Source organism: Patescibacteria group bacterium (genome assembly GCA_018830295.1).
Lineage (GTDB): Bacteria > Patescibacteriota > Minisyncoccia > Portnoybacterales > UBA2143 > JAHJSM01.
In genome coordinates this window covers 230,687-287,230 of sequence record JAHJSM010000001.1, presented here as the reverse complement: position 1 = coordinate 287,230, position 56,544 = coordinate 230,687, and the positions used below count along the sequence as shown (strand labels likewise).

56 protein-coding genes, 11 tRNA genes and 1 pseudogene (2 of these 68 only partly in view) are annotated in these 56,544 nt (G+C 40.3%); 47 read left to right on the top strand and 21 right to left on the bottom strand.

All coding sequences use genetic code 11. The annotated features are described in order from the left end of the window. The 9 genes from KKF19_01530 to KKF19_01490 all read left to right on the top strand — a co-directional run. A protein-coding gene (locus tag KKF19_01530; GenBank protein ID MBU2579625.1) for an arginine--tRNA ligase crosses the window boundary here: on the top strand, positions 1 to 1,493 show its 3' portion. The gene continues 46 nt to the left of window position 1, outside the view; the window shows 1,493 of its 1,539 coding nt (coding positions 47-1,539); the start codon falls outside the window, past its left edge; the stop codon is at positions 1,491 to 1,493. 10 nt (positions 1,494 to 1,503) lie between these two features. Next, complete coding sequence (gene ileS / locus KKF19_01525; protein ID MBU2579624.1) at positions 1,504 to 4,404, top strand: isoleucine--tRNA ligase; 2,901 nt, start codon at positions 1,504 to 1,506, stop codon at positions 4,402 to 4,404. Positions 4,405 to 4,756: 352 nt separating this feature from the next. Beyond that, positions 4,757 to 5,296, top strand: a complete 540-nt coding sequence (recO, locus tag KKF19_01520; GenBank protein ID MBU2579623.1) for a DNA repair protein RecO — start codon at positions 4,757 to 4,759, stop codon at positions 5,294 to 5,296. Between the two features lie 5 nt (positions 5,297 to 5,301). After that, positions 5,302 to 7,176 (top strand): DUF11 domain-containing protein, encoded by a 1,875-nt coding sequence (locus KKF19_01515; protein MBU2579622.1) that lies wholly within the window; start codon positions 5,302 to 5,304, stop codon positions 7,174 to 7,176. Between the two features lie 4 nt (positions 7,177 to 7,180). Next, the gene (locus KKF19_01510) at positions 7,181 to 8,479 is read left to right on the top strand and encodes a glycine--tRNA ligase (protein MBU2579621.1); all 1,299 of its coding nucleotides are present in this window, start codon (positions 7,181 to 7,183) and stop codon (positions 8,477 to 8,479) included. 1 nt (position 8,480) lies between these two features. Then, on the top strand, positions 8,481 to 9,755 hold the full coding sequence (locus KKF19_01505; protein ID MBU2579620.1) for an insulinase family protein: 1,275 nt from the start codon (positions 8,481 to 8,483) through the stop codon (positions 9,753 to 9,755). After that, a complete protein-coding gene (locus KKF19_01500) occupies positions 9,756 to 10,772 on the top strand; it encodes an AI-2E family transporter (GenBank protein MBU2579619.1) in 1,017 nt (338 codons plus the stop codon). Between the two features lie 4 nt (positions 10,773 to 10,776). Then, positions 10,777 to 11,448 (top strand): 16S rRNA (cytidine(1402)-2'-O)-methyltransferase, encoded by a 672-nt coding sequence (gene rsmI, locus KKF19_01495; protein ID MBU2579618.1) that lies wholly within the window; start codon positions 10,777 to 10,779, stop codon positions 11,446 to 11,448. Positions 11,449 to 11,591: 143 nt separating this feature from the next. Continuing rightward, positions 11,592 to 11,670, top strand: a tRNA-Ser gene (locus KKF19_01490). Between the two features lie 77 nt (positions 11,671 to 11,747). Here the strand turns inward: KKF19_01490 and KKF19_01485 are convergent. Both KKF19_01485 and KKF19_01480 read right to left on the bottom strand, forming a co-directional pair. Then, entirely contained in the window at positions 11,748 to 12,248 is a 501-nt protein-coding gene (locus tag KKF19_01485) for a GNAT family N-acetyltransferase (GenBank protein ID MBU2579617.1), read from the bottom strand. 289 nt (positions 12,249 to 12,537) lie between these two features. Then, positions 12,538 to 12,897 carry a hypothetical protein gene (locus KKF19_01480; protein MBU2579616.1) on the bottom strand — a complete coding sequence of 120 codons (360 nt, stop codon included), beginning with the start codon at positions 12,895 to 12,897 and terminating at the stop codon, positions 12,538 to 12,540. Between the two features lie 148 nt (positions 12,898 to 13,045). On the opposite strand from KKF19_01480, the gene KKF19_01475 reads away from it, so the two are divergent. Both KKF19_01475 and metG read left to right on the top strand, forming a co-directional pair. Further along, on the top strand, positions 13,046 to 13,909 hold the full coding sequence (locus KKF19_01475) for a tyrosine-type recombinase/integrase (protein MBU2579615.1): 864 nt from the start codon (positions 13,046 to 13,048) through the stop codon (positions 13,907 to 13,909). Next, complete coding sequence (metG, locus tag KKF19_01470; GenBank protein MBU2579614.1) at positions 13,899 to 15,344, top strand: methionine--tRNA ligase; 1,446 nt, start codon at positions 13,899 to 13,901, stop codon at positions 15,342 to 15,344. Before KKF19_01475 ends, metG begins: the two co-directional genes overlap by 11 nt. A gap of 8 nt (positions 15,345 to 15,352) precedes the next feature. On the opposite strand, the gene KKF19_01465 is transcribed toward metG, so the two are convergent. Beyond that, the gene (locus KKF19_01465) at positions 15,353 to 15,706 is read right to left on the bottom strand and encodes an S-adenosylmethionine decarboxylase (protein MBU2579613.1); all 354 of its coding nucleotides are present in this window, start codon (positions 15,704 to 15,706) and stop codon (positions 15,353 to 15,355) included. A gap of 76 nt (positions 15,707 to 15,782) precedes the next feature. On the opposite strand from KKF19_01465, the gene KKF19_01460 reads away from it, so the two are divergent. Both KKF19_01460 and leuS read left to right on the top strand, forming a co-directional pair. Then, positions 15,783 to 16,583 carry a TatD family hydrolase gene (locus KKF19_01460; protein ID MBU2579612.1) on the top strand — a complete coding sequence of 267 codons (801 nt, stop codon included), beginning with the start codon at positions 15,783 to 15,785 and terminating at the stop codon, positions 16,581 to 16,583. 81 nt (positions 16,584 to 16,664) lie between these two features. Further along, positions 16,665 to 19,088 carry a leucine--tRNA ligase gene (leuS, locus tag KKF19_01455; protein ID MBU2579611.1) on the top strand — a complete coding sequence of 808 codons (2,424 nt, stop codon included), beginning with the start codon at positions 16,665 to 16,667 and terminating at the stop codon, positions 19,086 to 19,088. 41 nt (positions 19,089 to 19,129) lie between these two features. Here the strand turns inward: leuS and KKF19_01450 are convergent, their stop codons facing one another. Further along, a complete protein-coding gene (locus KKF19_01450; protein ID MBU2579610.1) occupies positions 19,130 to 19,486 on the bottom strand; it encodes a response regulator in 357 nt (118 codons plus the stop codon). Between the two features lie 96 nt (positions 19,487 to 19,582). On the opposite strand from KKF19_01450, the gene KKF19_01445 reads away from it, so the two are divergent. After that, a complete protein-coding gene (locus KKF19_01445; GenBank protein MBU2579609.1) occupies positions 19,583 to 20,218 on the top strand; it encodes a threonylcarbamoyl-AMP synthase in 636 nt (211 codons plus the stop codon). Between the two features lie 5 nt (positions 20,219 to 20,223). Here the strand turns inward: KKF19_01445 and KKF19_01440 are convergent. Continuing rightward, positions 20,224 to 20,311, bottom strand: a tRNA-Leu gene (locus KKF19_01440). A gap of 67 nt (positions 20,312 to 20,378) precedes the next feature. Here KKF19_01440 and KKF19_01435 point away from each other — a divergent pair. After that, complete coding sequence (locus tag KKF19_01435) at positions 20,379 to 21,143, top strand: ParA family protein (protein ID MBU2579608.1); 765 nt, start codon at positions 20,379 to 20,381, stop codon at positions 21,141 to 21,143. A gap of 4 nt (positions 21,144 to 21,147) precedes the next feature. Beyond that, entirely contained in the window at positions 21,148 to 22,059 is a 912-nt protein-coding gene (locus tag KKF19_01430; GenBank protein MBU2579607.1) for a ParB/RepB/Spo0J family partition protein, read from the top strand. 9 nt (positions 22,060 to 22,068) lie between these two features. Here the strand turns inward: KKF19_01430 and KKF19_01425 are convergent, their stop codons facing one another. The 3 genes from KKF19_01425 to dprA are packed head-to-tail and all read right to left on the bottom strand — an operon-like array spanning position 22,069 to position 26,483. Next, a complete protein-coding gene (locus KKF19_01425) occupies positions 22,069 to 23,553 on the bottom strand; it encodes a RelA/SpoT family protein (protein MBU2579606.1) in 1,485 nt (494 codons plus the stop codon). A 9-nt stretch (positions 23,554 to 23,562) separates the two neighbouring features. Then, positions 23,563 to 25,596 carry a type I DNA topoisomerase gene (gene topA, locus KKF19_01420; GenBank protein MBU2579605.1) on the bottom strand — a complete coding sequence of 678 codons (2,034 nt, stop codon included), beginning with the start codon at positions 25,594 to 25,596 and terminating at the stop codon, positions 23,563 to 23,565. Next, entirely contained in the window at positions 25,593 to 26,483 is an 891-nt protein-coding gene (dprA, locus tag KKF19_01415; protein MBU2579604.1) for a DNA-processing protein DprA, read from the bottom strand. The genes topA and dprA overlap by 4 nt, the downstream gene beginning before the upstream one ends. Positions 26,484 to 26,697: 214 nt before the next feature. On the opposite strand from dprA, the gene KKF19_01410 reads away from it, so the two are divergent. Continuing rightward, on the top strand, positions 26,698 to 26,937 hold the full coding sequence (locus KKF19_01410) for a hypothetical protein (protein ID MBU2579603.1): 240 nt from the start codon (positions 26,698 to 26,700) through the stop codon (positions 26,935 to 26,937). A 15-nt stretch (positions 26,938 to 26,952) separates the two neighbouring features. On the opposite strand, the gene pth is transcribed toward KKF19_01410, so the two are convergent. Beyond that, on the bottom strand, positions 26,953 to 27,483 hold the full coding sequence (gene pth, locus KKF19_01405) for an aminoacyl-tRNA hydrolase (GenBank protein MBU2579602.1): 531 nt from the start codon (positions 27,481 to 27,483) through the stop codon (positions 26,953 to 26,955). 55 nt (positions 27,484 to 27,538) lie between these two features. Then, on the bottom strand, positions 27,539 to 28,633 hold the full coding sequence (locus tag KKF19_01400; GenBank protein ID MBU2579601.1) for an LCP family protein: 1,095 nt from the start codon (positions 28,631 to 28,633) through the stop codon (positions 27,539 to 27,541). 67 nt (positions 28,634 to 28,700) lie between these two features. On the opposite strand from KKF19_01400, the gene lepB reads away from it, so the two are divergent. From lepB to KKF19_01300, 20 genes and pseudogenes are all read left to right on the top strand, one after another. Further along, positions 28,701 to 29,237: a signal peptidase I gene (gene lepB, locus KKF19_01395; protein ID MBU2579600.1), complete on the top strand. Its 537-nt coding sequence runs from the start codon at positions 28,701 to 28,703 to the stop codon at positions 29,235 to 29,237. A 13-nt stretch (positions 29,238 to 29,250) separates the two neighbouring features. After that, complete coding sequence (gene hisS, locus KKF19_01390; GenBank protein MBU2579599.1) at positions 29,251 to 30,552, top strand: histidine--tRNA ligase; 1,302 nt, start codon at positions 29,251 to 29,253, stop codon at positions 30,550 to 30,552. Between the two features lie 4 nt (positions 30,553 to 30,556). Next, positions 30,557 to 30,883, top strand: a complete 327-nt coding sequence (locus KKF19_01385; protein MBU2579598.1) for an HIT domain-containing protein — start codon at positions 30,557 to 30,559, stop codon at positions 30,881 to 30,883. Then, a complete protein-coding gene (locus tag KKF19_01380) occupies positions 30,876 to 32,012 on the top strand; it encodes an amino acid permease (GenBank protein MBU2579597.1) in 1,137 nt (378 codons plus the stop codon). The genes KKF19_01385 and KKF19_01380 overlap by 8 nt, the downstream gene beginning before the upstream one ends. 91 nt (positions 32,013 to 32,103) lie before the next feature. Then, a complete protein-coding gene (locus KKF19_01375; protein ID MBU2579596.1) occupies positions 32,104 to 32,481 on the top strand; it encodes a hypothetical protein in 378 nt (125 codons plus the stop codon). 61 nt (positions 32,482 to 32,542) lie between these two features. Further along, positions 32,543 to 32,938, top strand: a complete 396-nt coding sequence (locus tag KKF19_01370) for a M48 family metallopeptidase (protein ID MBU2579595.1) — start codon at positions 32,543 to 32,545, stop codon at positions 32,936 to 32,938. 9 nt (positions 32,939 to 32,947) lie between these two features. Beyond that, positions 32,948 to 34,333: an MBL fold metallo-hydrolase gene (locus tag KKF19_01365; GenBank protein ID MBU2579594.1), complete on the top strand. Its 1,386-nt coding sequence runs from the start codon at positions 32,948 to 32,950 to the stop codon at positions 34,331 to 34,333. A gap of 46 nt (positions 34,334 to 34,379) precedes the next feature. Further along, the gene (locus KKF19_01360; GenBank protein ID MBU2579593.1) at positions 34,380 to 35,114 is read left to right on the top strand and encodes a TIGR00730 family Rossman fold protein; all 735 of its coding nucleotides are present in this window, start codon (positions 34,380 to 34,382) and stop codon (positions 35,112 to 35,114) included. A 35-nt stretch (positions 35,115 to 35,149) separates the two neighbouring features. After that, positions 35,150 to 35,383 (top strand): hypothetical protein, encoded by a 234-nt coding sequence (locus KKF19_01355; GenBank protein MBU2579592.1) that lies wholly within the window; start codon positions 35,150 to 35,152, stop codon positions 35,381 to 35,383. A gap of 1 nt (position 35,384) precedes the next feature. After that, complete coding sequence (locus KKF19_01350; GenBank protein ID MBU2579591.1) at positions 35,385 to 35,840, top strand: GatB/YqeY domain-containing protein; 456 nt, start codon at positions 35,385 to 35,387, stop codon at positions 35,838 to 35,840. After that, the gene (ybeY, locus tag KKF19_01345; protein ID MBU2579590.1) at positions 35,833 to 36,348 is read left to right on the top strand and encodes an rRNA maturation RNase YbeY; all 516 of its coding nucleotides are present in this window, start codon (positions 35,833 to 35,835) and stop codon (positions 36,346 to 36,348) included. Before KKF19_01350 ends, ybeY begins: the two co-directional genes overlap by 8 nt. Before the next feature lie 3 nt (positions 36,349 to 36,351). Further along, on the top strand, positions 36,352 to 37,596 hold the full coding sequence (ftsA, locus tag KKF19_01340; GenBank protein ID MBU2579589.1) for a cell division protein FtsA: 1,245 nt from the start codon (positions 36,352 to 36,354) through the stop codon (positions 37,594 to 37,596). A gap of 76 nt (positions 37,597 to 37,672) precedes the next feature. After that, positions 37,673 to 38,803 (top strand): cell division protein FtsZ, encoded by a 1,131-nt coding sequence (ftsZ, locus tag KKF19_01335; GenBank protein MBU2579588.1) that lies wholly within the window; start codon positions 37,673 to 37,675, stop codon positions 38,801 to 38,803. Between the two features lie 91 nt (positions 38,804 to 38,894). Beyond that, positions 38,895 to 39,830, top strand: coding sequence for an NAD-dependent epimerase/dehydratase family protein (locus tag KKF19_01330; GenBank protein ID MBU2579587.1), 936 nt, complete (start codon positions 38,895 to 38,897; stop codon positions 39,828 to 39,830). A 141-nt stretch (positions 39,831 to 39,971) separates the two neighbouring features. Then, a pseudogene (locus KKF19_01325) lies at positions 39,972 to 40,790 on the top strand (ribonucleoside triphosphate reductase). Positions 40,791 to 40,946: 156 nt separating this feature from the next. Beyond that, positions 40,947 to 43,040, top strand: a complete 2,094-nt coding sequence (locus KKF19_01320; protein ID MBU2579586.1) for a ribonucleoside triphosphate reductase — start codon at positions 40,947 to 40,949, stop codon at positions 43,038 to 43,040. 5 nt (positions 43,041 to 43,045) lie between these two features. Beyond that, a complete protein-coding gene (locus KKF19_01315; GenBank protein ID MBU2579585.1) occupies positions 43,046 to 43,747 on the top strand; it encodes an anaerobic ribonucleoside-triphosphate reductase activating protein in 702 nt (233 codons plus the stop codon). A gap of 12 nt (positions 43,748 to 43,759) precedes the next feature. Next, positions 43,760 to 45,139: a ComEC family competence protein gene (locus KKF19_01310; protein ID MBU2579584.1), complete on the top strand. Its 1,380-nt coding sequence runs from the start codon at positions 43,760 to 43,762 to the stop codon at positions 45,137 to 45,139. Continuing rightward, on the top strand, positions 45,123 to 45,989 hold the full coding sequence (locus tag KKF19_01305) for an MBL fold metallo-hydrolase (GenBank protein MBU2579583.1): 867 nt from the start codon (positions 45,123 to 45,125) through the stop codon (positions 45,987 to 45,989). The genes KKF19_01310 and KKF19_01305 overlap by 17 nt, the downstream gene beginning before the upstream one ends. A 54-nt stretch (positions 45,990 to 46,043) precedes the next feature. Continuing rightward, positions 46,044 to 46,655, top strand: coding sequence for a nucleoside-diphosphate kinase (locus KKF19_01300; protein MBU2579582.1), 612 nt, complete (start codon positions 46,044 to 46,046; stop codon positions 46,653 to 46,655). A gap of 233 nt (positions 46,656 to 46,888) precedes the next feature. Here the strand turns inward: KKF19_01300 and KKF19_01295 are convergent. After that, positions 46,889 to 46,965, bottom strand: a tRNA-Pro gene (locus KKF19_01295). 21 nt (positions 46,966 to 46,986) lie between these two features. After that, positions 46,987 to 47,181, bottom strand: coding sequence for a 50S ribosomal protein L28 (locus tag KKF19_01290; GenBank protein MBU2579581.1), 195 nt, complete (start codon positions 47,179 to 47,181; stop codon positions 46,987 to 46,989). 72 nt (positions 47,182 to 47,253) lie between these two features. On the opposite strand from KKF19_01290, the gene KKF19_01285 reads away from it, so the two are divergent. Further along, positions 47,254 to 47,871, top strand: coding sequence for a site-2 protease family protein (locus KKF19_01285; protein ID MBU2579580.1), 618 nt, complete (start codon positions 47,254 to 47,256; stop codon positions 47,869 to 47,871). Positions 47,872 to 47,960: 89 nt separating this feature from the next. Here the strand turns inward: KKF19_01285 and KKF19_01280 are convergent, their stop codons facing one another. Beyond that, positions 47,961 to 49,028 carry a trypsin-like peptidase domain-containing protein gene (locus KKF19_01280; protein ID MBU2579579.1) on the bottom strand — a complete coding sequence of 356 codons (1,068 nt, stop codon included), beginning with the start codon at positions 49,026 to 49,028 and terminating at the stop codon, positions 47,961 to 47,963. Between the two features lie 83 nt (positions 49,029 to 49,111). Here KKF19_01280 and KKF19_01275 point away from each other — a divergent pair. From KKF19_01275 to KKF19_01245, 7 genes are all read left to right on the top strand, one after another. Further along, positions 49,112 to 49,184 (top strand) — tRNA-Arg (locus KKF19_01275). A 167-nt stretch (positions 49,185 to 49,351) separates the two neighbouring features. Continuing rightward, positions 49,352 to 49,423: transfer RNA gene (locus tag KKF19_01270), tRNA-Ala, on the top strand. Positions 49,424 to 49,494: 71 nt separating this feature from the next. After that, the gene (locus KKF19_01265; protein MBU2579578.1) at positions 49,495 to 49,908 is read left to right on the top strand and encodes a hypothetical protein; all 414 of its coding nucleotides are present in this window, start codon (positions 49,495 to 49,497) and stop codon (positions 49,906 to 49,908) included. 6 nt (positions 49,909 to 49,914) lie between these two features. After that, positions 49,915 to 49,989: transfer RNA gene (locus KKF19_01260), tRNA-Phe, on the top strand. A 60-nt stretch (positions 49,990 to 50,049) separates the two neighbouring features. Next, a tRNA-Gly gene (locus KKF19_01255) sits at positions 50,050 to 50,121 on the top strand. Between the two features lie 18 nt (positions 50,122 to 50,139). Continuing rightward, a complete protein-coding gene (gene idi, locus KKF19_01250) occupies positions 50,140 to 50,667 on the top strand; it encodes an isopentenyl-diphosphate Delta-isomerase (protein ID MBU2579577.1) in 528 nt (175 codons plus the stop codon). A gap of 69 nt (positions 50,668 to 50,736) precedes the next feature. Continuing rightward, on the top strand, positions 50,737 to 51,216 hold the full coding sequence (locus tag KKF19_01245) for a 3D domain-containing protein (GenBank protein MBU2579576.1): 480 nt from the start codon (positions 50,737 to 50,739) through the stop codon (positions 51,214 to 51,216). 38 nt (positions 51,217 to 51,254) lie between these two features. Here KKF19_01245 and KKF19_01240 read toward each other — a convergent pair. The 8 genes from KKF19_01240 to KKF19_01205 all read right to left on the bottom strand — a co-directional run bounded on the left by KKF19_01240 (position 51,255) and on the right by KKF19_01205 (position 55,029). After that, positions 51,255 to 51,340: transfer RNA gene (locus KKF19_01240), tRNA-Leu, on the bottom strand. Positions 51,341 to 51,357: 17 nt separating this feature from the next. Further along, positions 51,358 to 51,428, bottom strand: a tRNA-Cys gene (locus tag KKF19_01235). After that, positions 51,429 to 51,764, bottom strand: a complete 336-nt coding sequence (locus tag KKF19_01230; protein MBU2579575.1) for a ribosome-binding factor A — start codon at positions 51,762 to 51,764, stop codon at positions 51,429 to 51,431. It lies immediately after the preceding tRNA gene. 15 nt (positions 51,765 to 51,779) lie between these two features. Continuing rightward, positions 51,780 to 53,291 carry a translation initiation factor IF-2 gene (gene infB / locus KKF19_01225; GenBank protein ID MBU2579574.1) on the bottom strand — a complete coding sequence of 504 codons (1,512 nt, stop codon included), beginning with the start codon at positions 53,289 to 53,291 and terminating at the stop codon, positions 51,780 to 51,782. Between the two features lie 12 nt (positions 53,292 to 53,303). After that, complete coding sequence (locus KKF19_01220) at positions 53,304 to 53,789, bottom strand: DUF4446 family protein (protein ID MBU2579573.1); 486 nt, start codon at positions 53,787 to 53,789, stop codon at positions 53,304 to 53,306. 114 nt (positions 53,790 to 53,903) lie between these two features. Further along, entirely contained in the window at positions 53,904 to 54,545 is a 642-nt protein-coding gene (locus KKF19_01215) for a VTT domain-containing protein (GenBank protein ID MBU2579572.1), read from the bottom strand. Positions 54,546 to 54,866: 321 nt separating this feature from the next. Next, a tRNA-Ser gene (locus KKF19_01210) sits at positions 54,867 to 54,953 on the bottom strand. A 3-nt stretch (positions 54,954 to 54,956) separates the two neighbouring features. Continuing rightward, a tRNA-Val gene (locus tag KKF19_01205) sits at positions 54,957 to 55,029 on the bottom strand. A 62-nt stretch (positions 55,030 to 55,091) separates the two neighbouring features. Between KKF19_01205 and KKF19_01200 the strand changes: the two genes are divergently transcribed. Together KKF19_01200 and KKF19_01195 are read left to right on the top strand one after the other, a co-directional pair. After that, the gene (locus tag KKF19_01200) at positions 55,092 to 56,273 is read left to right on the top strand and encodes an MFS transporter (protein MBU2579571.1); all 1,182 of its coding nucleotides are present in this window, start codon (positions 55,092 to 55,094) and stop codon (positions 56,271 to 56,273) included. 65 nt (positions 56,274 to 56,338) lie between these two features. Further along, positions 56,339 to 56,544, top strand: partial view of a hypothetical protein gene (locus KKF19_01195; protein MBU2579570.1) — the start only. Its footprint extends 826 nt past the window's final position; the window shows 206 of its 1,032 coding nt (coding positions 1-206); it begins with the start codon at positions 56,339 to 56,341; its stop codon lies beyond the right edge, outside the window.

Sequence of the window (56,544 nt, the reverse complement as noted above, 5' to 3'; positions counted from 1 at the left end):
GGGTTGTTGGGGGTGAGGCGTTTTTGGAGCGGCCGGGTAATTCTGATTTTGGGGACTATTCCACAAATGTCGCTTTGCGGATGAAGGTTGACGCGCGAAAAATTGTCGCGAAATTGGAAGTTCATCCCGCTTTTGAAAAAGTGGAGGTAGCGGGTCCTGGTTTTATTAATTTTACTTTGTCAAAAAAAATATTATTAGATGAACTGGCGGAGATTATTAAAAAAGGCGCTCGTTACGGAGAAATCGGCGTTGGTAAGGGCGAAAAAGTTCAGGTTGAGTTTGTTTCCGCCAATCCGACAGGACCTTTGACAGTGGCGAACGGAAGGGGCGGGCCCTTTGGGGATGTTTTGGCGGGCGTTTTGAGCAAGTCCGGATTTAATGTTGAAAGGGCGTATTATGTCAATGACCATGGAATGCAGATTGAGGCCTTGGGACATTCTGTTTTGAAAGATAGCGAAGCGGTTTATAAGGGGGGATATATTGACGAACTAAATAAAAAAAATAAAGGAAAAGACGCGCGTGAGGCAGGGAAAGCGGCGGCGAAATATATTATTGAAAATTTAATCCGCAAGACGACAGATAAATTGGGGATTAAATATGACGAATGGGCTTTGGAGTCAGAGATTTATCAATCTGGTTTGGTGGATGAGGTTTTGGATTTTTTGGAAAAGAAAGGATTTTTTTACGAAAAGGACGGCGCGCGATGGTTCAAGTCGTCTGAACTCGGCGACACAAGAGATAGGGTTTTGGTCAAGAAAGACGGAAACAAAACATACTTGGCGGGCGATATCGCTTTTCATTGGCGCAAATTCAACGAGAAGAAATTTACTCGGGTAATTAATGTTTGGGGAGCCGACCACCATGGTGATGTTGCGGGATTAGCGGCGGGGGTGGAAGCGATCGGACATAAAGGAAAATTGGAAACGGTTCTTTTGCAGTTCGTTACAATTTTAGAAAAAGGCGAGAAAAAGAGAATGTCAAAACGGGCGGGGGTCTATGTGGAAATGGACGAGTTGATTGAAAAGGTTGGCGCGGATGCGACGCGATTTTTCTTTTTGCAAAAATCTCCCGATACCCATTTGAATTTTGATATGGATTTGGCGCGGGAACAATCAAACAAAAACCCCGTCTTTTATGTCCAATATGCCCACGCGAGAATCTGCGGAATTTTAGCGAAATCGGGGACTGTCCCTGATTTTCGGGGACTGTCCCTGATGAAGTTAACTCATCTGGAAGAGTTAAATCTTATTCGCCATTTAATTAAATTTCCTGAAATTGTTGAGGATATAGCGAAGGATTATCAGGTTCAGCGGTTGCCTCAATATTCTATGGAATTGGCGAACGCCTTTCATAGATTTTATGAAAAATGCCGCGTTTTGGATGATGAAAATAAGGAGTTGAGCCAAGCAAGAATTTGTTTAGTTAAAGCGACGAAGATTGTTTTAAAAAACACATTGGACTTAATGGGCATCAAAGCGCCAGAGAAAATGTAATTTTATAATTATGGACCAGATACCTAAGATGGAAAAAAGAATATTGAAGTTTTGGCGGCAGGGAGATGTTTTTGCCAAATTGATTGCCCAAAAGAAAGGCAAGCGGTTTTTTAGTTTTTACGACGGCCCTCCTTTCGCGTCTGGTCTTCCTCATTACGGGCATATTTTGACGAGCGCGATCAAAGACACGGTCTTGCGGTATTGGACAATGAAAGGCAGACAGGTTCCTTGGCGGGTTGGTTGGGATTGCCACGGATTGCCGGTGGAAAATTTGATTGAAAAAGAACTCGGGCTGAAAAATAAGAGGGAAATTGAGGGGATGGGGATTAAGAAATTTAATCAGGCCTGCCGTAAATCGGTTTTTCGGTGTACTTCTGATTGGCAAGGGACTTTGCGGCGGGTAGGAAGATGGTCTGATTATTCGCAAGCGTACGCGACTCTGGATAATGAATATATTGAGTCGGTCTGGTGGGTTTTTAAGCAGTTATGGGATGATGGATTGGTTTACAAAGATTATCGGGTAACGCCCTATTGCCCGCGATGTGGAACGCCTTTGTCTAATTTTGAATTAAATCAACCTGATGTTTATCAGGACATTGAAGATGAATCGGTTTTTGTTAAATTCCCTTTAAAGGACGAGAAAAAAACATATCTGCTTGTTTGGACGACGACGCCTTGGACTTTGTCGGCGAATATGGCCGTCGCCGTTGGGGTGAAAATCAAATATGTTAAGGTCACTCTAAACGGCGAGAAATATATTTTAGCCAAAGAACGGCTGGAAGTTTTAGACGCGCAAAAATATAAGATCAAAGAAGAATTTTTTGGAAAAGATTTAGTCGGAAAAGAATACGAGCCGTTTTATCTAATGAAGACAAATGAGTCCGCTTATCGAGTTGTGGCGGGCGATTTCGTTTCTGTTGATGACGGGACGGGGATGGTTCATATTGCGCCCGCTTTTGGCGAAGACGATGCGGCTTTGGGCAAAAAAGAGAAGTTGCCGACTATAGTGACAGTTGATGAAGAAGGCAAGATTATTCGCGATTTGGGCATTCCGGGCGAAGGCAAATTTATCAAAAAAGCGAACCAAGATATTAAAGATGATTTAAGAAAAAGGGGCTTGCTTTTTAAGGCAGAGAAAATAGTCCACAGTTATCCTCATTGCTGGCGTTGCAACAGCCCTCTTATTTACCATTCAATTGATAGTTGGTATGTGGCGGTTACGAAATTCAAAAAAGAATTGGTTGCTAATAACAAAAAAACGAGATGGGTTCCTGGGCATTTAAAAGAAGGTCGCTTTGGTAATTGGATAAAAGATGCGCGTGATTGGTCTATTTCAAGAAACAGATTTTGGGGGGCGCCTTTGCCAATTTGGCAGTGTAAAAAGTGCGGTGAGCAAAAATGCGTCGGAAGCGTTAAGGAATTGGAAAAATTGTCAGGCAAAAAAACGGATGACTTGCATCGTCCAATTATAGACGCTATTTTTATCAAATGCCAAAAGTGCGGCGGGCGGATGGAGAGGACGCCAGAAGTTTTTGATTGTTGGTTTGAGTCGGGCTCCATGCCTTACGCGCAATGGCATTATCCGTTTGAGAATAAAAAATTGGTCGAAGAAACATTTCCAGCCGATTTTATCGCCGAGGGAATGGACCAAACGCGGGGCTGGTTTTACTCTTTGCTTGTTTTGGCGACGGCGTTAACTTTGAAAGATCGCGGGTTGGGCAAAGACAAGCCGGCTTTTAGAAATGTTGTGGTTAACGGGCTTGTTTTAGGCGAAGACGGAACGAAACTTTCAAAGAAATTAGGAAATTATGCCGCGCCAGAAATCATTTTTAATAAATATGGCGCTGACGCTTTGAGATATTTCTTGCTTTCAAGCACGCCCATAGGCGAGGACTATATTTTCTCCGAGCAAAGGGTCGCCGAAATATTCCGCCGAACGATTTTGACTTTTTGGAATTCCCTCATTTTTTTCAAAACATACACCGCCAAAAATTTTAAGGCGCCCAAATCCGTCAAACCAAAAAATGTTTTGGACAGGTGGATTGTCTCTCGGCTTAACTCGGTTGTTTTGGAAATGACCGAATGGATGGACCAGTACGAATTAACGAAAGCGTCCCGTTTGATAGACGAATTTTTGGATGATTTTTCCAATTGGTTCGTGAGGCGCTCGCGAAGACGGCTTCAAAAACCATCCAACGCTCAAGAAAAAAAAGAAGCGGAAGAGACCTACTCTTTTGTTTTGCTGACTTTTGCTAAGCTGTCCGCTCCCTTTACGCCTTTTATCGCGGAAGAGGTTTATCAGAAATTAAACGGGAAGCAATCGGTTCATTTTGATGATTATCCAAAAGTAAACAAAAAATTGATTGATAAAAAATTAGAAGAGAAAATGTCGCAAGTTAGGCAAATAGCGGCGGCCGCGCTGGCGCAAAGAGCGGCGGCGGGAATTAAAGTCAGGCAGCCACTAGGCGAATTAGCAATTAATAACGAGCAAATGGCGAAAGATGTAGAAATGATAGATTTAATTAAAGACGAAATTAATGTCAAAAAAGTTATTTTAGGCAAAGAAATTAAAATTGACACGAAAATCACAGCTGAATTAAGAGCCGAAGGAATAATCAGGGATCTAATCCGCTTTATCCAAGGAATGAGAAAAGACGGAGGGCTAAAGCCGGGCCAAAGAATCTATCTGCGATACACAGCGGACGCTTCTTTATCAAAACTAATTCAAAAACACGCTTCCGAAATCAAAGAAGAAACCTCCGCGGAGAAAATAGAATTAGCCCAAAAAAGAAAAGAGGTCTTTCTTGTAGAAAAAGAAACGATTATTAACGGAGAAAAAATTTGGCTGGGGATTAAGAAATTAAAATTCGGCTTTGGTAAAGCCGAATGGGGTAATTACCTTAACAACTGAATAAAAAACCAAAAAGGATTATAAAGGAGGGCGATATGAATTGGAATTGGACTGTGATACCTATAACGCTTTCAGTGATATTTTCAATCATTGGAATTGTTTTGTACTTTAAAACATGGAAATTCTTTGATGCTGGGGAATATAGGGTATCTTCTGAGGCAAGAGCATTGTCAATTGTATGTCTTATTTTAGCTTGGAGTTTGCTTTTTTTCATGATATTATTTAGTTAAAAGGAGTAATTTTGTTTCGGCGGCCACGACAAAAAGTGGCCGTCTTTTTTTTGTCGGGGATTTGTGCTATAATTTATTTGTATGATGAACTAATTGCGACATCGGATGTCACAATAATTTTTATGCTTTATAAAACGGAAGGGGTTGTTATCCGAAGGAGGGATTTGGGCGATTTTGATCGCCTTTTAACTGTTTATACGCAGGATTTTGGAAAGATTTTGGTTAAGGCGAAGTCGATTCGGAAAAACCAATCAAAATTGAGGGGGCATTTGGAACTTTTTTTGCGGAGCCATTTAATGGTCGCGCCGGGGAGGGGTTTTGATATTATTACGGGCGCGGAAACGATTGAGAGTTATCCTCTTCTTCATGGCGATTTGTCTGCTTTGGCGGCTGCCTACTATTTGTCCGAATTGGCTGATAAACTTGTTTCTGGCCCCGAAAAGGACGAAAGGATTTGGGAACTTTTTTTATCTTCTTTGCGGCAATTGGACCAAAAAAATTACGATTTGGCATCTGTTGTCAAAAATTTTGAGGACGAACTTTTGAATTTTTTGGGCTATGGCGAAGAGCGGACGGACGCGGTTGATTTTGTTCAATCGCTTTTGAATGAAGAAATTAATTCGCGCGTTTTTTTACAAAAGGCGGTTTCTTTGGTAGAATAGACACCATGAAGTTAGATGAACTGAAGAGGAAAATATATAAGCCGGAGGCGGAATTTGAGGAGCGGCTGGAATTTCCGGAGGAATTTCAGTCGGAAAAAGAACGAGAGAAGGTCCAATCGGAAGAATGGGAGGAAATAAAGGAAAGAGAAGAATTATCGGCTAAGCGCAAGAAATATTTAAAAATGAGCGGCATCGCGGCTGTGGCTGTTTTTTTGGTCGCTATGGGATTTTTATTTTGGCGAGGGTTGTTTTCTTTTGATAAAAATGAAGTTGATTTTGAAATCAGAGGCCCCGAAAGCGTTGTGAGCGGAGATGAAGTAAAATATTTTGTAAGATACAAAAACAATACAAAATTGGAATTAAAAGACATAGAACTTATATTCTATTATCCAGAAAACTCGGTTCATTTAAGCGGCGAGGATTTAATTGAAAATATCAATTTGCCCAATTTAGCGGCGGGCGGGGAAAATCAGATTGAATTGCCGGCGCGGCTTATAGGATTAAAGGGAGAGAATAAAGCCGCTCGCGCGGAATTAAATTATTATCCAGGCAGGATTAGTTCTCTTTTTTTCAACGAGGCGAGTTTTACATCGGTCATTGTTTCCGTTCCTTTGATGGTTAGTTTTGATTTGCCCGATAAATTGGTCAGCGGGCAATTTTTTGATTTTTCTTTAATTTATTCAAACCAAGCGGAAGTCGCTTTTGATGACCTTCAAATTCAGATTGAATATCCGTCGGGATTTAATTTTCAATCGTCGGTCCCGTCTCCTTCGGAAGAGGATAAAATTTGGTCGTTGGAAAAACTAATATCTGGCGAACAGGGCAAAATTTCGGTTAGGGGTGATATCCAAGGAGAAGAAGGAGAAGTCAAGCTTTTTGAAGCGCGGTTGGGGTTACTGAAAGATGGCGAATTTGTTCCTTACGCTGAAACGACGGACGCTCTTCAGATTTCTGTTTCTCCTTTATTTGTTAGCCAAAAATTAAACGAAAAAACTGACTATATCGCGCGAGCGGGCGAGGATTTGGATTATCAAATCATTTATCAGAATACAACAGATGTCGGCATTAGAAATGTTAATATTACTTCAAAATTAGAAGGCGCGGTCTTGGATTTCGCGGAATTAAGTATCGGCGATAAAGGGTCTTTTAACGGAGAAAATCAAACAATTACATGGAACGCGAGTAACTTGCCCGCCTTAGAATATCTTGCTTCGCGTCAAGAGGGCGTGATTGAATTTTCGCTTAAAGTGAAAGATTCTCTGCCGGTCTTCAAGTACGACGACAAGAATTTTGAGATTATTAACACGGTCAAAATTGATTCTTCGGAAACACCTCTTTCTTTGGGAGATATTCAGATTGCTGGGCAAAGCGAATTGGTGACCAAAGTGGCGAGCCAGTTATCCGTTCAGGCGCGCGGATATTATTACGATGATTTGATTTCTAATAGCGGTCCGATTCCGCCTAAAGTTGGACAAGAAACGACTTATACGCTTAAATGGCAATTAACCAACGCGGGCAATGATTTAAGCCAAGTCGTTGTGGAGGCGTATTTGCCGCCTCATGTTAAGTGGCTGAATAATTTTAGTCCGTCAAGCGCTAATTTGAAATACAGTCCGCAAACAGGAAAATTGGTTTGGAATGTCGGAAATATGTCTTCGGCAACGGGTATTTTGTCTCCAGTTGAGCAAGCGGCTTTTCAGATTTCTATTACTCCAAGTTTGGCGCATTTAGGCAGTTTGGTTGAGTTAATTGGGCAATCAAAAGTTATCGTTCAGGACAATTTCGCGGGATTGGAGTTGACCGAAGAAGACGATGAAATTGACACCGATTTACCCGATGAGCCGGAGATAGATCGCAAAGAAGGGACGGTTATAAAATAATTTTATGATTACCATGGAAAAAATTGTTTCTTTATGCAAGCGAAGGGGATTTGTTTATCCTGGTTCGGATATTTATGGCGGGCTGGCCAATACTTACGATTACGGGCCATTAGGAACGGAGTTGAAAAATAATATTAAGCAGGCGTGGTGGAAATATTTTATTCAAGACAGAGAAGATATGGTTGGGTTGGATGGCGGGATTTTGATGAGTCCTAAAATTTGGGAGGCGAGCGGTCATACGGAAAAGTTCAAAGACCCTTTGGTTGAGTGCAAAAAATGCCACAAAAGATTTAGGCCCGATAAATTAAAGGACGCGTCCAAGTGTCCGGAATGCGGAGGCGGTTTTACGGAAGAAAAATTTTTTAGCGGGATGTTTGAGACGGTTATCGGCCCGGTTGAAAAAGAGGGCGTTAAAACATATTTGAGGCCTGAAACAGCGCAAGCTATTTTTGTTAATTACAAAAATATTTTGGATTCCACAAACAAGAAAATACCTTTTGGAATCGGGCAATCAGGAAAAGCGTTTCGGAATGAAATGACAATGGGCAACTTTATTTTTCGCACGCTTGAATTTGAGCAAATGGAAATAGAGTTTTTTATTTCCCCCGAAGCGGATTGGAAAAAGGTCTTTAACAAATGGCTTGGCGAAATGTATAAATTTATGGATTTTGTCGGGCTGGATAGAAAAAAAGCGCATGACATGGATATCCCAGACGGCGAAAGGGCGCATTATTCTAAAAAGACGATTGATATAGAATATGAATTTCCTTTTGGTCAGGACGAGTTGTGGGGTCTTGCTTATCGGACTGATTTTGATTTATCTAATCATCAAAAAAATTCAGGGAAGGATTTGACTTATTTTGACGATAAAGACCAAAAAAGATTTATTTCTCATGTAATTGAGCCGACTTTTGGCGTAGATAGGACTTTGCTCGCTATTTTGGCGGAGGCATATACGGAAGAGGAAACCGAGGGCGGGACGAGAACAGTGATGAAGTTTAATAAAAAGATGGCTCCTGTTAAAATTGCGGTTTTTCCTTTATTAAGAAACAAACCAGAACTTGTTAAAAAAGCGAGAGAGGTTTATGCTCAACTCAAACAAAATTATGTCTGCGAGTTTGACGATAATGGAAACATTGGCAAGCGATACCGCCGTCAGGACGAAATTGGGACGCTTTATTGTATTACGGTTGATTTTGACAGTTTAGAACAAAACGATGCGACAGTCCGCGACCGCGACACAATGAAACAAGAGAGAATTAAGATAAGCGAGTTGGAAGATTATTTTAGGGAGAGGTTGTGATATGAAAAATCATTATAAAAAAACTACTCTTAAAAACGGATTGAGGATTATTACTGTCCCGTCTAAAAATACCAAAACGGCAGCTGTTTTGGTTTTGGTGGGGACGGGGTCTAAATACGAGACGAAGGACATTAACGGGATTTCTCATTTTTTAGAGCATATGTTTTTTAAGGGGACCAAAAAATATCCGAGCACTTTGAAATTGATTGAGCCGCTGGACAAAATTGGCGGACAGTATAACGCCTTTACATCGGAGGAATATACCGGCTATTGGGCGAAAGTTGACGCGAGTCATTTTGATTTGGCTTTGAATTGGGTTTCTGATATCTATTTGAATTCAAAAATAGAAGAGAAAGAAATTAAAAAAGAGAGAGGAACGATTCTGCAGGAATTAAATATGTATTTGGATACTCCAACGCGTCATGTTTATGACCTTTGGACAAATCTTTTATACGGCGATCAGCCGGCGGGTTGGAGGATTATTGGCGAGGAAGAAACGATTAAAAGCGTTCAAAGAGCGCAATTTGCCCAATATCTTAAAGACCACTATTCTTCGCGAAACACGATTGTCGCGGTCGCGGGCAATATTGATGGTGATGAGGCGGTTAAGAAGATTGCGAAATGTTTTGGGAAAATCAATCATAAGGCGGTTGTGGGAAAGCTGCCGGTTGTAGAAAAACAAGATAAACCGCAATCGCTTGTTTATTACAAAAAAACGGATCAAACGCATTTACATTTAGGGGTTCGTGGATATAATATTTTTCATCCAGATAAGTACGCTTTAAGTTTACTTGGCGTAATTTTGGGAGGCAATATGAGCTCTCGCTTGTGGATTTCTGTTAGAGAAAAACAGGGCTTGGCGTATTATGTTGGGACGGGCGTTGATAGCGATACTGACACAGGGTTTTTGTCCACGCACGCAGGGGTTGATAATCAAAAAGTGGAGAGGGCGATCAAAACGATTTTGGATGAATACAAAAAAATCGCTACGACAAAAATCAGTCAAGCGGAGTTAAGAAAAGCGAAGGACTATATTCGGGGCTCTTCTTTAATTGGGATGGAGTCGTCTGATGAGCGGGCGTCTTTTGCCGCTTTTCAGGAACTTTTGACTGGAAAAATTTTGACTCTAGACCAAAAGTTCGCTAAAATGGAGGCAGTGACGGTTGATGACATTCAAAGAGTCGCGCAAGATATTTTCAAGCCGGAGAAATTAAATCTGGCGATGATCGGACCGTTTAAGGATAAGGATAAGTTTGAGAAAATATTAAAAATATAAATGCTTAACGATTCTCGGACAATTAATATTTCAACTTCAACGATTTTCAGGACAGTTATTATTCTCTTGGGGTTGATTTTTTTGTATACGATTCGCGATATTTTGGCGATTATTTTTGTCGCTTTGATTATCGCGGCGGCTGTTAATGACCCGGTGAGTTGGCTTCATCGGCATAAAATTCCCCGGCTCTTGGGTGTGGTTTTTATTTATCTGCTTTTTCTTTCTTTCTTGTCCCTAATTATTACTTTAATTTTTCCTCCGTTGGCGGAACAAATTAAGCAATTGGCTATTAATTTTCCCAGTATTGTTGAGAGGGTTGGTTTGAGCGTTCAGGATTGGTGGGGCAGATTTCAAATTGAAGGAAATTTCCAATCTTTTTTGGGCAGCGCGAGCGAGCGGCTGACTCAAGCCACTTCAAGTGTTTTTAACACAATTACAGGAATTTTTGGCGGGTTCTTTTCAGCGATTGTCGTTTTGGTTATTTCTTTTTATTTAGCCACCCAAGAGAAGGGAGTTAAAAATTTTTTGGTTTCTCTAACTCCTGTTGAGCATCGGCATTATCTTTCGGATTTAGCTAATCGCGTTCAGATTAAAATTGGCGGCTGGGTGAGGGGACAACTTTTACTAATGCTGATTGTTGGTGTCTTGACATATATAGGTTTATCGGTTTTGGGCGTAAAATACGCTTTGGTTCTGGCTTTAATTGCCGCTTTGTTTGAGATTATTCCGTATATGGGACCGATTTTAGCGGCGATACCGGCGGTTATTTTGGCCTTTATTCAATCGCCTATTTTAGCGCTTATGGTTATCGTTCTTTTTATTATTATCAATCAAATAGAAAACTACATCATTGTTCCGCAGGTTATGAAAAGAACGGTTGGCTTGAGTCCGATTGTGATTATTATTGTAATGTTAATCGGCGCCAAATTGGCGGGCGTCTTGGGTATTATTTTATCAGTTCCCGTCACCGCGGCGATCGCTGAATTTGTGAAGGATTTTCAGGAGAAAAGAAATTAGTTTTATGAAACTATACATCGTCGCGACGCCTATTGGTAATCTGAAAGACATTTCTTTTCGGGCGATTGAGACGCTAAAAAAAGTCACTCTTATTCTTTGCGAGGACACGAGGGTCGCTCAAAAACTTTTGAGTCGTTATGAAATTTCCAAGCCGACGGTTAGTTACCACCAGCATAGCGAATTAAAGAAAAACGAATATATTTTAGAGCGATTAAAAGAAGGGAATGACCTGGCTTTAATTTCGGACGCGGGGACGCCTTCAATTAGCGACCCGGGCGCGAAGTTAATTGAATTTTTGTTTGAGCAAATGCCCGATTTGGAGGTTATTCCCATCCCCGGACCATCGGCGCTAATCGCCGCTTTAAGCGTTTCCGGCTTTTCAGCGGATAAGTTTGTTTTCCTCGGCTTCCCGCCCGTGAAAAAGAAAAGAAAAAAGTTTTTTGAAGAAGTCGCCAATTCAAAGCACACAGTTGTCTTCTACGAATCCTGCCACAGAATTTTAAAAACGCTGCGAGAATTAGAAAGTGTTTTAGAGCCCGAAAGGCAAATTGTCGTCTGCCGAGAAATAACAAAGAAATTTGAAACAATTTACAAAGGCGAAGTCAAAGAAGTGATTGAGAAAATTGAAAAAGACAAAACAAAAGGCGAGTTTGTGGTTGTGGTTAAGGGTAAATAGGCGATGTGGATAATTGGGCTTGACAATATTTGTTACTTTGTTATGCTTATAGTTGTCAAGCACGGAAACAATCGTTCTCCGAAAATCCGAGAATTACTTCTCGGGTTTTCTTTTTGTTTATTTTTATGATATTATGCTCCTGTGGAGTTTAAGGGGCCACCTCATGGCGAGGTTTCCGTGCTTGACACTCGGAAATGAGGGGTTCGATTCCCCTTGGCTCCACGCTAAAAAACCGCCTTGCTATAAGACGGTTTTTTAGTTTACCGAAATCGCGTTTATTTTTGTTTAATAATAATTTTTTACAATTTATTTAACTGGTCAATATCAGATTCCAAGGTGACATTGTAGTCATTAAATCCTTGGGTTTTATAAAATTTGATAGCTTGGGTATTTCTAGCTGTGACAAGTACTTTAATTCTTTTGACGGCGTTTTCTTTACACCAACCAATGAAAGCATCATAAAGTTTTTTACCATGTCCAGCTCTTCTATGTTCTTCTATGATATACATATCATCTAACTCAGCAAAACTATCTACATTTCTATAAAATTCATTTTCCGACAAGCTTCCAGCAAGATAACCAACAATCTTCTCGTTAATTTTTAAAACAAAAGCGCAGCCTTTTTTGCTCTCAACTCTTTCTTTGTAAAAATCTTCCCCATCTTGAGATAATGGCCAATCACAATTAATAGTTTTGTCGTATTTAACGAACTCTTCTTCAAACAACAGTCTATTCAAATTTTGAATATCCTTAATGTTTTTGGTTGTTGCCGTTTCGATTTGAGGTTCTACTTTTTCCATTTTTTCTAAGGAGGGTGTAAATTTTTGATTTAGCTCGTTCATATTGGTCTAGTTAAAAAAATAAATTGCTAAAATTATTAAATTGATTAATAAAGAGAGGCTTTTTGAATTGCGTATAACATCAGGATTATGAGAAGTTTGCGAAGCAAATTTGGGAAAATTCAGCAGGAATTTTCCTCATAATCCTTGTTATACGCCCCGACGACTGAAAGGAGGAGAGCCTGCAAGGCGTGGTCGGAGCGAAGCGGAGAAGTCGGCACGGGGCACGTCATTTTTTTATCTGCAAAAATTATTTAGCAGTTTTGTTAATGAAATCATAAATCTGTTGTTCAACAGGTATATTCAATATTTTAATCATTATGATATTAACAATAATAAATTTTAGAATTATAAAAATCAAAATCCAGGAAACTAACAAGATTAAACGTTTTATCCAAATATTGAAGTTGTCATATTTTGGGTAATATCTAATAATTTTTCCTTCAACAAATTTTGTAATCGGAAGAAGTTTAATAAAAAGTAAAATTTCGAGAATTAAAACAAGGGTTACAGGGATATGCATCTTGAAATACAAAAAATAAATTATTATAACTGAAAGAATAACAAATTTTGCTATTTGATAAATTTGATATTTTGATTTTTGAGCCATATTATTCATAAGAATATCATTCCTTTTATAATTTTTGCTTTTATAGTGCCCCGTGCCGATTGCGTATAACAAGTTATATACGAACTTATTGACTTGATTTGACAAACGAGATAAAATAATCGCATTAACTTCCGATCATAACAATACTATGAACAGTAATTATCAATATCCGAGCAAGAATCCAATATTGCAATTAAAGCAGGAAATGAAATTGCGGAGGTTCAGCGATAAAACTATTAAATCCTACCTGTATTATATCACGAACATATTAAAATTCGCAAATAAAAATCCGAAAACAATTAACACGGCGGACATTAGAATTTATTTGGAAAAATTATCCGATAATAGAAAATCAAGTTCGACCTTAAATACCGCCTATAGCGCGTTGAAATTTTATTTTGAGAAAATTCTCCGCCGAAAATTTTTTATAAATATACCAAGAGCCAAAAAGGCAAAGAGATTGCCGGAAGTTTTAAGCAAAAAAGAAATAGCGAATATTTTAGCCACTGTTCAAAATGTTAAACACAAATTATTATTGGCTTTAATGTATTCGTCTGGGCTGCGCGTTTCAGAGGTTGTTAATGTTAAGGTTCAAGATTTGGATTTTGGCGGCAGAGCAGTTAGAATTAGGCAAGCCAAAGGAGCGAAAGATAGAATAACTATTTTATCTGAAAAAGTTGCGGGTGTTTTGGAGAAATATATCAAAACCAAAGAAGCTAATAATTATGTTTTTGAAAGTTTGAGAGGAGGGAAATTAACGGAACGGGCAGTTCAAAAAACTTTTAGTAGCGCGTTAAAAAAATCTGGCATAAAAAAGCAAGTCAGTTGCCATAGTTTACGGCATAGTTTCGCGACGCATTTACTTGAAAGCGGTGTAAGTATAAGATATATTCAAGAATTATTGGGGCATAAAAGGTTAGAAACAACACAAATTTATACGAAGGTGGCTACCAATAAATTAAAAAATATTCGCAGTCCGTTGGATAGTTTTTGTTTAAAAAATGAAGAATAAATTCTATATCACCACCAGTATTTTTTATGTTAATTCGGTTCCTCATATTGGACATGCCTTGGAGATGGTTCAGGCGGATGTTTTGGCGCGCTATTATCGTCAGTTGGGGGATGATGTTTTCTTTTTAACGGGGGCGGATGAGCATGGGATAAAAATAGTTAGGACGGCTGAAAAAACCGGGAAATCTGTTCAGGCGCTTATTGACGAGAACACATCTGAATTTAAGAGATTAACAGAGGTTTTGAATATATCAAACGATGATTTTATTAGAACAAGCGACTCAAAACGCCATTGGCCGTCTGTTTATAAAATCTGGGATATTTTGAATAGCAAAGGAGATATTTATAAAGGAAAATACGAGGGGCTTTATTGCGCCGGGTGCGAGGCGTATCTTAATCAAAGCGATTTGGTTGACGGCAAATGCCCGATACACAAAAAAGAACCAGATGTTTTAGAGGAAGAAAACTATTTTTTCAAATTATCAAAATACATTCCGAGAGTAAAGGAGATGATTGAAAAAAATGAATTAGGCATTGTCCCCGAAAAAAGGAAAAAAGAGATTTTGGGTTTAATTAAACAAGGGGTTGAGGATGTGAGTATCTCTCGACCCAAGGAAAATCTTACTTGGGGAATTCCCGTTGAAAAGGACGCTTCGCAAACGATTTATGTCTGGTTTGAGGCGCTTTGCAATTATATTTCCGCGCTTGGATATGGCGGCAATGAAAAGAATTTTGAGCGGTATTGGCCGGCTGATATCCATTGCGTCGGAAAAGACATTTTGCGATTTCATACTCTTTTGTGGCCAGCGATGCTTTTGGCGGCCGAACTGCCTTTGCCCAAAAAGGTCTTTATTCACGGGTATTTTACTTCTGAAGGGCAAAAAATGTCCAAGTCAATCGGCAATGTTGTTAATCCTTTTGATGTTGTTGAAAAATACGGAGCCGAAGTTGTTCGTTATTATGTTTTGCGAGAATTTTCCAGCACAGAAGATGGTGATTTTAGCGCCGAACGGCTTAAAGAAAGATACAATGCCGATTTGGCGAATGGGTTGGGGAATTTGGTTAGCCGGGTTTTAACCTTGGCGGAGAAAATAAAAATGAATCAGGAATCAGGAATCATAAATCATAAGATAGAAGAAGAGATTAAATTAACCAAAGAAAATTATAAAAAAGCGCTTGGGGAGATTAAATTTAATGAAGCGTTGGAGGCGGTTTGGAAATTAATTTCGGTTTGCGATGAGTATGTTGAAAAAAACAAACCATGGGAATTGCAAAAGAACGACGAAAAAAAGTTTAATGAAGTAATCTCGGATTTGCTCGTTTCCCTAAAAGAAATCGCCATTTTGCTCAAACCATTTATGCCGCGAACGGCCGAAAAGATTTTAGAGCAAATCAAGCAAAACAAAAAAACCGAGGCGCTCTTCCCTCGGTTGTAAATCATTCTCTATCTTTTAATTAGTTTTTTGGTTAATTTTTTTGGTTCAAAAGTTTTTTGAACGAGATTGACTATTTTCCGAGAATTGAATTTTTTGCAGGAAAATAAGTCAAGATACAAGGATTCTTTGAAGGGATAAGTGTGGATGCTCACATGGCTGTCGGCGATTATGACAAATCCGGTGACTCCGCTTTCTTCTTTTTCTTCGTGTTCATAATACAGCACTTTCGGTTTGATGATCGCTTTCATCTCCGCGATTTTTACCAATTCAAAAATAAAGTTCTCTACGAATTTTTTACTTGAAAGCTTTTCTATCTTTTCGCAATTTTTCAAATCAAGGATTAAGTGATTCCCGTCTTTCATATTATAAATTCATTTATTCTATCGCCTGATTTATTCTATACCAAAACTTAATTTTTAACAATACGATTATACATTTATGAAAGAACCAATTTTGTTTGATACGCATTCGCACATAAATTTTAACGCCTATAAAGACGACGGAGAGGCGGTTATCGGACGAGCTTTGGAGGCGGGGGTTTGGATGATTAACGCGGGGGCGCAGTATAGCACGAGCCGTCGGGCGATTGAATACGCGGAGAAACACAAAGAAGGGGTTTACGCCGCGGTTGGGCTTCACCCAAGTCATGTCGCGGAGGTTTTTGACGCAGGGAAGTATGGGGAATTATTGAAAAATCCAAAAGTGGTAGCGGTGGGCGAGATTGGTTTGGAATATGGCGATGGCATTAGCCAGGAAGCGAAAGACAAACAGAAAGAGGTCTTGGCGCAGCAGGTAGAATTAGCGCAGCAAGCGGGTAAACCCATAATTTTTCATTGCCGAAAGGCGTATGACGACTTGATTGAATTGTTGGAAATGTTTAGTTTTGGATGCGCTCATTGTCCTCATTCTTGTTCGCCAAAATTGCGGGGAGTTATTCATTGCTTTATGGGACGATTGCCGCAAGCGGAAAAGTTTTTGGAAATGGGTTTTCATTTGGGCTTTAACGGAATTATCACCTACGCGCGGGATTATGATAAAATGATAAAAAAAATACCTTTGGAAAAGATATTATTAGAAACGGACTGCCCATATTTATCCCCTGTCCCGCATCGCAAAGAAAGAAATGAGCCGCTTTATGTCAAATATGTGGCGGAAAAATTGGCGGAAATAAAAGGCGTCAGTTTTGAAGAAATAGCCGCGCAAACAACAAAAAACGCGAGAGAATTATTCGGGGTGTAAAATTCGGCTTTAGTAAAGCCGAATTATATTGTTTTTATTTGATAATAGCCCGGAAATGGGTTATTATTTTATTATAAGAATATGGAGAAATATAATCCAAATAAAATTGAGGGGAAGTGGCGGAAGAGATGGGCGGCTGTTCGGCTTTACCAAAGCCGACTGAAGGAGAAGAGGTATGTTTTGGATATGTTCCCTTATCCTTCGGGGAGCGGGTTGCATATGGGGCATGTGGAATCGTATACGGCGACGGATATTTACGCGCGTTTTTCAAGGATGCGAGGGTATAATGTTTTGTATCCGCAGGGGTGGGACGCTTTTGGTTTGCCGGCGGAAAATTACGCGATTAAGATGGGAATTCATCCGGCTGAGACCGTTAAAAAAGCGATAAGCGTTTTTAAGCGGCAGATAAATTCACTTGGTTTTTCTTACGATTGGGAAAGAGAGATTAATTCGTCGGAGGCGGAATATTATAAATGGACGCAGTGGTTTTTTCTTCTTTTTTATAAAAACGGGCTGGCTTACAAAAAGAAAGCGAGAGTTAATTGGTGCGAGAAATGTCAGACGGTCTTGGCGAATGAGCAGGCGGAAGGGGGGAAATGCGAAAGGTGCGAGAGTCCTGTGATTCAAAAGGATTTGGAGCAATGGTTTTTTAAGATAACAGACTTTATTGAAGACCAAAATTATAAGGGGAGGAAAATAAAAGGTTTAATCAGCGGGTTGGATGATGTTGATTGGCCCGAGTCAACCAAGCAAATACAAAAAAACTGGATTGGCAGGTCAGAAGGGGCGGCGGTTAAATTTTCATTGAAGAGTGAAAAATTTGGCCTTGAAAAAGGAATTGGGATATACACGACTCGCGCCGACACTCTTTTCGGTTGTTCGTATTTCGTCCTTTCTCCAGAGCATCCATTGGTTGGAGAATTTAGGGAGTCAATTAGAAATTGGAGCGAGGTTGAGAAATATAGAATTAAGGCGCGAAAAAAAACCGAATTGGAAAGGACTGATTTGGCGAAGGAAAAAACGGGCGTCAAATTAGACGGCGTTTTAGCGGTTAATCCCGTCAACGGTGGGGAAATTCCTGTCTTTATCGCCGATTATGTTTTGGCTGATTACGGGACGGGCGCGGTGATGGCGGTTCCAGCGCATGACCAAAGGGATTGGGAGTTCGCGACAAAATATAAATTGCCGCTCGTTGAAGTTCTTAAGGGGGGCGATGTTGGAAAAGAAGCGTTTGTCGGCGATGGTCCGCATATTAATTCCTCCTTTTTAGATGAGTTGAACAAAGAGAAGGCGACGGAAAAAATAGTTGATTGGCTGGAAAAGAAGAAATTGGGCGGGCGAACTGTTAACTACAAATTAAGAGATTGGCTAGTGAGTCGCCAAAGATATTGGGGGGCGCCTATTCCCATTATTTACTGCGAAAAATGCGGGGCGGTTCCTGTTCCCGAGAAGGATTTACCCGTGAAGTTGCCAAGAGATGTTGATTTTATGCCGACTGGCGAATCGCCTCTTAAATACGCGAAGAAATTTCAAAATGTAAAATGCCCTAAATGCGGGGCGGCGGCGAAAAGGGAGTCGGACACAATGGATACTTTTGTTTGTTCGTCTTGGTATTATTTAAGATACGCTGACCCCAAAAACAGCAAAGAGTTCGCGGGGAAAAAGGCGCTAAAAAAATGGTTGCCCGTTGATATTTATGTTGGCGGAGCGGAGCATTCTGTTTTGCATCTTTTATACGCGAGATTTTTTGCGAAGGTTTTGCAAAAATATGGTTTGGTTGATTTTAATGAGCCGTTTTTGAAGTTGAGGCATCAAGGGACGATTCTCGCCGAAGACGGGACTAAAATGAGCAAGTCAAAGGGGAATGTCGTTAATCCCGATAAGATTGTCGCTGAATATGGCGCTGATATTTTGCGTCTTTACGAAATGTTTATGGGGCCTCTTGAAGACGCTAAGCCGTGGAATACAAAAGGGATTATGGGCGTAAAAAGGTTTTTGGAAAAGGTTTGGCGAAGAGGGAACAAGATAGATAATATAAAAGATAATAATTTGGAAAAACTTTTGCACAAAACAATTAAAAAAGTGACAGAAGATATTGAGGAATTCAAATTTAATACGGCGATCAGTCAGATGATGATTTTCGCCAACGAAGCGGAAAAAAGCGGTAGTGTTTCTTTGGAGGTTTGGAAAAAGTTTTTGCTTTTGCTTTCTCCTTTCGCGCCGCATATCGCGGAGGAATTGTGGGAAAGGTTGAGTAATAAAAAGAGTATCTTTTTAGAGAAATGGCCGTCTTATGACGCTGAAATTATTCAAGAAAAAAATGTTAAGATTATTATTCAAATTAACGGAAAAATGAGAGATATTATAGAAGTTGAAGCGGGAATTTCCGAAAAGGAAATTGAAAAATTGGCTTTGTCGCGGGAGAAAATACAAAAGTGGACCGATGGCGAGAAACCCAAAAAAGTTATTTATATTCCAGAAAGGTTGGTCAATTTGGTTATGTAAATGTTAAAGCCAAGGAAGTTGTCCTTGGCTTTGGTTGGTTGTTATATTAGTTTTTTAACTTTTTCTAAAAGTTGTTCCACGAGATATGGTTTTTCTATGACCAGATCAGCGGGACTATCTTTTGGAACTAAACCAGGTCTGCCAGTTAAAATGATTACTGGCAAATCAGGAATTTTTTCTTTTAGTATTGCTGTTAATTCTAATCCATTCATAATTGGCATTTGAAGGTCAGTAATGACCAGATTAGGAATGAACTCGTATTGAATTTTTGATAAAGCGCTTGCCGCGCTGTCGCAATATATTACAAAGTATCCTCCAATGCGACTTAGTATTTCTTTTGTTATTTTTCCTAAATCGATATTGTCATCTACCACTATAATTTTTCTTTTTTCGCTCATTTTATCCCCCCTTTTATTATTTGTTAGTTAAAGAACTTATTGATTATACTAAAACCTTGCCATATTTTCTCTTTCGCGTCAAGTTTTTAAAAACTTATGAAAGTTATAAAATTCAATTTGAATGATTTTGAAATGGATGTCGTTTATGAAGCGGTCAAGGTTTTGCGGCGTGGCGGGTGCATTGTCTATCCGACTGATACAGTTTACGCCTTAGGGGTTAACGCTTTGGACGCTCTTTGCGTTGAGCGGCTTTTTAAAATTAAAAATGGTTCGCGGTTGAAGCCAATTCCAATTATGGTTCGCGATATTGAGACGGCAAAAAAATTCGCTTACATTGATAAAAAAACGGAAAAAATTCTTGGGGATATTTGGCCCGGAGCAGCGATGGCGATTTTAACAAGAAAGGGAATTATTCCCGATACTTTAGTGGCTAATAAAAAAACAGTCGGAATCAGAATTCCCGACTGCTCCTTCGCGCAAATTCTCGCCGAGAATTTTGAAGAACCAATTACTATCTCTTCAACTAAAATTAACAGAGAACCGCCTTTGATTTATTCCAGAGATGTCATGAAAGCGTTTGAAAAGTCATATCTCCGCCCCAATCTCTTTTTGGACGCAGGTGATTTGCAAAACAGCCAATCCTCAACCATCTTAGACCTAACCTCTGCCAAGCCAAAAATCACGCACATCGGGCCCATTAGCAAAAAGGATTTGATGGAGATGTTGGGATAAAAAGTTGGTGCCGGTGGTGGGAGTTGAACCCACATGAACTTTCGTTCATACGATTTTGAGTCGCACGCGTATAGCCAATTCCGCCACACCGGCCTTGTTTGTATTTTCTCTTAAAAAGAGATTGTTGTCAATTAAAAGGGATTAGAGTATAATAGATTTAATGGCGAAGATTATAAGTTTAGTCAATCAAAAAGGCGGGGTTGGGAAGTCAACTACGGCTGTAAATTTGGCTGGATACTTGGCGTCTTTGGGGCGTTATGTTCTTTTGGTTGATATTGACCCTCAAGCCAACGCCTCGTCAGGAATTGGAATTAATCCGCAAAAAATTTCCAGCAGTTTGTATCATGCTTTAATCGGAAAGGTTTCGCCGGAAGATGTTATTCGCAAGACCAATCTTTTGGGATATGATGTTTTGCCCGCTTCTCCAGATTTGGCTGGAGCGACGATAGATTTAGTTGGGATGGACAACAGGGAGTTCAAACTTTACGAGGTTTTGCGCCGCGTTAGGACTGATTACGACTATATTTTGATTGACTGCCCGCCAAGTTTAGGTCTTTTGACGGTCAATGGATTGGTCGCGGCTGACGAGGTGATTATTCCTGTTCAATGTGAGTATTACGCCTTGGAAGGTTTAGGGCAATTACTTAAAACGATTGAGTTGGTTCAGGAGAATTTAGAAAGCCCGTTGAAAATAAAAGGCGCTTTACTGACGATGTATGACCGCCGCAACCGCCTTTCGCGACAAGTCCGCAAAGAGATGGAAAGAAATTTTAATGACCATGTTTTTGAGTCAATTATTCCGCGCTGCGTCAAATTAGCGGAAGCGCCAAGTTTTGGGCAGTCAATTTTTCAATATGCTCCTAATTCCAGGGGCGCCAAGGCCTATCAAAATTTAGCCAAGGAAATAATTAGTTTGGAGAAATAAAATTATGGCGAAAACATTGGGGAGGGGGCTTCAATCGCTTATTCCTAAAAAACAACAAAAAATTACCGACTTGGCTTCAAGCCGGATGCAGAGAGCGGGCTGGGCGAAGCAAAAAAGGGAAAGTATTTTTAATGTGGAGACGGACAAAATCCGTCCTAATCCTCTTCAGCCAAGACGCGATTTTGCTGAAAAGCCGCTAAAAGAATTAGCTGATTCAATTAGAGAACATGGTATTCTTCAGCCGTTGATAGTCACCAAAGTTGAGAAAACGACAAGCAGAGGCCGTAAAGTAGAATACGAATTAATAGCGGGGGAAAGAAGGTGGCGCGCCGCCCAAATGGCGGGCTTGCCCAGCGTTCCTGTTGTAATTCGCGACAGCGCCGCGCGCCAAAAACTGGAAATCGCTTTGGTTGAAAATATTCAAAGAGAAAATCTCAATCCGATTGAAATGGCGATTGCTTTTAAGCAATTTCAGGATGATTTTGGTATGAAACATCATGAGATAGCGGAAAAGGTGGGGCGTCAGAGAACGAGTGTTACTAACTTTCTCCGACTTTTAACTCTGCCACAAGAAGTTCAAGACGCGCTTTCCTCCGGCAAAACCAAAGAAGGGCGGGCAAGAGCGCTTTTGCTGGCCGAGCCGTCGGCTCGCTTGCCCCTTTTTAGAGAAATGATGAAGCATGACTGGGGCGTTCGAGTGATTGAAGATAAAGCGAGAAAGTTCGCGGTTCCGAATAAGTTTGCGACTGGTCACGGTCCTAAAAATCCGTTTTTTAAGAAGATAGAAAAAGAGGTTGCTGATAATTGGGGACGCCGGGTAAGCGTTACGCAAAGAGGGGAAGTAGGCCATATGAGTATTGAGTTTGCGGGGGATAAGGAACTGAAAAAGTTGAGAGACCATCTGGTGAAGATGTAGGGTTAGTTGTTAATTCTTACGATACCAGGCGTTGATACTGCTTTTCGCTTGGTTGGTCTTAACAAATCTCAGCCAGTCCCGGCTTGGTTTTTTGTTTTTTTGGGTCATAACATCAACCATTTGTCCGTTTCTTAATGGTTCGGAAAGCGGGCATAATTTCCCGTCAACTTTAACGCCGACACATTGATGGCCAATGTCAGTATGGATTTGATAGGCGAAATCTATGGAAGTGGCTCCTTCGGGCAAATCAATAACATCGCCCTTGGGCGTAAAGACGAAAATTCGGTCCTTGAGAAAATCAATTTTGAGCGAGTCAAAAAATTCCCGCGGCGAAGAAAATTTTTCTTTTTGCCATTCTCGCAACTGCTTTACCCAAACAAGTTCTTCAGCCATTTTGATCGCTCTTTTTTTTGGCGCCTGCTTGAGAATTTTTTGCTGGATGTATGTTTTAAGCAGGCCCTTATTTTCTTTGTAATGCCAGTGGGCGGCGATACCATATTCCGCTTCTTCGTGCATTTGAGGCGTGCGGATTTGAAGTTCGGTGATTTTCCCCTTGTCGCAAAAAATGGTTGTGTGAATAGATTTATATCCGTTTGATTTTGGAAGAGCGATATAATCCTTAATTCGACCAAAGAGAGGTCGCCATTTTTTATGGACAATTCCCAGAGTCGCGTAACAACTTTCAATATCGGGGACGATCACTCGCAGGGCGACTAAGTCGTAGACTCTGTGCCAATCCATATCATATTTCAAAAGTTTTTTATATAAACTGTAATAATGTTTCGCGCGCGCGTGAATTTCAACAACCTTAATTCCTTTTTCGCTTAAGACCTTTTTAATCAGAGGGATTGTTTTCTCAAGATATTTGATGTTTTCGGCGTATTTCCCTTTAACTTTACTTGATATTTCCTGATACTCTTTTGGATTAATGAACGCGAAAGAATAATCTTCCAGTTGTCCTTTAATTTCTCCGATACCTAAACGATCAGCTAAAGGAGCGTAAATTTCCAATGTTTCTAAAGCGATTCTCTTTTGTTTTTCTGCGGGCAAGGCGTCAAGCGTTTTAATGTTATGGAGGCGATCGGCGAATTTTATCAGAATAACTCGGATGTCTTCTGCCATCGCTAAAAACAATTTTCTTAAATTTTCCGCCGCTCTTTCCTCGCCCCGATATTTAAGTTTCCCAATTTTACAGACCCCGTTGACCAATTTCAAAATATTCGCGCCAAATTCTTTTTCCATTTGTTTTGGCGTGACCTTTGTATCATCCAAAACATCATGAAGCAATCCAGCGGCGATGGTCTCTGAATCCATTCTTAAGCGAACGAGCGTTTCAGCCGCGCCGAGACAGTGGGTGATATAATCGTCCCCTGATTTTCTTTTCTGTCCCCGATGCGCTTCCGCGGCAAAATGGTAGGCCCTCAAAATAACATCAGAGTCCTCTAATGGATTATCTTTCTTAAATTGTTCAATAATTTGCTGAATATCAGCCATAATTTGATTCTATTTACATTCTTTATTAGAACATTTAATTGCTTTTCCTTTTTCTACCATGAGGGCGCCGCATTCGGGGCATTTTTCGCCGGTGGGTTTGTCCCAGAGGGCGAATTTGCATTTGGGGTATTGAGAGCAGGAGTAGAATGTTTTTCCTCTTCTTGTTTTTCTTTCAATGATGTCGCCTTTTCCGCATTCAGGGCATTTGACGCCGGTTGGCACGATAATTGGCGCGGCGTGCTTGCATTTAGGGAAGGCGGAGCAGGCGTAAAACTCGCCGAACCTTCCTAATTTAATTACGATCGGGCTGCCGCATTCGGGGCATTTTTTTTCGGTTGGTTTATCAAGAATTTTCTTTTCTACTTCGTCATATTTTTTGAGCAGGTTTTTATGGAACGGTTCGTAAAATTCTTTAATAACCGTTTGCCATTCTTGTTTGCCTTCGGCTATTTTATCTAAATCGTTTTCCACTTTGGCGGTAAATTCAACATCAACAATTTGGGAAAAGTTTTCCTTGAGCAGATCTATGACGATAAAGCCGATTTCCGCGGGGATAAATCTTTTTTGCTCATCTTTTTTAACATAGCCGCGGTCTTGAATTGTGCTAATAGTCGGCGCGTAAGTTGAGGGGCGGCCGATGTCGTATTCTTCCAAAATTTTAATAAGCGAGGCGTCGTTGTATCTGGCGGGCGGGAGGGTGAAATGTTGGGAAGGAATGAGTTTAATTAATTTCAAGAGTTCGTCTTTCGTGAGCGGGGGCAGAACATTCTCTTTAAATTTCATCGGGCAAATTCTTAAAAAGCCGTCAAATTTAATTGTTGAACCGTTGGCTCGGAATGTATGTGGGACGCCTTTTGTTTTTTCCGCTAAAATATCAACGGAGACGGAATCCAAAATAGCGGGATTCATTTGGCTGGCGATAAATCTTTGCCAAATTAAATTATATAATTTGTATTGGGTCGGATTGAGATATTGCTTAATTTCGGACGGTTCATATTTTGGATGGGTTGGGCGGATTGCTTCATGCGCTTCTTGCGCGCCTTTTTTATTTGTTTTGTAAAATTTGGGAGCGTCTGGAAGATATTTCGCGCCGAGTTTGTTTTTAATAAATTCGCGCGCAGAGGCGAGCGCTTCGGCGGCGATATTAAACGAATCGGTTCTATGATAGGTGATGTGACCGTTTTCGTATAGTTGTTGGGCGATTCGCATTGTTTGTTTGGCGGAAAAGCCAAGTTTGCGCGCCGCGTCTTGTTGGAGGACGCTCGTTTTGTATGGCGGCATGGGATGTTTTTTTAATTCCTTGCGTTCCACGGCGGCGATTTTGTATTCGGCTCCATCAAGGTTTTTTAAAATCGCGTCCGCTTCTTCTTTATTTTTTATTCCCATTTTGGGAATTTTTTTATCGCCCGTTTTGATAAGATGCGCGATGAATTGATTGGGGTTATCGCGCTTTTTTAATTCCGCTTCAACGCTCCAGTATTCTTCCGGTTTGAACGCTTTTATTTCCCTTTCGCGGTCAACAATGAGGCGGACGGCGACTGACTGGACTCTTCCAGCTGACAATCCTTTGACTACTTTTTTCCACAAAAACGGCGAGAGTTCGTATCCGACGAGGCGGTCTAAAATTCGCCGCGCCTGTTGGGCGTTGACTAAATTAATATCAATTTCTCTCGGATTTTCCAACGATTCCTTAATCGCTTTTTCCGTTATTTCGTGAAAAACAATTCTTTGATGCGCCTTGGGTTTGGCGGTTTCAAAAATTTGGAGAATATGCCAAGCGATGGCTTCTCCTTCGCGGTCTTCGTCAGTCGCAAGAATGATTAAATCTGCTTCTTTGGCGGCTTTTTTTAATTCGTTAGCCGCCTTTCGCGCTTTGACGGGAATAATATATTTGGGCGCGAAATTTTTTTCTGTGTCTATGCCAAGTTCTGATTTAGGCAAATCGCGGAGATGCCCAAAAGAAGACAAGACCTTGTAGTTTTTGCCTAAAAACTTGGAAATTATTTTTGCCTTTGTAGGGCTTTCTACGATAATTAGTTTCATAAATTAAATTCTTGGAGAATGTCGTCGGCTTGGCTAATTAGTTTAGCGCCCATCTTTATTAAATTATTCGGACCGAAAGAATTGACGGAGAAAATTGGTCCGGGTAAAGCGAAAACATCTCGGTTTTGTTCTAAAGCGTCTCTGGCCGTAATCAAAGCGCCGCTTCTTTCCGCGGCTTCAATAACCAAAACGCCCTTGCTTAATCCGGAAATAATGCGATTGCGTTGGGGGAAGTATTGAGGGAGTGGTTGGGTTTCAAGAGGAAATTCGCTAATGACAGCGCCTCCGCTTTGAATTATCTTTTCTGCCAAGTCACGATTACAATACGGGTAAATACTCTTATAGTCAACTCCGCAACCTAAAACGGCGATCGTATTTCCGCCGACTTTAAGCGCCGCTTGATGAGCTAATGTATCTACGCCTTTTGCCAATCCGCTGATAATAGTTAATCCCGCTTGGGCTAACTCGGCGGTGAGAAGGGGTGTTATTTGTTTTCCGTAAAGAGAAACATTTCTTGAGCCGACAACACCCAACCCCAAATTGTTTTCAGACGAGATTTTCCCTCTAACATAAAGCATAGCGGGTGGGGCGTATATTTCTTTAAGTAGTTTCGGATAATTTTTGTCTTGGATGGTGACGAGGTCAACCCCTTCCCTACTTAATCTTTCCATTTCAAAATCAAGATTAATTTGAGACCTTTTCGCGCGGATATTTTCAATAGCTGATTTGCCTATCCCGGCTTTTGCAAATTCGCCTGTTTCGGCTTGCCAAGCGTTTTCTATTGTTTTAAAATAGCCCAACAGTTTTTTGAAAGATATAGGCCCAATTCCGCCAATAAGATTAAAAGCGTTGTAATATTTTGCGTGGGGCTTGACAAATTTATTCATTCTGTTATAATGTGGACAGTTAAATATAGTTCCTTAAAATCTTTAGTATTCGCGGACCTGTCTGGGGAGCGGCCACGGCTGAACAATCCCTCCTACCGTTCAGTTAGGCCAGAGTTCAGAGACGGTTTGCTTTTGCAAGTTAGTTTCTGGCGCTCCTTGGCAGGTCTGCGAATACTAAATTATAATTTTTTTCAACTTTAACAAGGGGGTTGTTATGATGAAAAGAGAAAAGAGAACAACAAGAGAAATGTTAAACACTTTTGTGGTTATTCTTGTAATAGTCGGCGCGTTTTTGGTTTTTGGAAGCGTCGGCGGAATGGAGAATAATTTCATAGACATAGACATAGGAATAAAAGCAGATTCCGATAATTTGATCAAGGGAACATATTATTCCCTGATTGGATTCGGAATCATCGCGATTGCTATATTTATAGCAAATCGCAAAGAAGGTTGAATTTTTGTGAAAAACCTAAAAGGCTGTCCTTATAATCTGGATGGCCTTTTTTATTGTCTTTTGGACAATTTTTTCCTCTTTGTCGGTAAAATTTTGAAGAACAAATTCTTCTGTTTTTAAATTTTTCTGTTCGTCGGATTTGATGCCGAGGCGCATTCTGATGAAATCTTTTGATTTTAATTTTTCAATAACCGACTTGATACCGTTGTGTCCAGCGGCGCCTCTGTTTTTTTGGATTTTCGCTTCGCCTAAAGGCAAATCAATTTCGTCATGGATAATTAAAATTTCTTCTGTTAAGATTTTGTAATAGTCGGCGATTGATTTGACGGCGATGCCGGAGTTATTCATAAAAGTTTGCGGTTTGGCAAAAATGATTTTTTCGCCGTTCAAAAAACATTCCGCGACAAAAGCGTTAAACCGAAGATCTATTTTCCAACTACTTGCTTCCATTTCCCGCGCCAATACATCAACAGCCCGCCATCCAAAATTATGGCGGGTTTTTTCATATTGTATGCCTGGGTTGCCGAGACCGACTATAAGTTTCATAAAAATTTAGTTTGTTAGTTTGGGGACTGTCCCCAAGAGGGGACAGTCCCCAAACTTATTCTATTGTTTGTTTGATGAAATTTTTTATTTCATCATAATTTTCCTGTCCCGCCTTTGGATAGACGACGGAGGCGGTGTATTGTCCGAGGGGGACTTGCCCGCCAATCAGAAGACCTGTTTCTTTTTTATCTATGACGATGCTGGAAATATTGTCCGAGCCGATTTTTTGGGCTGTTTGCCAAAATGATTTCATTTCCATAATTCCCAAGTCGGTTTCAATATGGCTCTGCAAACTACTGAATATCTTAACATAAGTTGGGAAATCCCAAAGGGGATTAAGAGCGAGGACTTTTTGTTTGAGGAGTTGAATGACTTGCTGTTGGCGGGACATTCGGTCAAAGTCGCCGTTGGGCGAAGTATAGCGGGTGCGAATATATCTCAAGGCCGTCGCGCCGTTCAAATATCTCCAGCCGGCAGAGAGGTTGAATGTTTGATATGAGTAATTAGGACCGGGGAAATACGGGTCGTTGATGTCTTGCTCGACGAAAACATTTAATCCGTCAACTAATGAAATTACTTCTTCAACGACGGCCAGGTCAACGATAATATGATGGTCAACCGCCAGTCCCGTAATCTCGTAAATTTTTTCTTTGAGCCATTCAATCCCGACCAAACTATAAAGCGCGTTTATTTTGGTCAATCCGCCTCTATTAGGGATTTGGACCAACAAGTCGCGCGGAAGAGAAATTAAAAACGCTTTTTGTCCGCTGTCGGATTCCTCGTTTTGTTTGAGATGGATTAAGATAATTGTATCCGTTAAATTGCCACCGGAATAACCATCTCCCGGTCTGCCTAACGCTAAAATGTTTATTTCCGGTTTTTCTTTTTTAAAAACCTGCGAGGGCAAAATAGATTTTATTGTTTGGGTTGGTTTGTTTTGGCTAATTTCTTTTTTTGTCTCGTTCGTCGCGTAAGAGGCGTCCAATATTTGCCAAGAAAGCGCGGAAAGGAAAAGAGCGATTAGGATAAACGCGGAAAAGACGACAATATTTCGTTTTTTATTTTTTTTCTCTTGTCTTTGTTTCTTAATCCGCTCGTCAAATAAATCCTTTTTAATAAGTCGGTTGATTTGTTTAAGATGGTTGTTCATGGATTAAGGTTAAATTAAGTATATCAGATTTGATTTTTTTTGTGAAATAAGTTAAAATTGTCCCTATATGAGAAAATTGTTTGTTTTTGCATGGGAGATTGTTAAAATCGTGGTTATTTCCTTGGCGATCATTGTTCCAGTTCGCTATTATTTAATTCAGCCGTTTTTTGTTTATGGGGCTTCTATGGAGCCGAATTTTAGCAATGGGAATTATTTAATTATTAACGAAATTGGTTATCGTCTTGGCGAGCCGCAAAGGAGCGAGGTAGTCGTTTTTAAATATCCGCTTAATCCATCGCAGTATTATATTAAAAGAATTGTCGGATTGCCAGGCGAAACAGTTGAGATTAAGGACGGTCTGGTTTTTATTTACAATCAAAGTTTTCCAGATGGGATGGTTTTGGATGAGTCGTTGTATTTACCTAAGGACAGAATTACCTCGGGCAATACAAAAATTAAATTAGGAGAAGACGAATATTTTGTTTTGGGCGATAATAGGCAAGCCAGTTCAGATTCGCGAAGATGGGGGGCTTTGCCGGAGGATAATATTATTGGCAGGGCGTGGATTAGGGCGTGGCCTTTTAATTCAGCAGAGGTTTATTAAACCAAAAAAAACAATGAATAAAAAATCATTTCAAGCAGTTAGGGGGATGCGCGATATTTTGCCTGATGACCAGAGATATTGGGAAAAGGTTCGGCGAATTATTGGAAAAGTTGCCGAGACCTACGATTTCGCGAGAATAGACACGCCTATTTTGGAGAATGTTGATTTATTTGTGAAGGGGACGGGCGCGTTTACGGATATTGTTGAAAAAGAAATGTTCGCTTTGAGGACGAAGGGAGGCGACAAGTTGGTTTTGCGTCCGGAATTTACGCCGTCGGTGATTAGGGCTTATTTGGAAAACGGGCTTTCAAGATTGCCTCATCCTGTTAAATTATACAGCGTCGGTCCTATTTTCCGTTATGAAAGACCTCAAAAAGGTCGTTATCGGCAATCGGAGCAGGCGAGTTTTGAGACCATTGGCGAAAAAGACCCCGTTCTTGACGCGCAATTGATTCAGTTGTTTTTTTCCATTAGCGGAGAGTTGGGTCTTAAGAGGTTGGTGACGCAAATCAACAGCGTTGGCTGTCCGCAATGCAGACCAAATTACAAGAAGGCGCTTTTGGTTTTTTTTAGGAAAATAAAAAACGAACTTTGTTCCGATTGCCAAAGGCGGTTGAAACAAAATCCGTTAAGATTGCTTGATTGTAAAAATGAAAAATGCGCTCAATTAACCGAGGATGCTCCGCAGGTGATTGATTCTTTGTGCGGCGAATGTCATAATCATTTCAAGAGCGTTTTGGAATATTTGGACGAGTTAGAAATTCCATATATTTTAAACTCGCGTTTGGTTCGGGGACTAGATTATTACACAAAGACGGTTTTTGAAATATGGCCGGAAGAAAAAGATGGTCGTCAAATCGCATTGGCGGGCGGCGGGCGGTATGACGGATTGGTTAAACTTTTAGGAGGAAGAGAAACGCAGGCGGTTGGATTTGCGATTGGTTTAGACAGAATGATTGCCTTAATGAAGGAAAGAAAGATTAAGGCGCCTTCAAAAGCTCGCGCTTCGGTTTTTTTGGTTCAGTTAGGCGATTTAGGGAAAAAGAAGTCATTAAGTTTATTTGAAAAATTGCAAAAGGCGGGGATAAAAACAGCGACTTCTTTTAACCGCGACAGAATGACGACACAATTGAAAATAGCCAATAAATTGGGTTCGCGATTTGCTTTGATTTTAGGGCAGAAGGAAGCGCTTGACGAAACAATTATTGTCCGCGATATGATTTCTGGAATTCAGGAGGTTGTTCCGATGGCTAAAATTATTAATGTTCTTAAGAAGAAGATTAAAAGCAAATTAGTGGTCAAACGATTAGTGTAAGATTATGGAATGCTTATTTTGTAAAATCGCTCATCATCAACAAGAGGTGGATCTTGTTTACGAAAACGAGGAATTTATTGTTATTAACGATATTCATCCTCAAGCGCCGATTCATCTTTTAATTATCCCGAAAAAGCATATTGATTCAATTAACCATTTAGAAGAGGCGGATAAAGAGATGATAAGCAAGATGATTTTTTTGGCGAAGGATTTGGCGAGTCAAAAAGAAGTGGCGGAAAAAGGATATCGTTTGTCTTTCAATGTTGGGCGCGGAGGCGGACAGATTATTGACCATTTACATTTGCACTTAATGGGAGGATGGAATGAATAAAGATTTTTTTAAGGCGTTTTCTACTTTAACAGGGACTATTATTGGAGTGGGTCTTTTTAGTTTGCCTTTTATTACCGCTCGGGTGGGCATTTGGGTGATGCTTCTTTATTTTTTTGTTTTGGGAACGGTTGTTATCTTAGTGGCTCTGCTTTATGGCGAGATCGCCTTAAGAACGGAAGATATGCGCCGTTTACCCGGCTACGCCGAAAAATATTTGGGCGCGTCGGCTAAAAAAATCGCCTTGATTTCAAACGGTTTAGGGTTGGGCGGAGCGGTTTTGGCTTATATTGTTGTCGGGGGAAGTTTTTTGAGCGCTTTAGCAGGTCCGTTTTTTGGAGGAAGCAGTTTTACTTATACTCTTGTTTTTTTCGCGGTAGGCGCTCTTTTAATATATTCTGGTGTTAAAGGCATTGCTCGAGTTGAATTTTTTCTGCTTATTTTTCTTTTTGCCGTGTTGATATTAATTTTCAATCGCGGTTTTTCCTTTATTGAAATAAAAAACCTGTTTGCTTTTGACCCGAAATATCTTTTTTTACCTTATGGAGCTGTTCTTTTTTCTTTATCTGGTTCTTCTCTAATTCCAGAAGTGAAAGAAATACTTAAAGATAACCCAAAAAAATTAAAAAGCGTAATTATTTGGTCTGTTTTGGTTTCAGCGATTGTTTATCTTATTTTTATTTTTCTAATTCTGGGCATTACTGGACAAGGAACTTCTAACGAAGCGATTGCCGGTTTGAAAGCGATGCTTAATAATGGCGTCGCAGAGATGGCTTTGCTTTTCGGCATTCTGACCGTTTTCACTTCTTTTTTGACATTAGGATTGACGCTTAAAAAAATTCTTTGGTATGATTTGAAATTAAAGAAAAACTTGGCTTGGGCGTTGGCTTGTTTTGTTCCGCTCGCGCTTTTTCTTTTGGGCTTTGATGATTTTATCGCGATTATCAGTTTAACGGGCGGAGTTCTTTTGGGGGTTGATGTTCTTTTGATTATTTTAATTTATCTCAAAGCGAAAACAAAAGGCGATTTGATCCCGGTGTACAGTGTTAATCTTCCGCGCTTTTTCGCCTATTTTCTAATTTTGTTTTTTGTCGCAGGCGCGATTTACGAAATTATTTATTTCGCGGGTTGACAGTAGAGATGATATGATTTATATAAAGAGATAAAAGACGGGAGGCGTGTTTTTTAAAAATTGAATTAATATTTTCAAAAAGGGGGTGGATATGTTTGGTTTTAGTAGAATTGAAATGATTACGGTGATTGTCATAATCATTTTTGTCTTTTTGCTTTTAGTTTTGCTTATTGCTAAAATTCTCTTGTTTTTTTTCGAAAAAATGAGAATTTATGAAAAATGGGCGCATTCTTATAGACGCAAAGAAGATGGCAGTATTGAACTTTTCTCAATGGATGGAGTGTTGTTGGATACTATTCCTAACGGAAGCAAATGTTTCCGCGATCTTCCAGATTTTCCTTCAATAGGGCTTGTCAAAATATTTTTTTTGACCAAAGAGAAAAAACGTAAGGGGTCTTTCTATGTTAGGCCAAATACAAGAAAGAAAATTGAAAATATTCTTTTGAAAAAATGGATATTTAACTCTTAAAAAGAGGCGGGATAAAAAACCGCCTTTTATTTTTGGCGAAAATTTGCTTTAATAAAGGTGTATGTCAATAAATATATTTGATTATCTATTTTTCAGGTCGGCTATCCGAAAGCCGACTCGGCGGGTTAGGGTGTATTTGGCGAATAAGGAGAGGGCGCTGGATTTTGTTTATGCGCGCGTCGCGCTCTATAATGAGATTTATAATTTTAATTTTAACAGAATTAGCGTTAAAAATCAGAAAACAAGATGGGGGAGTTGTTCGGAAAAAGGCAATTTGAATTTTAATTATAGAATTGTTTTGCTTCCGATAGAAATGGCGGACTATATCATTGTTCACGAATTGTGCCATTTAGGAGAACTTAACCACTCGCCAAAATTTTGGAATTTAGTCGCGCGAGCAATGCCGAATTATTTGGAGATTAGGAAGCGGCTTTTCTTTTTACGGCATTTTTGGTAATATGAACGCATGAAACTATATTTTTATGGTGGGGCGCGGATGGTGACGGGTTCTAATTATATTCTTGAAACTTCTTTGGGCAAGATTATGATTGACTGCGGGCTTTTTCAAGGTCGGCGAGAAATTGAGGAAAAAAATTACGAGCCGTTTCCATACAAACCGTCGGAGATCGGATTTGTTTTAATTACCCACGCTCATTTAGACCATTTGGGGCGTTTGCCCAAACTGATTAAGGAGGGTTTTAACGGAAGAATTTTAGCGACGAGACCAACGATTGATTTCGCGCGTTTAATGTTGGAGGATAGTCAAAAGATTATTCAAAAAAAGGCGGCCCAAAAAGGTATTTTTCCGCGAATGGATATTCAGCAGATTGATATGGTTATGGAAATGTTTGAGGCGGCTGAATATGACCGAGAAATTAAATTAAACGAAGAAGTTTCTGTTTGTTTTCGCGAGGCGGGACATGTCTTGGGTTCAGCTGTGATTGAGTGCAAGGTTCGCGAACAAGGACAAGAGAAAGAAAAGAAAATTGTTTTTTCGGGTGATTTAGGAACGGCAGGAACGCCCATTCTTCAAGATCCTTTCAGAATTAAAAACGCGGATTATGTTGTTATGGAATCAACTTATGGCGACCGACTTCATGAGGCGAGAGGAGAATGTAAAAATACGATTGAGGATGTTGTTGAAGAGACAATCGCGCGCGGAGGCGTCCTCATGATTCCCAGTTTCGCTTTAGAGCGGACGCAGCAACTACTTTATCATTTTAATGATTTGGTTGAAAATTCTCGTATTCCTCGGACTCCCATTTTTGTTGATAGCCCCTTGGCGATTAAATTAACTGAAATCTATCGTCGCCATTCTGAATATTTTGACAAGGAGGCGTTGTCTTTGATTGAGTCGGGCGATAAAATATTTAAATTTCCTGATTTAAAATTTACTCTCTCAACTAATGAGTCAAGGGCGATTAATAATACCCCAGCTCCTAAAATTATTATCGCCGGCTCGGGAATGTCGCAGGGGGGCAGAATTATCCATCATGAACTTCGCTATTTATCAGACCCCAAAAACACGCTTTTGTTTGTCACTTACCAAGCGCAGGGAACGCTTGGACGAAAAATTTTTGAGGGGGCGAAAGCAATTAGAATTATGGGGCAAGATGTTGCGATTCGGGCGAGGATTGAATATGTGGGTGGTTATTCGTCTCACGCAGACCAAAAGGGGTTGATGGATTGGCTTTCCAGTATGACGGAGGCAGACTCTTCTAAAAAACCAAAAAAGGTCTTTGTTTGTCACGGTGAAGAGGATTCGTCTTTGGGGTTGGCAGAAAAGATTAAAAGCGATTTTGGGCTGGCGGTTGAAGTCCCGCGGATTGGAGATGTAGTTTCGCTTACTTAATTTTGACATTATTGAATAAAAATAGTAATCTAATAACATGATGAACATGATTAAAGATTTAAGAAAAAAATTGTTGGTGCCCGACGCTAAATTGCCTAGAGTGGCGGAGAAAGAGCATGTTAAGGAAAGAACCGATTTTAGGGACTCGGTTCAGTGGCGGATTTTTAGAATTATGGCAGAGTTTGTTGACGGGTTTGAATTTTTGAGCGATTTTGGCAAGTCGGTGACTTTTTTCGGTTCAACCCGCACTTCTGCTTACGACCCTGATTACAAGGAAGTTAGAAAATTGGCGGAAATGCTGGCGAAAGAAAATTTCGCCGTTTTTAGCGGCGGCGGTCCGGGAATTATGGAAGCGGCTAATCGCGGCGCGAATGATGCGGGCGGGGAGTCGGTTGGCTTGAATATTCAATTAAAATATCAACAGAGGATGAATGATTATATCAAGAAAGCGATGGGTTTTCATTATTTTTTTACGCGCAAGGTAATGCTTTCCTATTCGGCTCAAGCCTATGTTTTCGCGCCTGGCGGTTTTGGAACTTTGGATGAATTTTTTGAAATTTTAACTCTAATTCAAACGGAAAAAATTCCTAAGCATATTCCGATAATTTGTTTGGGTAAGGAATATTGGCATCCTTTCACAGATTGGATTGATAAGGTGGTTTACGAAAAAAACAAATTTATTGATGGTGATGACAGAAAGATTTATCAGGTTGTTGATTCGGCCGAAGAGGCTTTTGAAATAATTAAAAATTCAAAAATAAGGGAAGATATTCATTATTAGGCATTATTTAGCATCTTGAAAAAGGAGGTGAATTTATGGGAATCGAAGTAAGAAAAAAAGATAGGGAAACAACTCGCAGTTTATTAAGACGCTTTTCTCGGAGAATCCAGCAAAGCGGTGTTTTGATTCGCGCCCGCAAGGCAAGATTTCTTGAAAAAGAGAAGGGCAAGAGCGAACGAAGAGCAAGCGCTTTAAGAAGGACTAAAATCGGCAAGGAAAAAGAAAAATTAAGGAAGATGGGGCTCTTAGAAGAGGAAACGCGATATTAATATGTCTCTAAAAGAAAAGATTAAGTTAGAGATTAAGAAAGCGATGATTGGGAAAGACGCTTTACGGGTCTCTGTTTTGCGTATGGTTATGGCGGCTGTTTTGAACAAGGAAAAGGAGAAGGGGGCCAGCGAGGAAGAGTTGGCGGACGAAGGGGTGATGGGAATTATTTCAAGCGAAGTTAAAAAACGGAAGGACTCAATTGAGCAATACACGAAAGGCGGGCGGATGGATTTGGCGGACAAAGAAAAAGAGGAATTGGAAATTTTGTCCGCGTATTTACCAGAACAGATGGGCGAGGAGGAGGTTAGAAAAATAGTCAAAGAAAAAATTTCTCAATTAGGCGCCAGTGGAGCGCAAGACACAGGGAAGGTGATGGGCGCGCTTATGGCTGACCTGAAAAACAAAGCCGACGGCGCGGTTGTTAAGGGAATTGTTGAGGAGGAGTTAAATGCTTGAAATACATAACTTTACTCAAAATGAAATAGACGAGAATTTTTTAGCAAAAATAGCGGCAAGAGCGCTGGAATTCATGGCGAAGAAAAAGGGCTTATCTGGTTTGCTGAAGGAGGAGGTGGAAATAAGTTTGGCTATTGTTGGCGAGGGGAGGATAAGGAAGTTGAATAAGATGTATCGGGGGAAGAATAGGGCGACTGATGTTTTGTCTTTTGACAATAAATCGGTTTTGCCTTATTTAGCGAAGGCGTTTCCGCGATTAAAAAAAGGCGATGATATGTTTTTTGCCAATTCGCCAGACGGAGTGAAGCGGTTGGGCGAGATTATTATTTGCTATCCTTACGCTAAAAAACAGGCGAAACGCGCGGAGCATTCTCTTGAAAAAGAACTGACTATTTTGTTAATTCATGGTATACTTCATTTGCTCGGATATAAGCATGAAAAAGATATAGAAAAAGCGGAAGAAATGGAGAAAATAGAAGGGGAAATATTGAAAGTTATTAGTTTTTGATTTATGACTAAAGATACTATTATCGTTGGTTTGGATGTTGGGACTTGCTTTATTCGCGTGATTGTGGCTAAGGCGGGGGCTGGGCAGGCGAAACCGCAAATTATTGGCGTTGGCCAGGCGCCGTCTTTTGGTTTGCGAAAAGGCGTGGTGGTTGATATTGAAGAGACGGTCAAAAATATTAGCGAGGCCGTTCAAAACGCCGAACGGAGCAGTGGTATTTCCATTGAACGGGTGACGGTTGGAGTAAGCGGCAATCATATTATTTCTAAAACAAACAAGGGCGTGGTGGCTGTTTCCAGGGCTGACAAAGAGGTTTCAAGAGAAGATGTTAATCGGGCGGTTAACGCCGCTTCAACTATTTCCATCGCGCAGAACAGAGAAATTCTTCATGTTATTCCGCGCTGTTTTTCGGTTGACAATCAGTGCGGCATCAGCGACCCAACTGGAATGACAGGCGTGCGGTTAGATGTGGACGCGTTATTAATTGAAGGGGCGATTCCCTTTATGAAAAACTTAACGAAGTGCGTAACGGAGGCGGGGCTGGAAATAGAAGAGATGGTTTTGGCTCCTTTGGCCGCCAGTCGCGCCGCGTTAAATAAAAGACAGAAAGAATTGGGCGTTTTATCTTTGGACTTGGGCGGAGGAACGGCGGGCATGACGGTTTTTGAAGAGGGCAACATTATTCATAGTTGCGTTTTGCCTGTTGGTTCGGCTCATATTACCAATGACATCGCGATCGGTTTAAGAGGAAGTATTGATTTGGCGGAAAAGGTTAAATTGGAATATGGCTCGGCCTTGTCGGCTGAAATTAGCAAAAAGGACAACATTGATTTGTCCAAATTGGGGCTAGAAGAAAAAGGAATAATTCCGCGCATAGAAGTGGTTAAAATTATTGAGGCGCGAATGAGCGAAATTTTGGAGTTAGCCAACAAGGAATTGAAAATTATTGACCGACAAGGGCTTTTGCCGGCAGGCATTGTTTTTGTGGGGGGCGGGGCTAAAATGCCGAGTTTGGTTGATTTGGCGAAAGATGAATTGAAATTGCCGGCGCAAATTGGTTTTCCTTCGGAAATGGAAGGCGTTGTTGACGAAGTGGACGACCCCGCTTTCGCGACGGCTGTTGGTTTAGTGCTTTGGAGCATAGATAAGCGCGCCAAAAACGGAGGATGGGGGCTTTCGTCTCCGGGAATTTCCATTGGTGGGACAGTCGGAAAGCTCAAGGGCTGGATGCGCGATTTTCTCCCTTAAATTTGAATTTTCATAAAAATACTTGCGTTTTTTAGGGAAGTATGTATAATAAATTAAAAGTTTAATTTTTAATATTATGGCTCAAATCAAACCTGAGGTGGAGAGTTTTGCTAAAATTAAAGTGATTGGCGTCGGCGGCAGTGGCGGAAACGCTATTTCAAGAATGTTGGCTTGTAAAATTCAAGGCGTTGATTTTGTGGCGATTAACACGGATGCCCAGGATTTGCATCATGTCAAGGCGCCGGAAAAAGTTCACATTGGCAAAAATTTAACCAAAGGACTTGGCTCGGGCATGAATCCAGAAGTGGGTCGTCAGGCAGCGGAAGAAAATAGAGACGAAATTCATGAAGTGGTTAAGGGCGCCGATATGGTTTTTATCGCTTGTGGCATGGGCGGAGGAACGGGCACGGGTGCGGCTCCGATTATCGCGGAGGCGGCGAAGGACTCGGGCGCTTTGACTGTGGCAGTGGTGACTAAGCCATTTTCTTTTGAAGGAAAACAAAGAGCGCGATTCGCGGAAGAGGGCATTGCTCAGCTTAAAGACAGAGTTGATACTTTAATTACTATTCCTAATGACAAACTTCTTTCGGTGATTGACCATAAAACATCGCTTTTGAACGCGTTTTCAATTGTTGACGATGTTTTAAGACAAGCGGTTCAGGGAATTTCCGATTTGGTCGTGACGCCAGGTATTGTTAATGTTGATTTCGCCGATATTAAGGCGATTATGCAAGACGCTGGTTCGGCTTTAATGGGAATTGGACGGGCTTCTGGTGAGGACAGAGCGGTTGAAGCGGCGAAAGCGGCGATCAATTCTCCTCTTTTGGAGGTTTCTATTGACGGAGCCAAGGGAGTGCTTTTCAATGTGAGCGGCGGTCCTGATTTGACAATGACCGAAATCAACGAGGCGGCCAAAATTATTACGGAGTCAATTGACCCCGACGCGAAAGTTATTTTTGGAGCGGTCATGGATGATAAATTAAAAAAGGGTGAAATTAAGATTACGGTGATCGCCACCAATTTTGAGGACGCGATGAAAAAGCCGGCTGATTCGAGAATTCAAGATATTTCAAGAGTTAACAGAGGAGAGGAAAGGAAAGTGGATGAAAAAAGACCAACGCTCGGTAGCGCGCAAAAAGTTATTTCCGAAGACGATCAAGAGAGCGAATGGGATGTTCCAGCCTTTATCAGACGGAAAATGAAATAGATTTTCCAAATTTTTTAAGATTTAAAAACAGCGGGCAAATCCGTTGTTTTTTTTGTTTGACTTAAGATAAATTTAGTTTCATAATTATATTATGAGAAATAAAAAAATTTTAATAACTGGCGGAGCGGGGTTTATTGGTTCTAATTTGTCTGATAAATTAATCAGATTAGGGAATGAAGTGGTTGTTGTTGACGATTTATCAACTGGCAAAAAGGAGTATATTGATTGTAAGGCAAAATTTTATCAAGTTGATATTCGTTCTAAAAAAATAAGCGAAATATTTAAAAAAGAATCTTTAAAGAGAAAAATTGATTTTGTTTTTCATTTGGCGGCGCAAATTGATGTTAGAAAATCAATAGAGAATTCAAATTTTGATAATGAGATAAATGTTTTGGGCGGATTAAATATTTTAGAAAATTGCTATCGGCATAAAATTAAAAAAATAATTTTTTCTTCCAGCGGAGGCGCGGTTTACGGCGATGCAAGCATAATTCCCACAGCAGAAGATTATTTGCCAGAACCGATTTCTCCTTATGGAATTCATAAATTAACTTTTGAGAAATATTTAAATTATTATTACAAAGTTTACGGTCAAAAATATATCTCTTTGCGTTTTAGCAATGTTTACGGTCCGCACCAATTTAAGGGAGGAGAAGCGGGAGTAATCGCCATTTTTATCAACAACGCGATTAACAATAAAAAAAGTATAATTAATGGCAATGGTCTGCAAACAAGGGATTTTATATATGTTGGCGATGTAGTTAAGTCCCTTATAGATTCCGCTAAATCTGATTATGTTGGAGAGATTAATATCGGCGCTACGGTTGAGACTAATCTTTTGCAAATGGTTGAGATTATAGAATTAATCTTGGATTGTAAAATTAAAAAACAATTTAGCCCAGCTAAAAAAGGAGAACAGATGAGAAGTTGTTTGAATTGCGGTAAAGCTAAAAAAGTTTTAAAATGGGAAGCTGAAACAAAGTTAGAAGATGGAATCAGACAAACAATTAAGTGGTCAAAAAAATAAAGAATAATAGATTTTCCAAATCTTTTTTGTTGCGCGGTTTTTTAATATAGAGTAAAATAGAGGTATTGAGAACCCACCAAATAAAATTTTACAATTATTATGCGGCGGGTTTTTCGTTTTATAATTTAATCACCAGAAATTATGCCTAAATTAAAATTCAAGCAAGTAGAAAAAAGAGATGGAAGGATTGTTGATTTTGACCAGTCAAAAATTACTTCAGCTGTTTTTAAGGCGCTGACCGCGACCAAAGAAGGAGGAAAAGGAATCGCTAAAAAATTATCAGACCAAGTCGTTGGGCTTCTTAACAGAAGATTTAAAAAAGACGACATTCCTCAAATAGAAAAAATTCAGGACATTGTTGAAGAGATTTTTATTATCAACGATTACGCCGAAACGGCCAAGAGATACATTATTTACCGCGAGCAAAGAAGGCGCGTCCGAGAGGCGAGCACGGCAATTGACGAGGCGGTTGAGATGATTGACAAGTATATTCAGGAGCTTGATTGGCAGGTCAAGGAAAACGCCAATATGGCGTATTCCTTGCAAGGGCTCAACCATTATGTCGTTTCGGCGGTTGCCAAAAAATATTGGCTTGATAAGATTTATCCCAAAGAGGTGAGAGAGGCGATTAACGACGGAAGTTTTCATATTCACGATTTGGATAGTTTAAGTTGTTATTGTCAGGGTTGGGATTTATACGACCTTTTGTTGAGGGGGTTTGGCGGAGTTAAAGGCAAGGTTGAATCAAAACCGGCGAAGCATCTGCGGACCGCTTTGGGGCAATTGGTTAATTTCTTTTACACCCTTCAAGGCGAAGCGGCCGGAGCGGAAGCGGTGAGTAACTTTGACACACTGCTCGCGCCTTTTATCCGCTACGATAATTTAAATTACAATCAAGTCAAACAAGCGATGCAGGAATTTCTTTTCAACTGCGCCGTGCCGACACGGGTCGGATTCCAATGTGTTTCCGAAGATACAGAAATTTTAACGCCTCAAGGATGGAAGGGCTATCAAGAAGTGAACGAGGGCGATATTATTAAAACCTTTAATTTAGAAACTAAAAAAATTGAAGACCAAAAAGTCAATTATGTTTTCAAGAAAAAATATAGCGGGATAATGTATCGTCTGAAAAATCGTATTCAGGACCAACTCGTTTCTCCGAATCACAGAGTTGTTAGAAAAAAATTCCAGACAGACAAATGTGTTTTGGAAACGATTGAAGAAGTTGCTAAATTGAAGTCGCCTTTTGCTATTCCAATCGCTGGAGGAAATTCAAACAAAACCTCAAAAATGAGCGACGAGCAGATAAAATTGATGGCTTGGATTATTAGCGAAGGGACGATTGAGCGACCTGGAAAACATAGGAGTTGTTATCGTGTTTCGATCTATCAGTCCAAAATAAGAAATCTTCAAAATTACAAAGAAATTGTCGGCTTGCTGAAACATTTTCATTTAGAATATTCGGAATATGAAACGGCCTCTTTGGGAGATAATGTCCGCAGAATGCGGCTCAACGCCGAAAGCTCAAGAAAAATTCATAATTGGTTTGGGACTAAGGAAAATGTCCATTTTATGCCGGATGATTTGTTGAATTTAGACGAAAGGCAGTCAAAATTATTCATTGAAACATATCTCAAAGGAGACGGATTTGAAGGATGTAAAATCAGCGTGACTGATTTAGAATTGCTTGATGGTTTGCAAATTATTTGCGTTAACGCTGAATATGGCTTCACGGTTTTAAAAAGAAAACCGACGATTGGTAAAAAGGATATTTTTGTTTTGCGGCTGATCAAGCATACTGAAACATATATTCCTAAAATAGAAAAGGTGGATTACAAGGGCGTCATTTGGTCGCCCAACACCAAAAATGAAACTATTGTCGCCAGAAGAAAAGGCAAAGTTTTTATTACAGGCAACACGCCTTTTATTAATGTCACTTTGGATATTAAACCGTCGGAGTCGTTTGCTAAACAGCCGGTTATTATCGGAGGCAAGCCGCAGGAAGAGACATATGCCGAGTTTGAGACAGAAATGAATATGCTCAACAAGGCGTTTTATGAATGTCTGATGGAGGGCGACCGAAGCGGACGCCCGTTCACCTTCCCTATTCCAACCGTCTCAATTACCAAGGATTTTGACTGGGACAATCCGTCTTTGGACGGAATGTGGCAAGCGACGGCGAAGTACGGCATCAACTATTTTTCAAACTTCATCCAGTCCGATATGAACCCAGAAGACATCAGAAGCATGTGCTGCAGATTGATGCTTTCGAAGAAAGAATTATACAAGCGGGGCGGAGGGTTGTTTGGGGCGGGGGCGCTTACGGGCTCAATTGGGGTCGTGACGATTAATCTTCCACAGATTGGCTATTTGTCAAAAACAAGGAAGGAATATTTTGAGCGACTTGGCAGGGCGATGGATATCGCCAAGGACTCGCTGGAGATAAAGAGGAAGGTTTTAGAAAACTTTATGGAAAAAGGGCTTTATCCGTATTCTAAGTATTATCTGAGTAATGTTAAGCAAATGCGCGGCGAGTATTACGGCAATCACTTTTCCACGATTGGATTGGTTGGCGCAAACGAGTCCTTGCTTAATTTCATAGGAAAAGACATTGGTTCTCGCCAAGGCAGAAAATTTACCGTAGAAGTCCTTGATTTTATGCGGGACCGTTTGGTAAAATATCAAAAAGAAACAGACAATCTCTATAATCTTGAAGCGACGCCGGCGGAAGGCGCGAGTTACAGATTGGCGCTTAGAGATAAGCAAGAGTATCCGGATATTATCACGGCTGGGTCTAAAAAAAATCCGTATTACACCAACTCAACGATGCTTCCGGTGAATTACACGGACGATGTTTTTGAAGCGTTGAAACTGCAAGATGAAATCCAAGCGAAATACACAGGAGGAATTGTCTTTCATACTTTTATCGGCGAACGGATTGAGAATATCCAGACCATTAAAAATCTGGTTAAGAAAATATTTGAAAATTTTCACTTGCCGTATCTGACTATAAGCCCGACTTTTTCGATCTGCCCTCATCATGGATATATTTCTGGCGAGCATTACACTTGCCCCAAATGCGTCATCAAACAGCCCTGTGAGGTCTATTCAAGAGTAGTCGGCTACATTAGACCAATCCAGCAATGGCATGTCGGCAAACAAGAGGAGTTTAAAGACAGGAAGTTATTTAAGATTAAAGATTGTAAATAGAATTTATGTTAATTGGCGGGTTGCAAAAAATGACTCTGATTGATTATCCGGGCAAAGTCGCCGCCACAGTTTTTACTATTGGTTGCAATTTTAATTGTTCTTTTTGCCATAATCCGGAATTAGTTGACAAGGAGAAGATAAAGAAACAACCAATGATTAAGGAGAAGGTCTTTTTTGAATTTCTTGAGTCCCGTAAAAATTTATTGGAAGGGATTTGTATTACTGGCGGCGAACCGACGATTCAAAACGATTTGGCTGATTTTGCGAGAAAAATAAAAGAAATGGGGTTTTTGGTTAAATTAGACACCAACGGGAGCAGGCCAAAAGTTTTAGCGCGGCTTCTTAAAAACAATCTTCTTGATTTTGTGGCGATGGACATCAAAAGTTCATCGGAAAAATATTGCCAAGTCGCGGGCAAGACAATTAAACAAAAAGATATTTTAGAGAGCGTTGATTTGATAAAAAACAGCGGAAAGGAGTATGAATTCAGGACGACCGCTTTGCCCGGGTTGATTGATAAGGAGGATATCAGGAAAATAGGGCAGTTGCTTAAAGGCGCCAAATCATTTGTTCTCCAGCCGTTTAAAATGGATAAAAACTTAAATGGTCTTTGGCGAGGCGTTAAACTTTATTCAGAAGATGACCTGAAAGAAATGCTTGAAATCGCCCGGCAATATTTTTATCAAGTAGAATTACGCGGAGTATAGGACAGAGGCCTTATGACCAAGTCAAAAATTTTCCTCTATCTCTGTTTATCTTTTATCGTCGGTGTTTTAATTAGTTCCGCAGTTGATATTTCCCGGCCAATTTGGCTGGGAATTTTAATTTTAGGAACTGCCTTGGTTGTTTCCGCAAGCGTGTTAGACCCTAAGGGTCTAACATATTTGGTGGCGGGGTTTTGTTTGTTGGTTTTGGCGGGCGGGATGATTCGACATCAGACGGCGGTATCTGAAAATGAAATTGACGCGATGAGGCAATATTATGAGCAGGAAATTGTTTTAAGGGGCGTTATCATCCAAGAGCCGGAGAAAAGAATTAGTAATCAGATATTTCAGTTTGAGGCAGAGGGAATTCCCGGAAAGATTTTAGTGACAACTGATTTGTATCCGGAATATAAATATGGCGATGAGTTGGAAATTAGTGGGCAATTAAAAGAGCCAATTCAATTTGAAGATTTTGATTATCGGGCGTATTTGGCGAAAGATAAAATTTATTCAGTCGCTTATTATCCGAATATAAATTTAATTGCCGCGGGTAAAGGAAATTGGTTTTATCAAAAAATTTTTGATTTTAAAAACAAATTAAGGGGCATTATCAACCAAACGCTTCTGCCTCCTCATTCTTCGGTTTTAGGGGCGATTTTCCTCGGGGATAAATATGGGCTTTCGGATGAGTTGAAAGAAAAATTAAATATTAGCGGAACGAGGCACATCGTGGCGATTAGCGGGATGCATATGATTATTATGACGCAGATTTTTCTCTATCTCGCGTTGGCGGTCGGACTCTGGCGCGGACAGGCGTTTTACCTCGTTTCTTTCCTGCTTTTTTCTTATATCATTATGATTGGCGCGCCGGCTTCGGCAGTTCGCGCCGGAATTATGGCGGGTCTGCTTCTTTTGGCGCAAAAAGTTGGACGGTTGCGGAGCGCTGACAGAGCGGTAGTTTTTGCCGCCACAGTGATGTTAGCTGTCAATCCGTCCTTGCTCGCGGCTGATGTCGGCTTCCAACTTTCTTTCGCCGCCGTTTTGAGTATTATTTATCTCAAACCGATGATAGACAAAAAAATGGCGAGATTGCCCGATTTTATGCAATTAAAAGATATTTTAACAATGACTCTGGCGGCGCAATTAGGGACGCTTCCAATTTTGATTTTTCAATTTGGGCAAATTTCCCTCATTTCTCCACTCGCCAACCTGATGATTGTTCCTCTTTTGCCTGTTATAATGGGAATGGGAATGATGGTTGTTTTTCTTGGGCTGATTTATTTGCCTCTGGCGAAAATAGTGGTCTGGCCGATTTGGCTTCTTTTGAGTTATCTCATTAAAACAATTGAATATCTATCATCTTTTCCATGGGCAACTTATGATATTTATTATTAAATACAGAAAATTTGCTTATTCCTTCTTGGGGATTTTGCTTGTCGGGACCATTTTTGTTTGGTCGGCTGTTTTTTCTTTGACAGCGGACGATATTTTGGAAGTTCATTTTTTTGATGTCGGGCAAGGGGACAGCATTTTTATTGAAACGCCGTTCCAAAAACAGGTTTTAATTGACGGCGGACCGGATAAAACGGTTTTGGAAAAATTAAATCAAACAATGCCCTTTTACGATAGAAAAATTGATTTACTTATTTTAACGCATCCTGACGCTGACCACATTACGGGGTTGGTGGATGTTTTGGAGTATTATCAAGTCAGACATATTTTAACGAGCGGTTTTGAGACGGACACGGCTGTTTATAAAAAGTGGCGGGAGTTAATTGACGAGAAAAATATTCCTTTGACGATAGCCCAAGCCGGACAAAAAATTATTTTAAGTGAGGGGATTGTTTTAGAAATTCTTTGGCCAGAACAGCCGCTGGTTGACGCGAAAAGTGTTAACAACGCTTCAGTCGTCAGTCGGCTGATTTACAGACAAACCGAATTTTTATTAACCGGAGATATTGAAAAGAAGATAGAAAATATTTTAATTGAAAGAAACACGAATTTGGAATCGGATATTTTGAAAGTTCCCCATCACGGAAGCAAAACCTCAAGTAGTTATAACTTCATCAAGGCGGTTAATCCGAAAATATCCGTTATCTCGGTTGGGGAAAATAATCGCTACAAGCATCCGAACCAAGAGGTTTTGGATATATTAAAAAACGCATTCATCTCGCGAACAGACAAAAATGGAGATATTACGATTTTAACCAACGGAGAATTGTTTGAGGTAAAAACAGAGCGGTGAATCTTGGCAAGGCGGTTTTTTTGTGGTAGATTATTAGAAATATCAAGTAAAAAAATGAATAAAAACATAATGTCAAAAGAGAAAAGTTTGGTTTTAATTAAACCAGATGGTGTTCAGCGAACATTGATTGGCGAGATAATTAAGCGGTATGAGCGGGCTGGTTTTAAGTTGGTTGGATTGAAATTTTTAATTCCGACAGAGGAGCAGGTTGAAAGGCATTATTTGATCGTTGAGACATGGTTGAAATCGGTCGGAGAAAAGGCGATGAACGCGTATCTTAAAAAAGGATTGAAGCCGCCGTTTGATGACCCAATTCAGTGCGGTCAAAAGGTTTTAGAAAGTTTGAAGAAATATTTATCCTCGGGACCGGTCGTGGCGATGGTCTGGCAGGGCAACGAAGCGGTGGGAATTATCAGAAAAATTACTGGCGGGACGGAGCCAATGACTTCCGATATCGGAACAATCAGAGGCGACCTTACGCTTGATTCTTACGCGATTGCCGACACGGACAACAGGGCAGTGAGAAATCTTATTCACGCTTCGGGAAGTCCCGAAGAAGCGGAAAAAGAAATTCAAATTTGGTTTAAAGAAAACGAAATTGTCAAATATCGCTTAGTTCAAGAAGCGATTTTGTACGATGTTAATTTGGATGGGATTAAGGAGTAAAAGATGGTCTTGACAAGGGTTGTCTATTTGTTAAGATGATGATAGCTTTGCTGTTCGGATTTTTCTTTTAGATTTCGACTTAATAATTTCGTCCGGGAGTCTTAAGTGAGTTAGCGCCGTGGCGTTATCTCCTGACACCCACTTAGAGAAATAGCGGAATTCTATTCGAAAATCATCTGACAGCGAGGCTTTTGTTTTGAAATTAAAAAACGCCCTGTTAAGGGTTTTTATTTTGGTCGGGGCGACAGGATTTGAACCTGCGATCTTCGGACCCCCAGCCCGACGCCTTAAGCCACTAGGCCACGCCCCGTCGGATGTTAGATTCTATTTACTATTTCTTGTTTGTCTTGGCCATTGTCTTGATACACTTGGCGCAGGCCTTGATTCTTTTTCCAACTTCAAGAGTAACCCATTGTAAATTGGGGTATTTTCTTTTTTTGCTGGTCGGGTTATACTTACCTCGGAGTTTCTTTCTTGTCACCGCGACCATTGATTTTTTACCGCACAGAGAGCATCTTCTTGACATAGTTGTTCGTATAGATAATTAATTTACTTTTAAAGATTACCCTATTTTTTGATAATAATCAAGTAAAAAAATATGCTTATACAAATTCTTTTTAATGACCCAATATTGTTTTTAATAATAGCCATGGCAATAATTTTTGCGCTTAGCATTCATGAATTTTTTCATGCATGGATGGCTTATTATTTAGGTGATAATACTGCTAAAGATCAAGGTCGATTAACTGTAAATCCGCTTGCGCATTTAGATCCGCTTGGAACAATTCTTATTTTCATTGCCGGGATCGGTTGGGGCAAGCCAGTTCCCTTTAATCCTTATAATCTAAAAAACCAAAAATGGGGTCCTGCTTTAGTAAGCGCGGCTGGACCATGTTCTAATTTTTTAATAGTGCTACTTGTTGGTTCTTTCTTGTATTTTTTTGAATTAAATAATCTTTATTTAATTTATTTTTTAAGTTTTTCTGTTTGGATCAATCTTATTTTAGGAGTGTTAAATTTAATGCCAGTTCCGCCTCTTGATGGTTCGCATATTTTTTTCGCTTTATTCCCTTCACTAGAAAATGTTAAAAATTCTTTTATACAAGGCGGTATTTTGCCTCTTATAGGTGTGATTTTTTTTATGATTTATGTAGTAATTCCATTTATAGTTGAGCCGCTATATGTTTTGATTGTTGGAAATTATGCGTTATTTTAAAAATTCCGCAAAACAAAAGTCCTTCATTTTTCAATGAAAGGACTTTTGTTCTCAGGCAGAGAGCTTTCGTTCCGCTCGCGCGGGATTTTCTATTTCCTCTCTTCCAGTTTTACATTTACTACGCCGATTTTGTCTCCTCTTAAAATTTTTATTTCAATCACATCCCCGGGCTTGCGCTTGTGAATCATTTCTTGCAAAGGATGCTTTTCGTCAACTTTTTCTTTATTAAATTCTAAAATAATATCGCGCTCCATCAAACCGGCCTTGAAGGCGGGACCATTAGGAATAATCGCAGGGTCGCCGATGCCTGGTTCGCGAACGACTAAAGCGCCGTGGTCAACCGGCAAACTAATTCCTGACTGCGCTAAAATTTCTTCTTTGAGCGCCTTATTGATTAAAATATATCGGACGCCCATAAATGGCTGAATAATCCTTCCGTGTTTTTTAAGGTCCTCTAAATCTTTTTTGGCGTTGTTAATTGGAATAGCGAAACCAATATTTTGAGCGCCTTGGACGATTGCCACATTAATAGCGACAACCTTGCCATCAATGTCAGCCAAAGGTCCGCCCGAATTGCCCGGATTAATCGCCGCGTCTGTTTGGACAAGCCCTCTTAATTCAGCCGCGCGACCGGAAATTCCGTCGTGAGCGGTAATAAATCGGCTCAATCCAGAAACAACTCCAGTTGAAACGGTATTTTGAAAAGTTCCCAAAGCGTTGCCGATAGCAATCGCGTCCTGTCCCAATTCTATTTTATCTGAATCGCCCAATTCCAAAATAGGAAATTTTTTATTCTTGGGGCATTTTACTTTAATAATGGCGACATCGTTGACATGGTCGCGAGCCAAGACCTCTGCTTCGTATTTTTCGCCGTTATTTGTGACGACCGTATAATCAACTTCAGAGGAAGCAACAACATGACGGTTGGTTAAAATGATGCCTTCCGATGAAACAAAAAATCCGCTTCCTCCTCCGATTTTCACTCTTTGCTTTCCTTCTTGGCGAAATTGAGGAATAGGCGCTCCGTAAGACCCGAAAAGTTCGTCAAACGGCTGAACGAAATATCTCCTTATTTTAGGAAATTCCTTGGTAATCGTAATACTGACCACCGCAGGACTAATTTTTTTAACAACTTGAACGATAGGTGATTTTTTCATTTTTCTCGTTTCTTAGTTTAGAGTATAATCCATTGACTAAGGTAAGTCAATATTATAAGATGGGGTTGCGGCGTTATGAATAAGTCCTCGTAGCTCAGTGGATAGAGCAACGCACTCCTAACGCGTAGGTCGCGCGTTCGACTCGCGCCGAGGACACGCGATTTTTATTCAAATTCTGATTTGATTATAAAAATCAGCGCCCCGCAGAATTGCGGGGCCTTAATTCTAACTTAGTAACAAAAATAAGAATTTGGGAGAAGTTGTCCCGCAATACTGCGGGACGCTGAAATTCTTTACCAAATCAGAATTTGGAAGAATTTCGCGGGCCCATAGCGCAGCGGTAGCGCACCTCGCTGGCAGCGAGGTGGTCGTGGGTTCGAATCCCACTGGGTCCACATTTTTTGTCCAAATTCCGATTTGGCAACAAAAAATAGTGCCCCGCAGTATTGCGGGGCTATATAAAAATATGAAAATAGTAATTTGCGGAAGCATGAGCTCTGTGAAAAAAATGGTAGATATCGGTAAAAAACTTAGGATATTAGATCATAAAGTTATTTTACCAAAATTTACGGAACAATATGCTTTGATGGAAAATTTAGATAAGATTCATTCTGAATCAGTGAAAAATAAGATTGAGCATGATCTTATTAGGGATTATTTCGAAGAAATTAAAAATGCGGATGCTGTTTTGATTATCAATATAGACAAAAATGGAATTAAGAATTATATTGGTGGCAATGCGTTTCTCGAAATGGGTTTCGCTCATGTTTTGAATAAGAAAGTATTTTTGTTAAATTCAATTCCCGAAATAATGTATAAGGATGAAATAGAAGCAATGCGACCAGTTGTATTAAATAGTGATTTGTCTTTAATTCATTAAATTTATGCCGGGGTAACTCATCGGTAGAGTGTCTCTCTGAAAAAGAGAAAGTAGTGGGTTCGACTCCCACCCCCGGCACCAATCCAGCCGTCGCGAACTTAAGCGGGCATTGCCCGCCGAAGTCCGCTATGGCGGACGAAGGCGGGTATCGTATAGTGGCTATTACATCTGGTTGCCAATCAGATGACGGGGGTTCGATTCCCCCTACCCGCTCACGAATAAGAAAACAAGATGCCGAAAGAACAAGTTGTTTTGGTGGATAAAAATAATAAAAAAGTCGGCGTAGAGGAGAAGATTAAAGCCCATCGGGATGGAAAACTGCATCGGGCTTTTTCAATTTTCATTTTTAACTCAAAAGGAGAGTTACTTATTCAGCAAAGAGCGCGAGATAAATATCATTCGGAAGGGTTGTGGTCAAACACGGTTTGCAGTCATCCGCGACCGCGCGAGACATATCATCAAGCGGCGCATAGGCGGCTAGGAGAAGAAATGGGTTTTGATTGTAAAATCAAAAAAGCGTTTTGCTTTATTTACAACACGGGTTTTCATAATGGCCTGACTGAAAACGAATACGACTGCGTTTTTATCGGAAAATTTGACGGAGAGCCGAAGCCAAACCCAAAGGAAATTATGGATTATAAGTGGATTTCTATGGGGGAGTTAAAAAAAAACATCGCCAAACGCCCGAACAAATATTCTGTTTGGTTGCGAATCGCTCTAAAAAAGATGAAAAATCAAAAAACCGCCAAAAACCCTTGACAAAATTAAATAGATGTGATAGTATCTAAGAAATCCCGAAGAGGGGATTTTTTAATTACTTAAAAATTTATGTATACAAAGAATAGAATTTCGGTCTCTCTATCTTTGCTTGGCCTGGTCTCTAACTTCTTATTTCCCCAGCTTGGTTTAATCGGTCCCAATCAAACTGAAATCGGTTTTCTTCCGGTTGATGGTCTGATAACCCTTCAAGGGCAAACATTAGTCCAATCATCTACGCCGGACACGCCGATTGTGGTAAATCAGAAATGGGTGACGGTGACGGCTTACTCAAGCACACCTGACCAAACCGATTCAACGCCTTTTATTACCGCTTCCGGGACAGGCGTTCGGGACGGTATTATCGCTTGCAACTTCTTAAAGTTTGGGACGAGAGTTCGTTTTCCGGACATTTACGGAGACAAGGTTTTCGTGGTTGAGGACAGAATGGCCCTCAAAAACAACCACAAAATAGACATCTGGTTTGAAACCAGAGAAGACGCCAAGCAATTCGGAGTTCAACAACTCAAAGTAGAAGTGCTGAAGATATAGTTAAATAATAAAAACCCGTTAAAAACGGGTTTTTATTATGGTGCCGCGGGTGGGAGTCGAACCCACACGGGATTTCTCCCACAACATTTTAAGTGTTGCGTGTCTGCCATTTCACCACCGCGGCGTATTTTATTTTCCCTGAGGCCGCGACCGGAATTGAACCGGTGTAAATGGTTTTGCAGACCATCGCGTAACCACTCCGCCACACGGCCTTACCTTTTAATCTTTCCTAAAATTTCCTCAATCCGTTGGGCGTGCTCTTCCACTTTGTCAATTTCAAAAATCATTTTAGGAACGGGTCTCATATATAGTTTCTTATTAAGCGATTTTTGGAGATGAAAGATATTTCTGCTAATGATATCCAAAACCTTTTCGATTTTCTCGTTTGGAAGAACGCTAATCCTTATCTTACTTTGCTGTAAATTAGGCGCTGTGTCAACATTTGTGATTGTTACGAAGGCGCCTTCAAAATCAACCTCTTTCAGGAGTAGTTTGCTAACTTCTTGTCGGAGAAGTTCGTTGACTTTTTCAATTCGCAGGGCAGACATAGGGTTGGCGAATAATTAAATTTCCCTCTTTTTTCTTTCTTCTATGTAGATTTCCAAAGTGTCTCCTTTCTCAATGCTCGTTAAGCCCCTAACAGCAAGACCGCATTCGTGACCTTTGCCGACCTCGTCAGTTTCTTTTTTGTCTCGTTGGAGTTGGACAATTTTCCCAGGCGTTTTTTCTTTGCCGATAATATTAACCAACGCGCCTTTTTTAATATCTCCTTTAATAACTTTCCCGCCGATAATTTGCTTATCTCTTTCTGTCTTGAACAAAGCGAGGACTTTTAGTTGCCCGACGCTGTGTTTGATTATCTCTGGTTCTAAAAGTTTAGAAAGCGACTCTCGGACGCTTTGGATTAATTCATAAATAATATCAAAAGAGGCGATTCTAATTTTCTTATGCTGGGCTAATTGTTTGCTCGGTCCGCTTGTTTTAATTCTAAAGCCGAATATTTTCGCCTTCGCTGATTCAGCCATTTTAATATCCGATTCTGTTATTTCCCCAACCTCCGCTTTGAGAATTCTTAAAATAACCTCATCGTCGGGGATGCTTTTGAGCGATTCTCGGATTGCTTCCAAAGACCCTCTCACATCGGCTTTGAGAATAATATTAAGCGTTTTTTTGTCCGAATCAAAATCAAAAACTTCTTTTGTTCCGTCAGCATCTCTTTTCGCCGTCTTTCTCGCGGTTTCTGTTTGCGCTTCGTCTAAACTATTAAAAACAGCGAATTTTTCTCCAACCTGCGGGGCCTGATTAAATCCAGTAATGACGGCGGGCGTTGACGCGGACGCTTCTTTAATGGGATTAAGCTGAAAATCCTCCATTGTTTTAATCCGTCCGAAAGCCGAACCAGTTCCGACAATATCTCTGCTTTTGAGCGTTCCGCTTTTGACTAACAAGGTAGCGGTGGCGCCCCTTCGCGTATCATGCCGCGATTCAATAATTACTCCCGCGGCTGTCTGGTTTGGGTCGTCCGTGAATTCTTCCATTTCCGCCACCAAGTTTATCATTTCCAAAAGTTCTTCTATCCCTTGCCCTGTTTTTGCCGAGACATTGATTGAAGGAACTTCGCCACCCAATGATTCAACGACAACCTCATATTTTGATAATTCTCCTTTAACTTTATCCGGCTGGGCTTCTTTTTTATCAATTTTATTCAACGCGACAATCATTGGAATGCCACATTTTTTAATATGAGTAATCGCTTCTTTTGTCTGCGGCTTTAGGCCTTCTTCGGCGGCGACGACTAAAATGGCGATGTCGGCGACCTTAGCTCCGCGCGAACGCATCGCCGAAAACGCTTCGTGGCCAGGGGTGTCAACAAATGTAATAGTTTTATCTTGATGCTTCGCTTGATAGGCGCCGATATGTTGGGTAATGCCGCCCGATTCTTTCGCCGTCACTTGCGTTTTGCGGATATAGTCAAGAATGGAGGTTTTTCCATGGTCAACATGCCCTAAAATAACCACCACCGGTGGACGGATTGGCAAACTATTCTTTTTTTTCTTAACAATCTTTTTTTTCATTTTTATAAAAACTTATTTCTCCATTCCTGCTTTCTTCAACGCTTCCGTTTCTTCTTTGGAAAGGGGATATGTTGATTTTCCTTCTTTAATTGGCTTGCTGTAGACCCTGTTTCCTTGGCGGGTGAATAAACTCGTGATGACCAAGCCATTATCGCGCGAATCAAGCAAGGCGATGACAAAACTTTGGTCTCCGCCCGTTTCTTTGAACGGATTAAAACGGACAACACTCGCTTTTTGAATGCTTCGTTCAGCCATTTTTTCAACTGATTTTAGATTTTTAGACAACCCCTTAATGCCTTCTTCCGCTTTTTTCAACCGTTTGATTTCTTCGAAAAGAACGCCCTCCAAATCAGACGCTTTTTTGCCATTAAAAAATGTTTTGAGTTTTTTTCTTATCAGCCAATGCTGGATTTGAAGCAAAACATTCCAAAGAGCGAGAAAAATAATTCCGCCCAAAAAAACAAAAAAGAATGGGTTTTCGATTAAGATATTAAGCATAAACCATAGACCTCCATCGGAAAAATTATTCCGCGGAAGGTCTTGTCCCAGTATAGTTTATTTCAGACCAGTTGTCCACAGGGGACAAAAAGTGCTCTCTATCGGGCGTGTTGTTTATTTTTTTATTTCTCTATAATGCCAAGCAAACCAAATTCCGCCAATTAGAGTAATTAACGAAAGAAATATAAACATTGGTTCCTTGATAGATTGCACGCCGTTCCCGAGATAAGACAAACTTAAACTTCCGCCGATATGTCCAACGGCCATTAACGGCAAAAAGATTTTAGGACTAATTGCTGAAAATCCGGCTAAATATGAAATTTCATCATCGGGGAATAGGGGGAGAAAATAAGCCAAAAACAACAACAGTTTTCCTTTATCAAAATAATAATCATACTTTTCGATTGTCTCTGGCTTTACCATATACTTAATAATTTTTCTTCCGAAGATTCTTCCTAAATAAAACGCGATTGCAGTTCCAATTACCCTGCCGATTAAATTGTAAAGAAATCCTAACCAAGTTCCAAAAATAAAACCACCAGCAATAGAAACTGTGTAATGGCTGAAGGGTGTAATGATAACTTGGAGAATTTGAATGAGTATAAAAATAATTGGAGCAAATATCCCAAATTGATTTACAAACTCCCTGATAGAATCTTGGCTAGAGAAAAAATGAAGGGGAAAAACATAACCAAGAATCAACAAGACGATAGGAATAATTGTTAGTAAATACCAAAAAAGTTTTATTTTTTTCATGTGTGTTAAATGGGGGCTGCCCCCGTTGCGGGGGCAGCCCCCATTCTTTGATATTTTCACCTCGCTTTCTTTGTGATTAAGTTAAATGTTTGGCTATAAACGCTCTGCCGGAACCGGATTTTAAATATTTTTCAAAATTGAAGGCGGTGTATTTGTCGCAAAACGCAAAGTAGCAATGTAATTTTATGGGTCTTATATTTTTGGTTGATTTTGATCTGGCGGGCGAAACCCGCCTACGCAATCTTCAGGCGGACTGTGTCCGCGCTCCGTCGCTAAAGCTATGGCGCGTCAGCGACCGAAGCCCGCTTTGGCGGGCGAAGGCGGAGAGGGTGGGATTCGAACCCACGGTGGTATTTCTACCACAACGGTTTTCGAGACCGTCCCATTCGTCCACTCTGGCACCTCTCCGTGTGGGCGGTGCAGGACTCGAACCTGCTACCTCTTCGGTGTAAACGAAGCGCTCTACCGGGTGAGCTAACCGCCCGCGATATTGCCATTCTATCAGAGAAACTGGGGGATTTCCAGTTTTTATGGTAAAATATTTTTATGATTGGAAAATATTTTGATAAGGCGCCTTCGCATGGATTTGTTTCTTTGTATGTGGGCAAGACAATTGTTTTGATTGCGACGGCTCTTTCGGGGATTTTTTTGCCTATTTTTTTGTATGACCTTTTTGGGCAGGATTTAAGAATGACGGTTATCTATTACGGCGTTGGCTATCTTTTGTATGGGCTGACTGTTTCTTTTGGGGCGAGATTTCTGAACGACTTCGGTTTTAGGAGGGCGTTGCGAATTAGCATTCTTTTGGGCGCCGCGTTTTATCTTATTTTCTATTTCATCAACGCGGAAAACGCGCGGTATTTAATTCCTTTGTCGGTTTTGGTGGTCGTTTTCTTTCGGCTCTTCTATTGGGTGCCTTATCATGTTGATTTCGCCAAATTTACCAATAAAGAAGACCGCGGAAGGCAAGTGAGCGTTCTCAACGCCAGTTATTTGGCGGCGGGGGTTTTTATCCCTCTAATATCGGGTTATATCATTAGCCATTTTGGGTTTGATGTTTTGTTTTTAATCGCTATTATTCTTTATCTTGTTTCGGGCATTCCATATTTGACCATTCCTCGGACGCGCGAGAAATTTAGTTGGGAGTTTTTGGAAACATGGAAACAATTTTTTTCGCGCAAGATGAGAAAAATTGTTTTGGCGTATATGGCGGATGGCGCCGAGAATGTCGTTGGGATAGTTATTTGGCCGATTTTTATTTATCAACTTTTGAATGGCGACTATTTTCAAGTTGGCGCGATTTCTACATTTATTATTGGAATTACTGTCGGAGCGCAATTGCTTTTAGGTAAGAGAATGGACGAGAATGATTCAAAAAAGGGCGCTTTGAAATGGGGGAGTTTTTTTTATTCCGCCGGGTGGGTTGTTAAGATTTTCATCACCACCGCTTTCCATATTTTTATGGTGGGCGCTTATCATAGCGTCGCCAAAATTTTCCTGCGGACGCCCTTTGACGCGCTGACTTATGAAATCGCGGCTGACCAAGGGCATTTCGTGGACGAGTTCACGGTCTTGCACGAAATAGCGATTAGTTTCGGTCGGACATTGATGGTTATTCTGATTATCGCCGCTTCTTTTTATCTCGCCATCCAATGGACATTTATCTTAGCTGCCGCCTCCGCTATTGTCTTTAATCTCCTAAGCGAGCGGCAGGAAAGGTTCGTCTAATTCGGCTATCGGATAGCCGAATGGGGTGTCTTTTCTATAATTGAAAAAAGTGATAAAATCTTAATATGGAAAATATGGAGAAAGGTCCAAAAATTAGTGTGGTTGGGAATGCTTCTTTTGAAAAAAAAGAGCAGGCCAAAAAAGAGGCGGAGCAGGCCTTCTTTGACCATTTTGAATCATTGCCTCTGCGAGCGCGAGAGCAGTTGGCCAAATTTGAATATCCAAAATCGGAAAAAGAACTTGCTCTAATTGATTTTGCGAATCAAGAAAC

Bases quoted from the DNA above. Each gene is read 5' to 3' on its own strand.
- ileS (MBU2579624.1), top strand. From the start codon at position 1,504: ATGGACCAGATACCTAAGATGGAAAAAAGAATATTGAAGTTTTGGCGG.
- recO (MBU2579623.1), top strand. From the start codon at position 4,757: ATGCTTTATAAAACGGAAGGGGTTGTTATCCGAAGGAGGGATTTGGGC.
- KKF19_01515 (MBU2579622.1), top strand. From the start codon at position 5,302: ATGAAGTTAGATGAACTGAAGAGGAAAATATATAAGCCGGAGGCGGAA.
- KKF19_01510 (MBU2579621.1), top strand. From the start codon at position 7,181: ATGATTACCATGGAAAAAATTGTTTCTTTATGCAAGCGAAGGGGATTT.
- KKF19_01505 (MBU2579620.1), top strand. From the start codon at position 8,481: ATGAAAAATCATTATAAAAAAACTACTCTTAAAAACGGATTGAGGATT.
- KKF19_01500 (MBU2579619.1), top strand. From the start codon at position 9,756: ATGCTTAACGATTCTCGGACAATTAATATTTCAACTTCAACGATTTTC.
- rsmI (MBU2579618.1), top strand. From the start codon at position 10,777: ATGAAACTATACATCGTCGCGACGCCTATTGGTAATCTGAAAGACATT.
- KKF19_01485 (MBU2579617.1), bottom strand. From the start codon at position 12,248: ATGGAAAAAGTAGAACCTCAAATCGAAACGGCAACAACCAAAAACATT.
- KKF19_01480 (MBU2579616.1), bottom strand. From the start codon at position 12,897: ATGGCTCAAAAATCAAAATATCAAATTTATCAAATAGCAAAATTTGTT.
- KKF19_01475 (MBU2579615.1), top strand. From the start codon at position 13,046: ATGAACAGTAATTATCAATATCCGAGCAAGAATCCAATATTGCAATTA.
- metG (MBU2579614.1), top strand. From the start codon at position 13,899: ATGAAGAATAAATTCTATATCACCACCAGTATTTTTTATGTTAATTCG.
- KKF19_01465 (MBU2579613.1), bottom strand. From the start codon at position 15,706: ATGAAAGACGGGAATCACTTAATCCTTGATTTGAAAAATTGCGAAAAG.
- KKF19_01460 (MBU2579612.1), top strand. From the start codon at position 15,783: ATGAAAGAACCAATTTTGTTTGATACGCATTCGCACATAAATTTTAAC.
- leuS (MBU2579611.1), top strand. From the start codon at position 16,665: ATGGAGAAATATAATCCAAATAAAATTGAGGGGAAGTGGCGGAAGAGA.
- KKF19_01450 (MBU2579610.1), bottom strand. From the start codon at position 19,486: ATGAGCGAAAAAAGAAAAATTATAGTGGTAGATGACAATATCGATTTA.
- KKF19_01445 (MBU2579609.1), top strand. From the start codon at position 19,583: ATGAAAGTTATAAAATTCAATTTGAATGATTTTGAAATGGATGTCGTT.
- KKF19_01435 (MBU2579608.1), top strand. From the start codon at position 20,379: ATGGCGAAGATTATAAGTTTAGTCAATCAAAAAGGCGGGGTTGGGAAG.
- KKF19_01430 (MBU2579607.1), top strand. From the start codon at position 21,148: ATGGCGAAAACATTGGGGAGGGGGCTTCAATCGCTTATTCCTAAAAAA.
- KKF19_01425 (MBU2579606.1), bottom strand. From the start codon at position 23,553: ATGGCTGATATTCAGCAAATTATTGAACAATTTAAGAAAGATAATCCA.
- topA (MBU2579605.1), bottom strand. From the start codon at position 25,596: ATGAAACTAATTATCGTAGAAAGCCCTACAAAGGCAAAAATAATTTCC.
- dprA (MBU2579604.1), bottom strand. From the start codon at position 26,483: ATGAATAAATTTGTCAAGCCCCACGCAAAATATTACAACGCTTTTAAT.
- KKF19_01410 (MBU2579603.1), top strand. From the start codon at position 26,698: ATGATGAAAAGAGAAAAGAGAACAACAAGAGAAATGTTAAACACTTTT.
- pth (MBU2579602.1), bottom strand. From the start codon at position 27,483: ATGAAACTTATAGTCGGTCTCGGCAACCCAGGCATACAATATGAAAAA.
- KKF19_01400 (MBU2579601.1), bottom strand. From the start codon at position 28,633: ATGAACAACCATCTTAAACAAATCAACCGACTTATTAAAAAGGATTTA.
- lepB (MBU2579600.1), top strand. From the start codon at position 28,701: ATGAGAAAATTGTTTGTTTTTGCATGGGAGATTGTTAAAATCGTGGTT.
- hisS (MBU2579599.1), top strand. From the start codon at position 29,251: ATGAATAAAAAATCATTTCAAGCAGTTAGGGGGATGCGCGATATTTTG.
- KKF19_01385 (MBU2579598.1), top strand. From the start codon at position 30,557: ATGGAATGCTTATTTTGTAAAATCGCTCATCATCAACAAGAGGTGGAT.
- KKF19_01380 (MBU2579597.1), top strand. From the start codon at position 30,876: ATGAATAAAGATTTTTTTAAGGCGTTTTCTACTTTAACAGGGACTATT.
- KKF19_01375 (MBU2579596.1), top strand. From the start codon at position 32,104: ATGTTTGGTTTTAGTAGAATTGAAATGATTACGGTGATTGTCATAATC.
- KKF19_01370 (MBU2579595.1), top strand. From the start codon at position 32,543: ATGTCAATAAATATATTTGATTATCTATTTTTCAGGTCGGCTATCCGA.
- KKF19_01365 (MBU2579594.1), top strand. From the start codon at position 32,948: ATGAAACTATATTTTTATGGTGGGGCGCGGATGGTGACGGGTTCTAAT.
- KKF19_01360 (MBU2579593.1), top strand. From the start codon at position 34,380: ATGATTAAAGATTTAAGAAAAAAATTGTTGGTGCCCGACGCTAAATTG.
- KKF19_01355 (MBU2579592.1), top strand. From the start codon at position 35,150: ATGGGAATCGAAGTAAGAAAAAAAGATAGGGAAACAACTCGCAGTTTA.
- KKF19_01350 (MBU2579591.1), top strand. From the start codon at position 35,385: ATGTCTCTAAAAGAAAAGATTAAGTTAGAGATTAAGAAAGCGATGATT.
- ybeY (MBU2579590.1), top strand. From the start codon at position 35,833: ATGCTTGAAATACATAACTTTACTCAAAATGAAATAGACGAGAATTTT.
- ftsA (MBU2579589.1), top strand. From the start codon at position 36,352: ATGACTAAAGATACTATTATCGTTGGTTTGGATGTTGGGACTTGCTTT.
- ftsZ (MBU2579588.1), top strand. From the start codon at position 37,673: ATGGCTCAAATCAAACCTGAGGTGGAGAGTTTTGCTAAAATTAAAGTG.
- KKF19_01330 (MBU2579587.1), top strand. From the start codon at position 38,895: ATGAGAAATAAAAAAATTTTAATAACTGGCGGAGCGGGGTTTATTGGT.
- KKF19_01320 (MBU2579586.1), top strand. From the start codon at position 40,947: ATGTATCGTCTGAAAAATCGTATTCAGGACCAACTCGTTTCTCCGAAT.
- KKF19_01315 (MBU2579585.1), top strand. From the start codon at position 43,046: ATGTTAATTGGCGGGTTGCAAAAAATGACTCTGATTGATTATCCGGGC.
- KKF19_01310 (MBU2579584.1), top strand. From the start codon at position 43,760: ATGACCAAGTCAAAAATTTTCCTCTATCTCTGTTTATCTTTTATCGTC.
- KKF19_01305 (MBU2579583.1), top strand. From the start codon at position 45,123: ATGATATTTATTATTAAATACAGAAAATTTGCTTATTCCTTCTTGGGG.
- KKF19_01300 (MBU2579582.1), top strand. From the start codon at position 46,044: ATGAATAAAAACATAATGTCAAAAGAGAAAAGTTTGGTTTTAATTAAA.
- KKF19_01290 (MBU2579581.1), bottom strand. From the start codon at position 47,181: ATGTCAAGAAGATGCTCTCTGTGCGGTAAAAAATCAATGGTCGCGGTG.
- KKF19_01285 (MBU2579580.1), top strand. From the start codon at position 47,254: ATGCTTATACAAATTCTTTTTAATGACCCAATATTGTTTTTAATAATA.
- KKF19_01280 (MBU2579579.1), bottom strand. From the start codon at position 49,028: ATGAAAAAATCACCTATCGTTCAAGTTGTTAAAAAAATTAGTCCTGCG.
- KKF19_01265 (MBU2579578.1), top strand. From the start codon at position 49,495: ATGAAAATAGTAATTTGCGGAAGCATGAGCTCTGTGAAAAAAATGGTA.
- idi (MBU2579577.1), top strand. From the start codon at position 50,140: ATGCCGAAAGAACAAGTTGTTTTGGTGGATAAAAATAATAAAAAAGTC.
- KKF19_01245 (MBU2579576.1), top strand. From the start codon at position 50,737: ATGTATACAAAGAATAGAATTTCGGTCTCTCTATCTTTGCTTGGCCTG.
- KKF19_01230 (MBU2579575.1), bottom strand. From the start codon at position 51,764: ATGTCTGCCCTGCGAATTGAAAAAGTCAACGAACTTCTCCGACAAGAA.
- infB (MBU2579574.1), bottom strand. From the start codon at position 53,291: ATGAAAAAAAAGATTGTTAAGAAAAAAAAGAATAGTTTGCCAATCCGT.
- KKF19_01220 (MBU2579573.1), bottom strand. From the start codon at position 53,789: ATGCTTAATATCTTAATCGAAAACCCATTCTTTTTTGTTTTTTTGGGC.
- KKF19_01215 (MBU2579572.1), bottom strand. From the start codon at position 54,545: ATGAAAAAAATAAAACTTTTTTGGTATTTACTAACAATTATTCCTATC.
- KKF19_01200 (MBU2579571.1), top strand. From the start codon at position 55,092: ATGATTGGAAAATATTTTGATAAGGCGCCTTCGCATGGATTTGTTTCT.